Below are 56,396 nucleotides of genomic sequence, written 5' to 3' on the forward strand. Positions count from 1 at the left end.
AAGCTTGGCCAGCGCGGCCTCATCCGTTCGCAACTGGCGCGACGTCTTGCCAAGTTCGACCGCTGCGAGATCTTGCGCGCCAAAAAACACCGGTTCACGATGGGGAGAGGTCCAGTCGGATGCGCGGGTGCGCCCGATGATGTAGTTCAGAACTGCCAAGCGCGCCGGGCGCAGGCCTATATGCGGGGCAACCTCTGAAATTAGCGCCATGACAGCACCTTTGGTCCAGCCTTCCGGCAGGGTGAGATGGGTTTGGATCACGTTCACTGTCTAGTCCTTGTGAATTGGGACAAGGCTGCAACAGGGCATCCGTGTCCCCGCGAGCGACACGTTTTTTCATTGCCTTGACTGTCGGGACTGCTAGAACGAGATCACAGTTTGATTTGATCTGACGGAACGCCAATTCCGTTGTTCTTTGAGCCCCTCGCTTGGTTGCCGCCTTGCGGGGGTTTCTTCTTTTTTATCGTTTGCCTGTGACTGTTTGAGATCAGTAGTTGACTTGTTCGAAGCCATAGGCGCCCTCAAAATCCTCCCAATCGACGAACACAGCACGGACCCAGATATCGGGGCAGTTCTGGCCGTATCGCTCGGCCCCTCGGAAGGCTGGAGGAAGGGCACTTATCGAGCTGTTTTGCCACCGGAATTGGCCGTCTTGATCATACGTGCCACGCCGCACAGAAGCATATCTGTTGCAATCGTCACGGCCCTCCCTCTGACGTGCCGTAACCTGAAAGACATCTATGGAGCGGACGAAATCAAAAGCAGGGTCCGTCACATCGATATCGGCGGCACGCCCGACAGCTTGGGCGAGCTGGAGCGTTTCTCGCTCTCGGGGCAGGGAGACTGCTTGACCAGGATTGAACCCCGCCAACCTGTAGAGGCGCTCAAACGGGTCCGGCGCCTCGAACTCAGCACGCATTGGACAACGCCAGATCTGCAGCGGTGGTTCGACTGGCCAGGGCGTGATCCGGCGGATGAACTCCGCGCGCGCACGGGCGCAGGGAACCGACGCAGGCCAACCGCCTGCGAGGCACAGGAGGATCGCACAATCGATCTGGTAGCCTTGTGCGGTGGCAGGTTTGGCAGCAAGCGGTGTAAGCCCGATCGCGATGATCGCGGCAGTTGACACAAGCCGCCTCATGACAGAGCGCCGCCGCTAACCCGTTGGCGTATAATCAGACTTATGTTAATTGTGTCATAATTGCTGACATATTTTGCGCGTCGTTTCATTGGAACATCTCCTGGTAAGCGTCAAGCACAAGACGGACTTCGGCCTGCGCGGAAGCTGATGCTGCGGCGAGGCAATTCAGATAGGTTTGTGCTTCATCGAAGTAGGTGTTGAACTCGGCTCTGATGTCGTCGCCGTACTCGTTCAGGAGCGCAGGCGAGGCCGCCAGCTCCGGCCGCAACGGCAACACGCAGTCCATCGCCAGCGTCTCGGCGGTTGCTGGGATCGCTAGGGCGATGAATGTGCTACATGCCAGCAACCGCGACATCTGGTGGTCTCCCGACAATCTGGGGGCGAATCGTGTGTCGGACCTATCATCGAAAAAATATCGTAATCAATCAAAAGATATCTATTGACCATCTAAAGTGTTTTCCGCTACGTCGCCGCATATCTTGTGACATGCACTGTTTGAAGCGGTGCAAAAGCAGGTTACTTCCGTAGGAACTTCTTTCCTTCGGAGGCAAAATGGCAGGAACAAAATACCCCGTGATCCTAACATCGCACATGCAAGAGGCGATCGAGGGTGGGGCATGGATCGAGGTGGAATGCATTGAAGCCCCGGAAAAGGGCGGCAATACGCATAGGGGTGGCTGGACGGTTTTCGTCTGCTCCAATGACGGTCAAGGCGGTGTGCACCGGTCGGTCTATGTGACCAACCGGGATCTGAAACCACGCGTCTTCAAGACCGCAGCAGGGCTCATGAGCTTCTGCCTGGAGCTCGACGCAAAGGTATTCAGCTGCCCTCTCCGAGAAGGCGAGAGAGGCACGTGGGAGTTTGAGACGACAAGGCATCCTACCAGCGGCTAGCCTCGTTCTCTGGGGGCTTTCAGGCCCTTCCACTTATGCACAATCCGTTATCGATCTCGATGCTCCAGACCGTGTTGGTCGACTGACCAGCAGCGTTCTCGACTTTGCAAGACCCCAACCCGAGCAAAGCGACGTTGTCGCACGCATCGAGGTCGTCCCTCTTGATTCACCACGCCTTTCTCCGTCTCGGGTCCCATCGGGCCGCCCTGCGATCGAGACTATGATCCTTGATGTGGGGTCGGTTTACGTGGACCACCCGGCCCTGCGGAGAGCCGGGATGTCCTCTCGCGATTGGCTCGCATTCTTTCGCGCCAACATCGCTATTGAAAGCGCATTTGATCCAGGCGCGCGGTCGCATGTCGGCGCAATCGGGCTTGGGCAGTTGATGCCGGACACTGCGCGCGTGCTTGGCGTCGATCCGCATGATCCTGAGCAAAACCTGCATGGATCCGCCCGCTACTTGCTGACACAACTTGATCGTTTCGGCACGCCGCAGCTTGCGCTTGCAGCCTATAATGCCGGCCCCGAAGCCGTGGCGCGCCATGGCGGGATTCCCCCCTTCCGCGAAACCCAAGGCCATGTCCGCAAGGTCATGGCCGTCTATGCCCAATCCATCGGAGACCAGATATGAAACGCATCGACTATACCCGGGCGGCATTGGCCGCGTTGCTGATGTTGGCCGCAGCCCCGGCGCTTGCACAGGACCTCAGCCCGGTCTCTGACATGATCGACAACATCATCGACGCGGTGACGGGTCCGATCGGTCGTGGCCTCGGCGTGCTCGCTCTCGTGGGATCGGGTGTCATGATGTTTTTCGGGCGTCTCAACTGGCCGATCTTCGTCGCCGTGTTTGTCGGCGTGGTGCTGATCTTTTCGGCCGAGACCATCATCGACGGCTTTGCGGCTCCTTGATCTGACTGACTGCAGAGACCTTCATGCGCGACACACCACTCTTTCTGGGGCTGACCAAGCCGCCACGGATATTCGGTCTCCCGATCGGATATTTCGTGGCGCTGGTCTTCGCATCCGTGATCCCTTTCATTCTGGTTGACGACATGCGGTTCCTGCTGGTGTTCCTTGCGGGCTACCCACCGCTTTGGCTGGTCGCAGACCGCAATCCACATCTGTTTCAGATTTTGAACGTGGTGATGTCGCGCACCCCGCGAACGAGTGTGCGATCCTGTAATGGGGGCGATCTCTATGTCGCGTGAGTTTCGGGGGTTAATTGCCAGCAGCGCTGTTCGGGATGCACTTGGGGACAAGGTTTTGAAAGCCGAGCGTCTTGGGCGGCACCTACCTTACATTGCTGCGGTGCGAGACAATGTCATCCTGACGCGGCAGGGTGATCTGATGGCGTCGGTCACGCTTGGCGGGATCGACAGCTTCACCAGCGATGACGCCCGGATCGATGAGATCAGTGAAGGCTTTGCCCGGATCGTCAGTCAGTTGGGCGAGCGTTTCGGTTTCCACATCAACAAGGTATCACGCCCGGATGTCGCGGACCTTGCTGCGCCTGACGGTATGCCTTTTGCAAATGCGGTAGACGCGGCGTGGCAGAAAAGCCTGCGCGCACGTGACCTGAAAGCCCGCACCTTGATGCTGACAGTATTGATGCGTCCGTCGATGCCGCAGGCATTCTCGAAGGTTCTGGGTGCCCTAGGCGGGGGCCGCGATTTCCAGAAAGACATCGATACGCGAATTGTTGCCCTGGAAGAGGCCATGACGCTGCTCATGGCAATGTATTCCGACGCAGGTGCAGCGCGCCTGACAGTCTCGAGCGGGGACTGGCTTGCAGTGTTGGCCGCGGTTCACGGACAGAGCTACGGCAAAATCATCGCGGCCCCCGGGCAACTGTTGGCTGACACGATGAGCAATTTCGACGTCAGCTTTCAAGGCAAAACCATGCGGCTGGAAAGCGGCGACAGCGCACGATACGGCGCGATTTTCGGGATAAAATCCTATCCCAGTCGCACCTGGCCAACCATGCTTGACGCGTTGGAACTGCCCTATGACATCACGATCACCAACTCTTTCACGCCGCGGCGCGCCAATGAGATGGTTGAGCGCATTCAACGCACCTTTCGCCAGCGGGGTGCCTCCGAGGATGCTGGTGTCAGCCTGACAGAGCAATTGATCGAAGCCGCCGACGCCGTGGCATCCGGACGGTCGACCTTTGGGACACATCACGCCTCCGTGCAGGTTTTCTGTGACAGCGCCGAGGAACTGGAACAGGCAGCTTCCGAGATCTGGCGGGCGGGGCAAGAGACCGGTGCCGTTCTGGTCCGGGAATCCTGGGCCGCAAAGGCACTCTATTTCGCGCAAGCGCCTGGAAACTGGGCCTACCGGATCCGTGACGGGATCGTTTCGTCGCACAATTTCGCGGAACTGGCGGCCTTTCACAAGACACGGCCAGGGCGCGGACCTGAGGCCAGCCCATGGGGCAAGACGATCACGGCCTTCCCGACCGTGACCTCCAGCCTCTACCGGTTCAACTTTCACGAAGCCGGGCGCCGGACCGATGAACCAAGCGTCGGGCACACGCTTGTTCTGGGCCGCACCGGGTCCGGCAAGACACTCGGCACGGCTTTTCTCATGGCACAGGCCCGAAGAGTGGGTGCGCGAGTCATCGTTTTCGACAAGGATCAGGGGTTGGAGATGGCGATCCGCGCTTTGGGTGGCAGCTACAGCGAAATCAAGGTGGGCCAGCCCACCGGCTTTAACCCGATGACCACGGAGACCGATGCGCGGGGGGCCGCCTGGCTGACAGATTGGCTCGGCGACATTCTGGCCCGTCACCGTCCATTTGAGACGGTCCAGACCGCAGCACTGAACGAGGCGGTTCGTCAGATCGCCGCCGCGGAGCCGGGCCTCAGAACCTTCGACGGTTTGGCAAGTCTCGTGGCCTCCACCGATGATGATGGCGACCTGGTGTCCCGCGTGCGGGAATGGACAGAAGTCGGCCGGTACGGTTGGCTTTTCTCAAGGCCCAGTGCCCAGGCGATTGCCATTGGCGAGGATGTCCTTGGTCTCGACATGACCGAACTTCTGGACCAGGACGCAGAACGCTCAGCCCTGCTCGCCTATCTCTTCCGCCGTATCGAGCGCGTGATCGAGGATCGCAGACCAACAATCATTGTGATCGACGAGGCGTGGAAGATGTTGGCTGACGATATCTTCGTCAAGCGCCTCCATGACTGGCTGGTTACCATGCGCAAGCGCAACTGCGTGGTGATGATGTTGACCCAGACACCGGGCCATCTGGACCAAAGTTCGGTCGGCCAGATCATCGCGGAAAGTGTGGCAACCCAGATCCTGTTTCCCAATCCACGGGCAAATCCGGAGGATTACAGCATCCTGCGCCTGAACGCGCGCGAGGCGGATTTTCTTTCCAGCCCGACAGCCGGGTTGCGGCTGGCATTGATCCGTTCTGGCGCCGACAGCGTGTTCGTCAATACCGATCTCGCAGGCTTGGGCGGTCTGGTTACTGTTCTTGGTGGCGGCAAGACCGGCGAGGAAAAGGCGCCTGCCAATTGGCGCAAGAAAGAAGAATTCTGGAAGGACATGATGTGAAAGCACGATTTTTTCTGTTGGTCGCCATGACGGTCCTGAGCGCTTGCGAAGGTGCATCAACAGGCGTGCGATCGCCCTGTTTTGAACGGCCCGCGATGGCGTTCTCGGCCCCTGCTCCCGATCTTGTTTCACGGAATGCGCATTGTGATTTCCAGAGCTTCTAGAATGGCGATTCCGTTGGCCTTGGGTCTTGGCTCGCTTGCCTCCGCGCAGGGCGTGCCAGTGATCGATGGCTCCAACCTTGCCCGCGCTGTGTCGCGCGTCGAAGAGCTCGCACGCGACGCCTTGCGGCAGGGCCAGAAGCGCGACGCCCGCCAGGATCAAGCGGACATCTATCAAGAGCAGCTTGAAGCCTACGAACGTTTCCTTGCGGAGACCACCGGTGTCACCGACCTGAGTGGGTTCGAGGCTGGTGGGCCCGGCTGGGCGAGCGCTGCAGAGACTTACCCAGCCCAGGAAGATCATCCTGATGCCGATCGCCTCTTCGGTGAGCCAAGCGACGTGGAGCGCATGATCATCACGGTGGCGCGGCGCTATGAGGGGCATCCCGGTGTTGCGGCCGCCGGTCTGACGCCACTGACATGGCGTATCTTGTTTCAGTCACTGATCAAGCAGGAAAGTCGTTTCAACAATGCAGCCGTCTCCCACGTGGGTGCGCGCGGTTTTTGCCAGCTGATGCCGGGCACAGCATCGGATCTCGGTGTGAACCCGTATGATCCTTGGGAAAACCTGGACGGTGGCGCACGCTACATTCTCACGCAACTGAACCGCTTCGGTCGGATTGATCACGCTCTGGCGGCCTATAATGCAGGCCCCGGCCGTGTTCTCGAATATGGTGGTGTGCCTCCTTTCGAGGAAACCCAGACCTACGTCCGGCGTATCAACGGCTATTACAACGACTATCTTGGCACCATCACCGGCGTCGACATGACAGGGTCACTGGCGGGCTTCGATGGTGCCTCGGCCGCCTGGGGCAACTGGGCGGATGCCTCGGTCGGCTATGGCGCCTACATGGGCACCCAGATCGATCAGGCCATGACGAGGATCGCGGCGCTTTTGCGTGAAGATCCGCCCGGTAACGCAAAAGAGGCGCTGGACCGCTCCACCTATATGCTTGCTGAACGGGCGCGGCTCATCGCGCTGACGCTGCGTCTGCGCGCGACCCACGTGAAAGTCGAAGCGGCACAAGGTTTGACCGAGGCCGCCGATCACTTAGAGCAATCCACTTTCTGGAGGTATTCCGATGAGGGCTGACACCCGCATTGCCGCAATTATTGTCGCGGGCACTCTCATGGCGGCACACCCGCCCGCTGCCTTCGCTCAGGGTGTGCCTGTGATCGATGGATCGAACCTCGCGCAGAATATCGAGCAGCTGCAGGCCGCGCTGCGCGATGCAGAAAACCAGCTCCAGCAAATCGAGGAATTGCGCACCCAGATCGAGCGCCTCACTGACATTCAGGGCCTTCTTGATGACGTCCTGGGTTCAATTACCGGCCTGAATGAAATCGCAGCCCTCTACAACGATGTGGAGGACCTGCGTGCCCGCGCTCAGAAGATCACCGATCTATCGGGTTTCATGGACAACCTGTCACTCGGGGATTTTGACAGCCTGCTGGACGATCTGCTCGATGGCGACGTCACCATGGGTGAGCGCCGCGCCGCAGATGCCATGCGCGAGACCATGGCCAGTGCGGGGTTCACCTCGGAAAAACTCACCGAGCTGAACGACGCCGGGAACCCGCAAGGCGCTGCCATAGCCGATCTGGCGGCTGCCAATGCCATGGTTATCGGGCAAGCCCAAATTTCCTACGAGGAAGCCGCCCAGAGCATCGAGCGCATCGATGGGCTGGTGGAAGCGATTGGCGATCAGGAAACGCTCAAGGAATCGATCGATCTCAACACCCGTATGGCCGCGGAGACGAATTACATGCTGGGTCAGATGTGGCGCCTGAATGCCGCCCAAGGCTTGGCGCAAGGTCAAAACGGCATTGATTTCGCGGCCGAGCAGGCCCGCACACGCTCCTTCTTTGATTTCTCCGGCGCCGAGGACTGACCCTTGAATACATCACTCAAAGCACTTGCAGTTTTCATCGCCCTAGCAGGCAGTGCCTGGGCGGAAGACTTGCAAGACCTGCCCGACGATACGTTGCTCGGGGAGGTCGTCACTGCCACCGAAAATGGGGAGGAAGAGCGCCTCCTCGATCTCATGCGCGAGGTACAGGCAAGAGGGCTCTTGATGTTCCCGAAGCCGCAAACCTGCACCTTCAGCTATCCGGACACTGAGTTTTTCGGCAACGAGATTTTTCGAGGAGCGGTTCGGTGGGGCTTCGGCACCGACCTGAGAGAGCTTGCAATGTCGCAGGGCTTCTGCGGCTGCATCTATGATCTCGGGTCGCTCGATGCGTTTACGCAGGAACGGATTGGCAAAGCGGCGCAGGATGCAACTACCAGCGATTTCAGCGTCTTTCGCAAATACCGTCGTAGCGATTGGTCAGATGTAAACGAGCGCTATCAGAACTTCCAATTGGAGCGGTGTGGTAGTTAAGGATGGCCATAATCGCTGAGGTTCTGGCATTGGTAGATGCCACTGTCGCGGGCGTGGCAGCTGACACGTATGCTGATACGGTTGCCGCAGTACGCCCGGTTGTACAGACCGCATCTGTGTTGGTGGTCGTTCTTGTAGGCGCAAATGTGGGTCTGCAAGCCGTGCCGCTCTCGGTTTCCACAATCGTGTCGGTAGGGCTGCGCATTGTGCTGGTCAATGTGTTTTTGATCTACGCAAACCTTTCTGTTCCGTACGATGCGCTGACAAATGCTCCTGCCGAACTTGGTGCAGGTATTCTCAACTCCCTCTCAGGTGGTGATGTCACAAACCTTTATGACGGCATAGACGATCTCTACTCCCAAGCCCTGAATGTCGGGCAGGCGATCAGCCAGAATGGAGGCTGGCTGGCCGGTGCCATGACCAGCGTGGTCATGTTTCTTGTGGCCGCCGCCATGGCGACGATCACCATCATCGTTCTGTCGGCCGCCAAGATCATGTTGGCGGTATTGATCGCCATCGCACCTGTGGTCGTGGCTTGCACATTATTCAAACAATCGGCGCCGCTGTTCGAGGCATGGGTCAAACTCGCCATCGGTTTTTCCTTTGTGCCGCTGTTAGTGGCTGCCATGGCTGGCTTCACCATAGCGACGGGTGAAGCTGTCGCACCTGATAGCCTCGACAGCGTCGAAACACTCGGGGACGCGATTTCGTTCGTCGTGGTGATGATGATCGGCGCCGGCCTGATGTTGCTCGTGCCAACTTTCGCGCAAGGGCTTGCCGCCACGAACATCGGCCTCGCCTCGATCGGTGCAAATGCCGCGCGGATGCCCGGGAACGCGTGGCGCAATACCGGTGCCGCGATCCGGGGCGGAGATGACATGCGACGGGGCTTCAATGCAGGACTTCAGGGACAAGGCGTCTCCGACCGATCGTCCAGCGCGGCCCGCGCCGGGAGCTATGCGGGCGGTGCGGTCAAGCTCGCCGGAAAGATGAAGAAGGGATAGTCATGAGTGATTTCGATATCGATTTGGTGATGGGTCCGCGCCGGGCAGCGCGCGCCGCATGGATCGTTGCGGGCTGTTCCTGCGCCGTATCCGTGCTGTTGGCCCTGACCATTACGGTTATGTTGCCCCTGCGCGAAACCGAAGTGTTTACCGTCCTCGTCGACAGCACGTCGGGTGCAGCAGAACGCATCTATCAGGTTCAGCCGACTGGTATCACCGATGAGGAAGCGATCAAGGAATCCCTGCTTGTCAGTTATATCAGCGACCGCGAAAGCTATTTCAGGAACGGCATTCAAGAACGGCTCGAAAGTGTCCAGCGGCGCTCCAGCGGGCCCGCCCGCGCCTCGCTGATAGAACTCTGGACCGCGGGGGCCGAGAATTATCCACCGCGCAGCTACGGCGCGAATGCGCAGGTCGATGTCCGCGTGCGGGCGATCACCTTCCTGCAGGACGAAGTGGCTCAGATCCGGTTCGACAAACGCCTCACCCGACCCAACCAGACCCCCGTCACGCAAACATTCATCGCCACCGTAGGGTTTGAATTTGCCCCCCGCCGCGAACGCTCCCTGACACGCGTTTGGGAAAATCCCCTTGGCTTCTCGGTGACCGCTTACCGGGTCGATGCCGAAACACTGACACGAGAATAGTTCATGAAAACCTTCATAATTGCCATCGCAACGGTCGGCGGGTTGCTCGGAACGCCCGCCTTGGCCGAGCGCGCACCGGTCACCATGGGTCAGGACGCCCGCGTTCGCCACGTGACCTTCAACCCTACGGATGTGATCCGGATCGACACCCACCTTCGGGTGAACACGTCAATCGAACTCGGTCCCGGCGAACGGATCAATCAAGTCCTGATCGGTGACTCCGCGTCCTATGAAGTGGAGGTTCTGTCAAACCGCAATACGATCTCGATCAAGCCTGTCGAGGCACGGGCTGCGACAAACCTGACGATCTTTACCAACCGCCGCGCTGTCGCCTTCTATCTGACAGAGGGACGCTCGCGGACACAGTCTTTCCGGGTCGTCGTAAACTTTCCCGACGAGCGACCCGCCGGGCGCCAGCTTGCGGCTGGAGGCCGAGATACCGGCTATCAGTTCGCGGGCAGCGGTGCGATCCGCCCGGTGCGGGTCTGGAATGATGGGCGCTCGACCTTCTTTGAATTCCGGCCCGGCGTGCGGCCCTCGATCTTCGGCTTGAACGCTCAAGGCTATGAGATCACCCAGAACAGCCAGACGCAAGGTGCGGTCGTGCGGGTCACCGGCGTGCGGGACGCCTACACGATCCGCATGGGCGACGATCATATCTGCATTACCCGTGAAACTGGTGGGTTCACGACCGAGGCTGCTGCCGTGGCCGCCCTGCGTGGACGGGAGTTCTGATCATGAGCAACGAGAAAACCGGGGAAAAGGAATACAGCTTCGCACCCAAGCGGCGCGCATCTCTCGGGCTCAGGCTTGGTTTGGGTGCGTTGCTTCTGGCTGGGACCGCCATCATTGCCTACCCGCTTGTGCAAGGCAGCGGCATCACTTCTGCCGTTGAAACATCGAAAGCCGACGACTTTCAGGATCAGGTCGACGGTGACGGGTTCGGCCGCATGACAACCGACGCGGAACCGACCGAACAAAGATCAGAGCCTAGGTTCGATCCCGGACCAATCGAGGATGAACTCGCGGCGCAGCGCCAAGCCCTCGAGGAACAGAACGCCAAGCTTGCGAGCGACGTGGTCGCCCTACAAGCCCAGTTGGCAAGACTGGCCGAGGCCCCTGCCCCCGACAATTCCGCCGAGCTGGCCGAAGCGCTGCGCTCGGTCCAGGAACAGAACACGGCGCTCATCGCCCAGATGCAAAGCGAGATGGACACCCGGTTGGCAGAAGCCGATCTTGAAGCGCAAAAACGTCTCGCTGATGAGGTTGCCGCACGCGCGCGTGTTGCCGATGGCCGGATGGAGCAGTTGATGGAGCAAATGCTCGGACTGCAGCGCCAGAACGACGCCCTGCAACAGCAGATCGATGACGGTATGCGTGACGCTCTACGCGCGCAAACCGAGCGGGATCAGCTCGCTGCCGAGGAAGCCGCGCGACGGGCTGAACTGGACCGTCGGCGTGCCGAGGCGGCGGCGCTGCGCAACACACAAATCCGGTCCGAAGGGGTGATCTTTGATGCGGGCGGCCTGACGGGCAGTCCGGCATCTGACCCTGAGAGGGGACCTGCGGTCGGAGATGCGGCGGCGCGCGCCTTCGTGTTGGACGGTGCCCAGCCCGTTCAAGTCGCGACAGCGGAGGTAATCGCCAATCCTTCCAATACGGTTCTGCAGGGCACGCTCATTCAAGCGTCACTGGAAACCGCCATCGAATCCACATTGCCCGGACAGATTACCGCCATCGTGAACTACCCGGTCTGGAGTTTCGATCAGTCCCGCGTTCTCATTCCCGAAGGCTCCCGCCTCTTCGGGACCTACAATTCGAATGTCTCTTTGGGCCAGGCCCGCATTCTGGTTGGCTGGTCACGCATCGTCACACCCGAGGGGCAATCGGTTCAGCTCGCCGCATTTGGCGCGGACGATCAGGGCCGCTCGGGCGTCACTGGCTCCGTGAACTCCCGCTTTGGGCTGCGCTTTGGCACAGCCGCATTGCTCTCGATCATCGGCGCAGGACCGGCAATCGCCGCATCCGAGGCCAGCTCCGAGACCGGATCAGAAATTGCCGAGGATGTCGCGGGCAGTTTTTCGCAGGCCACCAATGCGGTGATCGGCGAATATACCACCCTGCCTCCGGTTATTTCGGTCCAGCCAGGTGCTGCGATCAGTGTGATCGTCGACCGTGATCTCGAGTTCTATTGAGTGCGTTTCAGGTTCGACAAAATAATCATGTGCCGAAACACGCGTTCGACCGAAGGGAGAGGCCGCGTGTCTAAAAGCAACACAAACCTGAAACACACGGGCGGCCAGCCATGAACCCGACGGCAGAAAAAGCCAGTTTTCTTTCGACCTATCTAAAACCCCTGGCTGCACCGATCGCCGATCCCTGCGTGGTCGAAATAGCGGTCAATCCCGATGGAAAGGTCTGGGTGGAAACCCGGGGGGCTGAGCATATGGTCGGCCTCGAAGGTGTGTTTTTCTCCCCTTCCCAAGCTCGGGACCTTGCAACATCCATTGCCAGCGCCACCCACGGACAGATCAGCGAGAAAAAGCCGCTCGTCTCCGGCAAGATCGAGATGAACGGCAAGCCGATCCGGGCACAGGTCGTCTATCCACCGGTCGTGGATGGCGGGCCGTCGATCACCTTGCGCCGCTACAGTGAAGACCAACTCACCTTGGGCGACATCGGTCTGTTGCACGGTGGACTGGTGGATTTGGATGCCGAACGACAGGCAAAAGCCGAACGGGTGATCGCACTGACCGAGGCGGGGGATATTCGAACCGCCATGAAACTCTGCATCGAAGAGCGGTTGAACATCATGATCAGCGGCGGGACGTCCACGGGCAAAACGACTTTTGCCCGGGCGCTTCTCGCGCTGGTGACCAAGACGGAGCGTATCGTGACCATCGAGGACGCATTCGAGCTCTTTCCTCCGCAGCCCAATCGCGCGATGCTCAAGGCTGACCGTGTCCCCTCAAGTGAGCGCACCGCGGCCAAATTGCTGGAGACCTCTTTGCGCATGCGTCCTGACCGGATCATTCTTGGCGAGTTGCGCGGCGATGAGTGCAAGACCTTCCTCGACGCGATCAACACCGGCCATTCAGGCTCTTTCACCACAATTCACGCCGATACCGCGCAGAAGGCGCTCGACCGCCTTGCCCTCATGGTCATGTCGGTGGGCATCAATATGAGCTTTGAGGAGGTAAGGCGCTATGCCGCGTCCAGCATCGATGTCGTGGTGCAGCTTGGTCGGAAAGACGGAAGACGTGGGGTCGAACAGTTGTGGGTGCCTGGCAGCTCAAATCCTTGAGGGGATCTGCTAGTCCGCCACAGAGGGCCTGCACACAGCGATGATGCTTAACGGGGCACCCTGATCTGCAAGCGGAAAATGGTCTGTTTGGCGTCAACAGGAAACTTGAGGGAGATACCGCGGTTTCTTCACCCCACATCTTTCACCAGCGTCATAAGTTCAGAGTAGCTGGTGACCACATCATACTTGACGCTGTTGTCATTGATCCGTCGACCGATTTCGTCAAAGAACTTTCGGGCACATTTGATCTTGGTCTGTTCCAGTTCACGCATCTTCATCGAGGGGAGGTCAGACTTGGTCTCTGCGACAAAGTAGAGATGCTTGATACCGCCTTCTTTGAACGCGATCGCCCAATCCGGGTTGTAGTCACCAACGGGTGTCGGGATCAGGAAGCCGCGTGGTAGTTTGGAGTAAACGACAACCTCTGCGCTTGTATCGAGATCCCTGACAAAGTCGCGCTCTACCTTTGAATCCACGATCGCATAATCATAGACGTGGTTCTTCAGCTTCTCAGTCGCCTTCTTGAAGTCGTTGCCCGTTTCGCCCGCCGTGAACAGCTCGGAATCATAGCGCTCTTCGACTGCATCGTAGGTCAGCTTTTCGATGATCGCGGTTGCTTTTTGCTCTTGGATCAAGTGCGAGGCATCAGCGATGAATTGTTCAGGGTTCTTGGCAAACTCACCAAATTTTGCCGGTTGGATCCCGGCCAGGATTTCGCCCACGGTCTTGCGTGTCAAATCAGTATTCTGAGCAATTGATCCGATGACATCGTATGACACGCGTGAATGTGCACTCTTGCCGCTCTCAGACCGAATTTTCCCCTGCACGAAGGCACTGCCATCCCGAAGGTTTTCATCGGTCACGTCATCGGACAAGGCACCCTCCGTCACCAGATATTGCAGCGGCGCAACCTGCAGTTCGCTTTCCAACCGGTTAATACAGCTTTGGACCAGTGCGACGCTGTCGAACTCGACCTGATAGACGGCCTTTCGGTTTATCCGGCGCCAAAGCTCTTGAAACTCCTTGCGCTGGAAATTTTCATTCAGCCGGTTTCTCTTTGGGGTGCGCCCGTCGCTGAACATGTCGTCGATGGCCCTGCCATTGAAAACGGTGTCAATCAGCGCGAAGACGGCATCGCGATGGGCTTCCAGCTCCTCGGGAAGCTCTGCCAGTGCCTCCGACTTACGGGCCTCGTGATAGGCGGCGGTGATGTGGCCATCTTCATCGACATAGTCGCTCTTGATCAGGAAGCGCTCCAACTTTTTGGCAAGCGATTTGTCCAAGACCAACTCCAGATCGCCGGTTTTCAACGTCTTGCCATCAAAATACTCGGCATCCGCCTGCTTGGGCCGAGCCGACAGGTTCTCGACGATCTCTTTCTGCAGGGCTGTCACAAACCCCTTGTAGCTCTCCGATGCGACTACGGTCAGCACGTTGATGTCATGCACGGTCACCGGATGATCCATCCTCTCGCCATTGCGATTGACCGCGATCCGCAGACCGCGCCCGACTTCCTGACGCCGTGAGATGGTGTTCTGGCTTTCATTGTGCTTGAGCATGCACATCACGAAGACATTGGGGTTGTCCCAACCTTCTCGCAGGGCTGAGTGGGAAAAGATGAAACGCGTGGGTTCCTCAAAGGACAACAGCCGCTCCTTGTCCTTCAGGATCAGATCGTAATCACTGGGTTCTGTCGATTGGCCCGCCAACTCGCCACGGGCGGCAGCCTTGGGGTCTGTCATCCGCCCCTTCTTGTCGATCGAGAAATAACCGCGATGGGTCTTGCCCACCTCGATCCCGGTCAGATAGTCGCGATACTCCACATTCTCCAGCGGCAACTCAGCAAGTAGCTCGTCAACCGCCTGCGCGTATTCTTCCTCGAACACCCTGGCATATTCGCCCTGCTCGTCAGCCTGGTCGTAGTCACGATACTTCACCACCTCGTCGATGAAAAACAGCGACAGCACCTTGATCCCACGCGCGAACAGCGCCTGTTCGCGTTCCAGATGGGCCGAGATCGTTTCGCGGATCTGAATGCGCCGGATGTCGCGTTCCGTCACATCGCCCGACGCCTCACCCGCGTGCAGTTCATCACCATTGGTGAAATGCACCGTGTCATCGCGGGCGTCGATATTGCTGACAACGAAATCCTTGTAGACCTCCAGCCCCTTGGACAGATCGAACAGGTTGCGCCCCTGTTCCAGTTTGCGGGCGACACGTTTGATCCCGCTCTGCATCTTGACCTCGATATCCACCCAGGCGACCGGCGCGGCGCTTGAGGTCTCGATCCGGTGCAGGAACAGATAGGGGTTCGTCCCGCTCAGGCCTTTGGTTTCCACACCGCGCACCTTGATTTTCTTGACCAGCTTCCTGTTGAAGGCATCCACCGCATCCAGACGATGCACCTTGTTGTGGACGGTTCTGTGCGTCGCCGAATAGCGCAGGATGAACAGCGGGTTGAACAGCGGTAAGCTTTTTTGCGTCGCCGGCCCTTCCATTTTCTGCGGCTCGTCCAGGATCAGGATGGGGCGGTTCTTGGCGATCACGTCGATGGGCTTGCGCGACTGGAAATCGTCCAGCTCGTCATAGATCCGCCGGTTATCCGCCCCTGACGCGTTAAAGGCCTGAACGTTGATCACCATCACGTTGATGCCCGCGTCCGACGAAAAGCTCTCCAGCTCGTGCAGCCGCTTTGAATTATAGACGAACGCCCGGACCTTCTTGCCGTATTCTTGCTGGAAATGCTCAGCCGTCATCTGGATCGACTTGGCCACCCCTTCGCGGATCGCCACGCTGGGCACCATGATGATGAACTTGGACCAGCCATAGCGTTTGTGCATCTCGAACATGGTCTTGATGTAGACATAGGTCTTGCCCGTGCCTGTCTCCATCTCGACGTCGAGGTTGATCTGCGCGCCGGGCTTGTAGCTGGCGGGCTTGGTCTTGCCCTTGTCATCGGTGTGATGCGTCAGGCTGTCCGACGGGGGCAGCATCGCGCCGCGCTGCACCTTGCGGATGTTCTCCAACAAGACGTCCTCGGGCAGCTTGACAGGGGCGTTGCCAAAACCCTCCACCTCCATCTTGGCCTGCCGGTCTGCGCCGGGGTCGATGGTGTATTTCTGAACATCCTGCCGGGGCTGGCCCTCAAAGCAATCGACCACCGCATCGACGGCATCGGTCTGATAGGGTTGCGACTTGAACTTGATTTTCATGACTGTCGCTTTCTTAAATCCAGCGCTTCTTTCGTAATTTCTTTCGTAGGATGTTCTTGTTTCATTCGCACAGCTTCCATTGTGGGGCAGGTTTGGAGCCAGCGTTAAAAATCACGTCTTTGCGCCGTAAGCCGCTGAGAAGGTTTCCGATTTTGTTTCTCTTCTGCGTGTCATCCAAGGCGTCGCTTAACTTGTCCCAGAGCAGGTCATCAACGTCCTTTCGTGAAGCGCTGCCGAACTTTCGTAAAAACTCAACCACCATGTCCGCGTAATGCTGATCGTCAAACGCACGGGTCTTGATGTATTCGGCCTTCTTGGACGATGCAGCCGCGACAGCAGCCGAGACGCGGAACCGAGGTTTACGCCCCTCAACCAGCCCCTTGCGCTTCAGAGCCTGGATCGCCGCATCCGGCACCTCCAACCTTTTCTGCACCCGGTCCAGCGCCAGCACGTCGGTCAGCTTCAAGCCGCCGTTTTCCATCAGAACGCGTGTATAGGCCGGATCGACCACCCCACCATAGATCGTCATCACCACTGCATCGCCCGACACCTCGTAATCCGGCATCGGAAGGTAGCGCCGACGCTGCGTTTCATACATCCGCTGAATGCCATAGCCCATCTGGTCGATCATGTTCAGCTCGACCATGGCCTGCACCAGATAGGGGTTGCGATAGCCCCTCGGCGTCTTGTCGCCGCGCACATAATCCTCGGGGGCGCCCTCAAAGAACCGGCCGGCGTTCTCCAACACCAAGCGATCCGGCCGCTCGGTCACAATGATCCGCTGGTTCTGGCGGTAATCCTGATGGGCGATGCAGTTGTGCAGCGCCTCCAGCACCACCTTCTGGTCGTATTTCGACACCTCATGCGGCAGTAGCTCGTCATCGGGCAGCAGGCGCAGCTGGATGTTGCGGATACGTTGATACAGCTGCGAGGTCGCCAGCAGGAATGGTGGGCCGAAGTGTTCATAGGCCGTTTCCGGTCCGACCAGCTTCCATGTCATCTGTGCGGGATGGGGGGACAGCAGATAGGCGCTTTCCGCACGCCCCAAGAGCAACAGCGCCGTGCGCGTCACCTGTCCGCGTTGGGTCACCTTCGCGCGGTCCAGCAGGGTCGCCACCGGCCAGCCGCGCACCTCATCCGCATTGATCCGGTTTTGATGCTTCAGGGCAAAGTCACTGCGCGCGCGCTCCACTGCCACGGGGTCCAGATCATCCAGCGTGGCGCCGTCCACCAACTGCGCGCTCCAATCGTCATGCAGGGTCTGGTTGCGGATCTCATCTTGCTTCGCAAAGCCAAGCGCGCTCAGGCTTTCCCCTGCCCGCGCATAGGTCTGCCCCTGCCACGCAATGGGAATACCCCTTGGCGCGGGCGGGATCTCCAGCATGACAACCCGCTTGCCGTCCACATCCACCTCATGGATTTGCCGGAATGTGGTTGTCGGGTCTGCACCTTCGGCAATCTGCTGTTTGAGGCTTTGCAGATGCTCAGGGGCGGGCCGGTAATCCGTCCCTACGACAGTCCTGCTTTTGTTGTTCACCCCGAACACAAGCCAGCCCGCGTCGACGTCCTTCAGGTTTGCCTCATTCGAGAGGGCCGAAAAGTATTTCCCGATATCCCCTGTGGAATAGGAATTGGACGCCTCCTTGAACTCGACCACCTCGTTTTCCCAGGTGGCGATCAGGTCGGTCAGTTTCTGGCGCAACTCGGCGGGGGTCATCAGATGGCTTTGACGTCTGTGTCGGGCGACAGGGATTTGAAAATCTGCTTCACGTTGATCTTGGTCGCGTCGTCCTTGAAGCCTGTGTCCTTGAACACCACGCGCAGGGGGTGGCGGGTGGCGAGGGTTTTCACCAGCGTCTCGTCCACGCCGTTGTCGAAACAGGCGATCAGGGCGGTGCCGGCGACGGTGAAGACGGTTTTGCCCGCGACGCTCTCGCGGGTGATGGGCAGGGTCAGGTCAACGCCCCAGTCCAGCAGCACCTGAAACAGCAGGTCCTCGGGGCTGCGGTCGGGTTTGATATTGTCAACGCGAGTCAGAAGGTCGGCCTGAGAGGTGGCGTCGGGGGTGTAATAGACATCGGCCATGTTCGAGCTGTCGATTTTCAGCACGCGAAAGCCCACATCGCGGTTCCAGTCGGGGTGACATTCCCCTTCGAGGATTTTCGCCCCCGCGCGGCGGATGCGTTCTTTGGAGATTTCAGCGATGGTGGAAAAGCCCGCTTTCTGAGCGGAGCTTTTGTCTTTCGGCGCTTCCGGAATTTGAACCATGACGAAGCGTCTGTTGCAGCCATCAAGGGCGCATTGAAGAAACACAGCGTGCGCAGTGGTGCTACTTCCGGCGAAAAAATCCATGACAATGGCTTCGCTACCACTTTCATCGCCTGCCATATCAACAAATTTCTGAATTATGGTTTCGTCTTTTGGATAGTCAAACAAACCGTCGCCCAATAGCTTAGAAAGCCTTTCAGAAGCAGAGCGCGCTGGTTGATAGAATACACTCTGCGGTGTTTGAGAGTCTGTTTCGTGCAGATACCTCCTGACCATAATACTCGTTGAGGAAATGAATGATATCCGGCCTTGTTCCACTAGGTCATTGAATGTTTCCTGATCAAAAGCCCAACCTCGGTTTTGACGCAAGGGAATGACTTCGCCCGTATTTGGATTCTTTAACTCAAATTTCCGGCCTCCTGGGGCCGTCGGATCATCTTCCTTGTAGACTCCTCGTTCGTCAATATAACGGAATCTCCGAAGGCCAAATGAGGGTTTTGCTTTCATTGCGCGGAACCAGCCAGCGAGATCATCTGACGCGGCGCTGTAGTCTTCTCCGTATTCTTTTTTTAGTCGCTCAACTTCTTTGAGGACTGGCTCCACCCCTTCTTTGGTCACCGTCCAAGCAGTCTCGGTTGCCTGCTTGTTCTTTACGTAACAAAGCACGTATTCGTGGCAGACGCCAATTTGCCGCGCATCATTTTTGTTTGCGCCTTCCCAGATGACTTCGGTGATAAAATTTTCTGCTCCGAAAACCTCATCCATCAGGTGTCGTAATCCGGCAACCTCTGTGTCATCAATGCTTACGAAAACTGCGCCGTCATCTCGTAGTAAATTCTTGGCAACTCTCAATCGTGAACACATCATTGACAGCCAATCCGAATGAAACCGCCCATTTGATTGCGTATTCGCCACCAGCCGATTACCCGCCTCATCCACCTGATTTGACTTCGCCAGAAACTCTGCCGTGGACTCAGAAAAGTCATCTTCATAAACAAAATCATTCCCCGTATTATAGGGCGGGTCGACGTAGATCATCTTGACCTTGCCCAAATACGACTCTTGCAGCAGCTTCAGCGCCTCAAGGTTATCGCCCTCGATGAACAGGTTGCGGGTGGTGTCAAAATCCACCGACTCCGCCCGCACGGGCCGCAGGGTTTTCGCAATCGGCGCATTGGCCGTGATCAGCGCCTGCCGCTTGCCCGGCCAGTCCAGATGATAGCGCTCTTGCGGGCCGTCCACGATGCTGTCGCTGAGTTCCTGCCGCAGTAGGTCAAAATCCACCGCGCGGCGCAGCGTGCCGTCCGGCCCCCTGCTTTCCGTCACGCAGCCCGGAAACAGCGCCGCGATCCGCTCCACATTCTGCGCGGTCAGGTCGGGGCTGTGCATTTTCAGCTTTTCAATCTCGTCACTCATGGTTTCCCCCGCCCGTTTTTCCCGGGTCTTTCATATGGTCAAAGGCCGCCTGTGCCTCGGCCAATTGGCCGTGCAGCGTCACCTTGATGTTGAACTGGCTTTCGCGCCTCAATCTCGATTGAAGCTGCGCAATCTCACGTTCTTTTGCCCTGATTGCCGTCAGTCGCGCAAGGCGGCTCTCCACATCCTCGCCCGGCACGGGCGCAACCGGCATCAGCGCGGACAGCATCCTGTCATAGAGCACACCCATGTTGACCGCCACCGGCAAGGGCGCGCGGGGGGCGTCATGCGCCGCCCACTCCCCCCGTAAGGGATCGGACAGCACCCATTTGCCGCGCTCCGCCTCGGACGGGCGTTTGTAGGCGGCGGCGGGTTGGATACGGTCCCCCGCCACCAGCTCGAACATCAGCGGGAAGGGAATGGCGCGGTCCATGGCGCGCAGGATGTCGTCATGCAGCGTATCGCCCTTGAGCGTGACGCGGAACACCTGAATTTCCGGCACGGCGGGCGTGGCGGGCAGGTTCAGCGTCTCGGGGGCGAGCTTGTGCGCCCATGTGATCTGATCCACCTCGCGCACGAAACGCTCGCGCAGCGCCGTGCTGGCGGCGGCCCCGTCATAGATGCGGGTCTTGGGGATCACGCGTTTGAGGGCGGTCTGGGGCGGGTATTGATACAGCGTCATGGGTCGCGCACCACGATGAAGGCAATGAGTTCGAAATCCTCCAGCCCCGCGATTGTCTGGGTCAGCGCCGTGGTATGCCCACCCGAGAACAGACTGTCGATATCACGTTCCTCCTTGACCTCGATCATCGAGCGGATGGCGTCGTTGAGCAGGTTTGAGTAGGTGCCCATCTTGCGCCCGTCCTGCGTTTCCGCGTTGAAGGCTGTGCACAAGTCGCGAATGGGCTGTGTGACGCCCTTGCAGCCCGACCGGATCAGATCAAGCAGCCGTTTGACCTGTGTCTGGTCCGCGATGATCTGGCCGTCCTGACCGATATAGATCAGGTAATAAGGATGCAGGCGGTTCTGCTGGCCCACGTTCACGCTGTCATGGATGTTGCGCAGCGTGAAGATCACGCCGGGGTGCAGGCCGCGCTTGGGGTCCGACGGGATGACCGTGTGCAACCCATGCGGCATGCGCGGCAGGTCATCATGGGTCTTGAGGTAGTTGAGCAGGTCCATCCGGAAGTCGTTCAGGCCCAGGTCGGTGATGGAAATGCCGGTCTTCACGTCCTCAAGCTCGATCACCTCGTTCTGAAGGCGCTGAAGTTGGTCCTTGCGGTAGGCGACGTCCGAGCTTTTGGAGGTGAGCACGTTATCCTCGCCGGTGCCCGCCATGTCGACGATATGCATCCGGTTCTCGACGCGTTCCTTGAGGTTGATGTATTCGTCCAGGCTGATGTCGGGCCAGTAGTTGGACAGCTGGATCTGGGTGTTGGGCGAGCCGATGCGGTCGATCCGGCCGAACCTCTGGACGATGCGAACAGGATTCCAGTGGATGTCATAGTTGATCAGGTAGTCGCAATCCTGAAGGTTCTGCCCCTCGGATATGCAGTCGGTGCCGATCAGGATGTCCAGCTCAGCCGGATCATCGGGCATGATCTTGTCCTTCTCTTTGGCGCGGGGGGCAAAGAGCGTCAGGACGGATTGGAAGTCATAGTATTTCTTGAGCGTGGTTCGCGGATTGCCCGATCCGGTGACAATGCCGCTGTGAATATTCTGCGCCTCGGCGAAATGCGGCGCGAGCTGATCGAACAGGTAGTTCGCGGTATCGGCATAGGCGGTGAAAACGACCACCTTGCGGTTGCCGGGGTTCAGAGGGTTGGCCATCTTTCCGGCGATCTCGGCAATTAGATGCTGAAGCTTCGCGTCGTCTTCGGGCGTGACCTTCTCCATCTCGGCAATCAGGCCATCGATGATGATCTTGTCGACCGACAACTCCTGCTTCCAGGCCGTGACGTCCATATCTGCCAGATCAATCTTGATCTTCTTACCTACAGAGAAATCGGCGAAGTCGTCATCCTCGTCCGCAACAGCTTCCAGGTCGATGTCCAAATCCTCGACCGTCGCTGCACCGCCGGAAGCCTCGAACTTGGCAATGGCATCCAGCGTCCGGCCGATATTGCCGGACAGCGCGCCAAGGGTCTTGCGGAATGCATGGACAGAGCTTTCCAACCGCTTGAGCAGGTTGGTCGTCATCAAGGCTTGCAGGCTCTTCTCGCGGTCAGCCTGTTTCAGCGTGCCTTTGCCGCCCTCCGTCTTGGTGTCATAGAGGTCTTCGTATTTTTTCAAACGACTGGGCTGGATATAGTTGACCGGTGCATAGACGGCCATTTTCAGGTCGCTCAGCTGGGCGAATATCTCATTGAAGCCGATGACGTCGTCACGGTGCGTGATCGGCAGATGATGTGACAACGGCTTCAGTCGCGTTGGAAACTTGCCGATGTCCGCCGTGTCGTAGAAGGTTTCGATATGCTTGCGGGATCGCGCGATCGTCACCGCATCGAGCAGCTCAAAGAAATCGAAATCCAGTGCCCTTAGGATGGAGGCTGGCGTCCTTTGATCCGGGGGTAAGTTGGACCAGACGTTAAACGCAGTCTGCGCGCGACGAAATATCTCTTCCACGCTGGTCTTGGTTTTCAGGTTCTTGCTCAGGGCATCTGAATGCCCTTCATAGGCAAGCGCCAGTTGGTTTCTCAGATCTGTGAAACGATTGTTAACCGGCGTCGCCGACAACATCAGGACCTTGGTCTTGACCCCGGCCTTGATCACCTGGTTCATCAGACGTTGGTAACGGGTTTCGCGATCCTTGTAGACATCGTTGTTCCGGAAGTTGTGGGATTCATCGATGACGACCAGATCGTAATTGCCCCAGTTCACACGATCGAGCCGCATCCCGAATGACTCGCCAGACGTTCGTGAAAGGTCCGTATGGCACAACACGTCGTATCGAAACCGGTCCTTGGCGAAAATGTTGGTGGTCAGGTTTGCATTATAGTTGCGCCAGTTGTCTGCTAGCTTTTTCGGGCACAGGACCAGAACGTCCTTGTTGCGCAGTTCGTAATACTTCACCACCGCCAGAGCCGTGAAGGTTTTGCCCAGCCCCACACTGTCGGCCAGAATGCACCCGTTATAAGTTTCCAGCTTGTTGATAACGCCGACGGCGGCATCTCGCTGGAAATTGAAGAGCTTCTGCCAAACAAGACTTTCAAGATAACCGGTTCGATCCTTAGGCAGAACGTCCTCATCGATCTCGCTCAGGAAGTCGCTGAACAGGTTGAACAGAATCATGAAGTAGACCCGTTCGGCAGGATTCTCCTGGTACACGGACTCGATGTGCTCAAGGACTTCGGCCGTGACATCTCGCAGCTTTTCCTCATCATTCCAGATCTGGTCAAAGAGGTTCAGGTAGGTCTGCGCAAACTGGGGCTCATCCATGACCTGTGTGTAGCTTGAGACCGCATCCCCGCGCTGATACCCGAGGTCAACAGCGGTAAACCCTGACAGCGGCATATAGGCCGCACCGGTCTCGGACCGCTGCACATGTCCGAACTGCTGCATCGGTGCTGATGTGACGTTCGACTTGAAGCGCGCCTTTTTGCGGATCCAGTCGGCACATTCCCGCGCGACCGCCCGTTGAGTCATCTTGTTCCGAAGCTGAATCTCAAACTCGCTGCCTGAAAGCGTTTCTGCCGCTCGCCCTTTGGGAATGAAAAACTCACGCTTCTCCTTCTTGATGCGGTCGATCGCACCGTTTGGGGTAAACGTCGGTGTGGTAAAAATGAACTCGAACTCTTTTAGTTCACTCAATTCCGTTTTCAGGGCATCGAATGCGTAAATAGAGAAGCACGCGGCGGCGACCCGAAATTTCGACGCGCCGGACAGCTCGCTTTTCAGATCATCTCCCAGCAGCGTGGTTGTGTTGTCGACAATCCGCAAAAGTTCCCCCATAGGTCATATGTTCGGAAATGATGTCACACTAACTCTCGCGGCAGAATGTGCAACGCTTTGAAAATAAAAGCGCAAAGCTGTTTACACTGCCAAAAAGAATAACTCGGAGCCTTGGGCGAAGCCAAGCGTCAGCCCTTCTCCAAGCATTCGGCCATCGGCCACCCCATCACCTTAATCCACTACCTAAGCCCAGACTAGGATCGTAAGCGCTTCTTAAGCCTTGGTTTTTATTTGTTTAATGATTTAGAAGTGGTCAGGCTGTACTAGTTCCGGCCAAGCCTGAGCTCCGTTGCCTACGACCAGATCGTGTTTTCTTTGGCTTTGCCCTGGCGGCTTCTGCGTATCCCTGTAGCGCGCCTGTATAGGTCTGGACCGCAGTCTCGAATTCCTTGTCGCCCATGGAGATCGCCGCGGGTGCTGCGGGTTCTGGTTGCTCGAGGGTGATTTTCTTCGGCCTGTTCGAGACTGGCGCTGCAGCAGGAGGATAGGGCAAGGCATGCCCTTGCCGTGCTTTGTCGATCTCCTCAAAATGCCGGTCCGCATAGTAGCGGATGTGATCCGCCTTGATGGGATATTGCCCCTCGGGCAGGACAAGGACCTTGTCGAGCGGGAAACGCAGCAATTCAGCGGGGGATACCAGCGCCCGTTCTTCCGAGCGACGGCTGATATTTGCGCTTTCCGAGAGCTTGCGCACGGTTGCCTGTGATCTGGTCTTGCCCACGATCGTGCGTTTGCCGAGAGCTGCGGACAGCACGTCGGCAGTGCGATCATCTTGCGGGGTCATGTAGATCTGTACACCCGCACCGGCCTGAAGCGCACGGCGGTCGGTTTCGCCGTAGATGCCCTCAAGACCGGGGATCGACTGCGAGATGATAAAGAGCCGCCCGCCATAGGAACGGATCGTCTTGATGCTTTGCAAGACCAGGGGTTGTTTGCCCAGTTGGTCGAATTCATCCATCAGGAACATGACGGGATGTGGCTCGTCCGGTCCGGGATGCGCGCGCTGCAGACATGCGATGGCATCGGCGAACAGGAGCCGGATCAGGGGGGCCAGTGTTTTCAGGTGCTCCGGCTGCACGACAATATAGAGCGACTGTGGCTCTCGTCGGAACGTCCCGAAGTCGAAATCGCTTGCCTGTGTCGCTCGGTCCACCGCCGGATCGAGCCAAAGCTCCAATCCGGCCCCGCGGATCACACTGACATAGGAATCGAGAATCTTGTCCACTTCGTCGGCCATGCTCAGGAAAATCTCTGCCACCACCGGGTTTGCGGTCTGCATCGCGGCCCGTTTGTAGAATTCCTTTTTATTGCCGCCGCCAGTCATGATCCGCAGCGCCTCACCGATCGTCGGCTTTCCGGTCTCGATGGCATAGAGGCAAGACGCCACGAACAGGCTGCGTCCGGCCTGGAAAAAGCTCTGCGCGTTCACGCTTTCGACGATGAGGAACAAGTCCGCCATGGTGTTGACGGCGGTGTATTGCTGCTCGGGGCTGGGCAGATCGGCAATGCGCTGGAGAGGATTGAACCGGTGCGTGCGGGTCAGGACAGGCCCGTTCTTGCCCTCGGGCTGAACGTAGTCATAGGGCGAAAAGTACCAGACCTGATTGTTCAGCGCCTTTTGGCGGTGGATGGATGTCTTCTCGAAATTCTCGCCCTTGACGTCGAGGATCACGGTGCTGCCCTGGAAGTGCAAAAGGTTCGGTAAAACGAAGCCTACCCCTTTGCCCCGGCCCGTTGGCGCGATCATCATTGCGTGTGGGAAGCGATCTGGCGTGGCCGACACGAAAGGCGCACGGGACGCAGGTGACCCGAGCTTGCCGAACAGAAAGCCGTTCTGGGAAAGAGACGCAGACATACGGTTGCGGCGGAGCTCGGGACGCGACTGGAAATGCGCATCATCATAATCGGTGAGCGACCCGCGATGAACGGATGTCGCTCCTGTCGCCGCCAGAAGCAGGGCAGGAAGTGCCGTGATGAGCCACGCAGTATGTTCCACCGCAGGGTTTGCCTTGACCCGTGGATCAGACAGATTGAGCAGCCAAAGTTCGAAAATATCGAACCCACCCAGGTCTTCGCCAAATCGCGCCATCAGATAGAGCGTGGCGATCGCGGCACCGATCCAGGTGCCAACACCGAGACCGAGCAGGATGGCGATTGGATACCGCCAACGGCTTTCCATTGCATGCAGCATGTTTTGAATCCTCTAGAGGCCGTAATCGCCACTGGTATCGTCCCGGTCGCGCCCCCGCTCCTCGGCGCGCTCGAAAGCCTCGATCCGGGTCCGGTAGGTGGCGGCTGGTTCGCTGTCGCGCCCGGTAATGTCATCACCCGCATCCACTGCGGCGATGGCCTTTAGCTCCGAGAACACGGCTTGTCGCAGACCGGGGTCTTCGATGCGGTCCATGAGCGGATCGATCCGGCCAGCGGCCAGCTGATCCATATCCCCGTCGCGCAGGTCTTGCCGCACGTCGGAGATCAGCTTGTCCAGCGTGGCGATGTCGGCAAGGCGACTGCCCTGCCCCGCGTCAAGAATATCCTGACGCGCCAGATCCGCCAAAAGATCACGATCCATGTGCAGCCCCGCAAAAACATCACGCGCGCGCGCCTGCAGGTCGCGTTCGAGCCCAAGCCAGTCCGAGCGCTCCTGGGCGTCCACTGGGCGAGAGGCTTCGAGTTGCGCCTCGCTGCGATGGGGTGCGGTGAAACGGGCAGCGACTTCTTCGATGCTGCTGCCCGCCTCCTCGAATCGTGCCTCCATCGGTGCCAGAACGCGCGCCAATTCCGCTCTGAAACGACCCAGTGCAGCATCGGCCTCAGCGACGAGCGGATTGCCCTCCTCTGCTGCCCGTGCGGCCAGCCCCGCAATCCCCTGAACTCTGTAGGGATCGCGCTCGGGCGACACCGATGAAGAATGATCCGCAAGAAAGTCGCGGCCCAGAAGCCTGCCCATTTCGCGGGCCTGCCCCGCAAAGAGCTGTTCCAGTTCGACCTTTTCGGCACCGGGAGCCATGTCCTGAATGGCGCTCCACGCGGTGTCGGCTTCCGCTTGCAATGTCTCGCGGGCGGCGATCAGACGACCGATCACATCCGCTCCGGCAGCGGGGATATCAACCCCTTCGGCAAACCCTTCTTTCACCGGCATTCCTTTCATCAAGTTGGTGGCGGCAAGCTCTGCGCCCTCCGCGATGCGCCCCATCCATCCATCCGGAGGGGTGTCGGCCTCCAGGCCCATCCCCGCAAGTTGCGCCAGCTGCCGATACCCCTCGGCGTGTCTGCGTATCTCGGCCTCTCGCAGAGCGCTGCTTTCAGGATCCAGCGGGGCAACCACTGGCTCCCGTCCCTCCTTGCGGGCCGCCTGCAAATCAGTGTCCCGCGGGGCGTTTTCCATGATGCCGCGCGACAGACGGGAAGAGGCGTTCAGCACCAGCCCGTGCTCGCCCGCGATCTGCGCATGCAGCTCGCGCATCATGTCATAGCTGATCTCGGAATGGCGGCTGATCGAGAGGAACTTGCCGTCCTCCATCCCGACCTTGTCGACAAGAACATGAGCATGCACATGATCTGTGTTGCAATGAAGGGCCGCCACATACCGATATCGATCCCGGTAATCCCCGCCGAACACCTCCTGCGCCCATTCGCGCGAGATGGCTTCCGCCAACTCCGCCTCGGTTCCCTTGGGAAAGGACAGGATGATGTGATCGGTGTGACCCCGTTTCGGCGCCCCGCACCAGGAAGCACTCCAATCGGCAATGACATTTTCCATGCCACGCTCGCCAAAGACGCGATCGATGCCGATCTGGTTCGACCAGGCTGCGACCCGCGCCTCGTCGCGCAGGATGTACTTCATCTGTCGACGTAACTCTTTTGGCGAATGACACCCGCCCGTGCCGACCCGCTTCACCACGCTTTGCGGCACCCGCAGCGCGTTCCAGGACAATACCGCAACTGCCCCGCCGGACGTGCCACGCCGACGGCCCGGCGATACGCGCGCCTCGCCCGCCATGGCTGCAGAACGCCGCCCCACATGAGGCAGTATCTCGCCTAATACCGCCTGCTGGAGGGTGCGTGCTTCAGCCATCGCGCTGCCCCTCCCCAACGTCCCGAAGATCGGACAACCGGACGAAGGCCCCGCGCAGCGAGGCCGCGCGCAAAGCCTGCACAGCCAGGGCAACCTCTTCAGCCCGGTCCGCAAGCCGACCGACCAGTGCCGCGTCGCGCGCGTTCCACCGCAGCTTGCCTGCATGGGCAAGCTTCAGCATCTGCACAAGATTGCGCGCCAAGGCATTGAGCTGATTGGCCGACGCCTTGAGCGCCGTGACCTCGTCCCGGCGAAACGCGACAATGCCGGATGACAGACGGATCATGTGCCGGAGCAAACCCGACGTGGTCATGCCCGTCTCAGCCACAAGCGCCTCGAATGCTTCAGCCTCACGGGCGGACACCCGAACCTGCAGCACGCGGCCCTTTGTGGTTCGATCCGTCACCACACCGCGCGCCCGCACGCGGGCGACAGTGGGCCGGGAGCAGCCAACACGCACGGCGATCTCCCCATCGCCAAGCCCTTGAGCAGCGAGCCGGAGAACCTCTTGTCGGGCTATGGTGGAGAGGCGTTTGGACATAGCCGGCAAGATTTATCATTAGATAGTTTTTGTAAACACGAAAACTCTAATGAGTCGCCGCACAAGTTTTGTCATACACAATACCGTTCCTGTCAACGTCCCTTCGGTCCGTTGTCGCACCTTCGGTGATCAGCAGGCAGGGCCTTGGCCATGCCTGCTGTAAACCCCACGCGACAACGAACAGACCGAAGGGACACCGCCTCCCCCGCGCCGCGATCCGGGACCCCAGCCCGGATCCTGAACAGGCGCGGGAATGACGTCGGCGCAGCCGACACGATATCCCTTCATTAGCGTTGAATGCTCAAAGGGGTTCTCCCGGAAGGAGAAGAAGACCTTGTGGGATTGGAACGCCTGCGCAGCACCGTGCGTATTACGTCGGCGCTGATACGGATAGTCGATGGTCAGGTGACCCGACACCTCGAAGGCTGATGGCAGCATTGGGAAATTGCCACAACGACGCGATGGCGAAAAGGATGGACGCTGCAATCACGGTCGGCGTGAGTGACCTGCTGACCAATTGACCGAACGCGTACGCAGATGATCGCCAAAACAGCACATCGCCTCAGCAGATACACATCTGTCTGACCCAAAGGTTGAACGTCTGTATCGCGCAAGGTCTGGACGCCATCCCGAGGCATCGCCATAACGGCGCAAAATATACGTTATGGAGACATTGAATGCTTGTTGTGACGGCCATCTCCGCGAAGGGCGGTTCGGGAAAGACAACTCTCATACAGATGCTTGCGTCCGCCATGCTGGCACGCGGCCGCCGTGTGCATGTCATGGATGCGGATGCTGACAAGCAGATCCTCGAATGGGAATCAAAAAGCGCGCGCGCCGACTTCGGTGATCTGCCACGCCTTCCATGGCCCACGGGCTTGACCGTGGCCGATGCCCCCGAGACCGTTGAAGGCCTTTACCACGCGCTGGACAGCTTTGAGGCTGAAGGTGTTGATCTGGTTCTGATCGACACCCGCCCCGGCGAGCATCCCGACACCGAAACACTGGCGCTGGCCTGCGACATGATCCTGGTGCCGGCCGTGCCGGTACAATCGGATTTCGTGGCGGCCCTGAAAACCCTGACATGGGTTATGCGCATGATCGAGACCCTCGGACCGGATGACCCCGCCCCGCTGTTTTCCGCGGTATTGATGAACGCGGACAAACGCGCGATCGATTTCGTGACCGCAGGCGATGACCTTGAGCGTGATGCGGCAAGAAGCAGGGTTCACCGGCAGGACCTTGAGGTCTTCGAGGTGATTTCAACCCTGCCACTTCTGCCCACGCCGGTGCCCCATCTCGCCGCGATCCAGCGCATGCCGCTGACCGGGCCACTGGGATATGTGCGGGACATTTATGAACAAGATCTTCGTCATCGGTTGCAGGCGGGGCATCTTTCCTCCGCCCTCGCCTTATGCAGTGAGATCCTTAGCGACATCGAGGCCGTGGTGGATGCTGCCAATGGCTAGGAAGATTCCAAACCGGTCCGGGACCGCTGTCTCGAACGAAGACAGGCTGGCGCGGTCGCGGCAGTTCGCCACGAGCGCCACGAAATATGCCGCGTTCGATCAGAGTACGGCGGAAGCGGTCGCGACAGAAGGCCCAGCGGTAAAATCAGTGGTCAAGAATGAACCCCGGAAAGGGGAAAAGGCAGCCGCGGCTGAAACGGCGCGCATCAACTCGGGGGTATCCACCCAGCCGGTGGCGGATGATGCTTGCAGCACTCGCACCGAAGGGCAGTCTCGAACCTATTACGTGCGCATCGGAGCTGAGGATCAGGCACGGATTGAGGCGCTGGCAGAACGATCTGGCCTTGATCCGGACTACGTTCGGCGTGCCTTGATCAAAGCGGTTCGCGCCCGCATGCAAAACCTGCGCGACACCGCGACCTGGCATGAGGTTGCCTCCGCTGCACGACCACGCCTGGCCGAGTCCAAAGGCACTGGTGCCCCCTTCATGAAATCGATGATCAGACTCGACGCCGCCCATATGGCGGCGTTGCAGACAGGCATTGATGACCCGCTCAACGTCTATGGGGTGACGCAGCTGTTATCCGCCTTCGGTAAGGCGCTGCTGCACTCCGAGATCGAAGAGCTCGCTCAAAAGATCAGCGGCATCGAAGCCCGGGCAGCGCGTCCTGATCCAGCGTAAAGGCATCGCGTGCGGTCACGACAGCGATCTGACCGCCCGCCTCGATCATGTCGATGAGCTGTGCCCATTCGGCAGGATCAGCATCGCGTTGCGTTGCGATCCCGTCTTGCACAGAAAAGGCAGCCTGCTCTCCGGTCGCCGCGAGAAGAACAACTTGTTGCGGGAATTGGTCATCGTCAAAACGCGACAAAAAGTACGCATGGCTCACGTTTGGGTTGTAGACACGGTCAGGATCGCAAACTAAGAGCAAAGTTCCGTCGTTTGCAGTCGCAGCATAGGTCTCCAGACCTCGCGACAAGCCGATCTCCCACTCGGCAGCGACAGCCGATGAAGCCGCGCCCAGAAAGAGCGCAATATGTAGAGGCCTGTAAAGCAAGTTTGTAAACTCCGTTTTGTGTTGGCCAAGCATATATAGGTACAGGCATATACCTGCCACCTGATAACTGCGGCTCCGACCAAATGGAGGTCAGGAGTTGAGCATGAAGAATTATGCGGGTTACCCGGTCGAAGTCATTTGGGCGACGGTAAACGGTGAAGATGTCGAGGTTGGCGTCGTGTTCCAGTGGATCTGCGGCATGCGCCGTACAAGATGGTCCGATGACTTTGAGCCGTCGGACGGTGCGAACCTGAGGTACGAGCCCTATGAGGACGCAGGATAGACCGCCTCCAGCACTAAAATGCTCGCGAGCGACCGGAGCAGGACACGATTGTGATCCGGGGGCAATGACACCGAGAGAGAGAACACGCGGGGCAGAGATCGTTGCAAAGGCGACGACGGCTTGCAACGCTACCAAAGAGAACCGATAGGAGACCCATGAGATGAAAGAGATTTTCAACGTTGGCGAGACAATCTTGCTGGACGGCGCGCCGCTTGCACTGGTGACCCCCGATGGCGTCAAGGCCTGGATCGAAGACGGCGTTCAGCACAGCTTTCGCTATGACCAAGTGCGCGATCCGCTCAGCGGCCAGATGAAATACCGCTGTCTCTACGAGAAAGACGGGTCGGATATGCCGTTCGTGCTGGTAGGCAACCCTGACAGTCACGAAGGCGCGCACGTTATTCTGTTCGACCAGAAGCCAGACGCATAGCCCTTCGGAATCTTATGCCAGGTGGCGAACACTTGAGCCCCTCGGCTTCGCCCGGCGGCAGCGTCCACCTTGCAAGAGGGATGCAGACCCGTCAGGGCTGAAAGTGGATCGTGAAGGCGACCATGTGGCAAACGTCTTGGGATGGCTCAGGATGAGACAGGCCAAGACGTATTGGCACAGGAATACAGCAAGGTCAGAATTCAGGGCGGAGCCTCAGCAGCCCGGCCCCGCTTACGGGGCTTGCCCATGTCGAAACCTTCACCATTGTAGACAGTCACGCACATCGCAGCATGGACGCCTCTTTCCCAGGTGCTGCATCGTGTTCGGCCCAGAGCATGCGTAATTGGGCTACCCTCTGTTCTGAGGTCGAGCTCCCGATAGGATCACAGGATGACTGTGAACAAGGGAGATGAGAAATGGAATATTTTGCTGGAATAGACGTATCGCTACGATCCTGTGCGCTTTGCATTGTTGATGGCAAGGGAACGGTGTTGCTTGAGCGAGAGCTGCCATGTGAAGTTGGCGAGATCGCTGAGTGCCTCGGAGCGTTTCCCCATCCGATTGAACGGATCGGCTTTGAAGCAGGCACGCTGAGCCAACATCTGTTCTTTGGATTGAAGGCAGAAGGTTTTGACGTCGTGTGTATGGAAGCACGTCAGGTCAATGCGGCGCTGTCGGCAATGCGTAACAAGACAGACAAGAATGACGCGCGTGGCATCGCTCAAGTTCTACGCACTGGTTGGTTCAGCCCAGTTCATATGAAAAGCCGAGAGGCACACGGGGTCCGTGCTTTGCTGAGTACACGCAAGGCACTGCTCAAGAAGACGATGGATCTCGCCAACGAAGTTCTTGGCCTGTTGAAGATCTTTGGCATTCGCCTTCCAATGACGGTGAAACACGGGAGCTTTGACGGCGTCGTCCGGCCGCTCATCGAGATTGATGACGTTCTGGCGCATGCCTTGGTCCCGCTCTTGGATGCCCGCGTGGTTCTCTACCAGCACTATCTGGAGCTGGATCGGCGGGTCAAACGCGCGGCCAGCCATGACGAGGTTTGCATGCGGATGATGACGGTCCCAGGTGTTGGGCCGATTGCATCGCTAACCTTCAAAGCTGCGGTTGACGATCCGGCACGCTTCAAACGGTCTCGGACGGTTGGCGCGCATTTTGGCCTGACCCCACAACGCTATCAGTCGGGAGAACACGACAATCCCGGTCGCATCTCTAAAGCAGGCGACCGAGATGTCCGTGCGACGCTGTACGCGGCCGCGAATGCGTTGCTGATGCGCACGATGGCTGGGTCGCAGATCAAGTCCTGGGGCATGCGCTTGATGCGCACCAAGGGTCGTCGTCGCGCCGTTGTTGCTGTTGCACGCAAAATCGCCGTCTTACTGCATCGGATGTGGATTGATGGCACGGAATTCCGTCAGGATCAGGTGGGAGGCAAGGCATGATCTAAAACGCCGACCACCAAATCCTAGCGGGGTCGTCCCTCACCGGACGAGGTCTGTGGACGAAGCCGAAAATGGCTGCTGCGCAACGTGAAGCGCGTCTCAAAGCAAGGCTATCCACTGCCGATCCGACATATGCGTGCAGCGGTGCCATCACGGCATCAACCAGACTGCGAAGAGAAGCGTGACCCGGATGAGTGACAATGACCCAAAAGAATAAAGGAAAACGAGCTTGACCCAAACACCCAATTAGAGAAGCGGTCGTTCATCGAGCCGCCTCGCGCCGCATTGCGGTATCTCTGAACCTGCCGTTCGTCGCCAGTCGCAGCATTCTTGACCGTCCAACATCAGGAACCGCTTTCCAACTTGAATGACCTGAAGCCTTCGGGCGAAGAGAGTGTCGCGACGATCAGCATGGGAACTGCTCAGGCTCCGTTCCCAACAGCCCAGCCCGAAGGGTGCGCCCACCACACACACGTAAACCCCATGGCTGGCGTTGTTCAGGAGGCCTACCGAATCCACTTTCAGGTCATATGGGCAACAACATCTAGCGCTTGCACGGCACATATCATACCATAAACGAGAGACCTTGCCCAACCACTACGTACCACTGGCTTGCGTTTATGGCCGCTTGGAATTCGATATGAACAATTTTCCCCGGCCCTCTGAAATCATGAGGCACAACAGACCCTATCTATTCTCGGACAGCAAAACTGAGGGCGTATACATATTGGCAAAATCCGAGCTGAGCCATCATTTGGAAAGCTTAACTCAGCGGAATCAGCACCAGGACTTTGAGATTTTTGCGCGCAAGCTGTGCGAGAGAGAGATTTGCCCGAACCTCCGTCCTCAGACCGGGCCGGAGGGCGGCGGCGACGGAAAAGTAGATACGGAGACTTACTCCGTTGCGCCCGAGATATCAGACCGCTGGTTTCAGGGACTGCCAGGCTCAGGTGCGGAAAGGTGGGGATTTGCTTTCAGCGCGAAGGAAAAATGGGCGCCGAAAGTTCGGAGCGACGTCCAGGGCATTGTTGATACAGGTCGTTCTTACGACAGAATTATATTCGTCACCAGCCGCGCGGCGCGATCCAAGGATCGCCTGCGGGTCGAGGACGAACTCGTCAAAAAGTTCAATGTTCCCGTCACGATTCATGACAGATCATGGATTATTGACCGGGTTTTTGAGCATGATCACAAAGACCTTGCATATGAATATCTGAAGGCTGGTCAGTATGACGAGTCCAAAATGGTGGTCGGGCCGCGCGATTTTGAACGGAGGAAGACTCTAGACGCACTCGAAGAACGGATCGCCAAGGGAGGACAAAACGGCGGAGAAATCACGCAGCGGGTCGTGGACGCTCTGGAAGCTGCGCAGTTGTCGAGAATGCTGGAAAGGCCGCGGATCGAAACAGTCGGTCGATTTGACCGGGCAATAAAACTGGCAAAGAAGCACGGAACTAGGCGGCAGAAAATGCAGGCCATCTATGAGGGCGCCTGGACCGATCTGTGGTGGTTCGATGAAATTGACGCCATCAATGAATCATACGAGGAGATTGAAGCGCTTGCGTTTGAGGAGAACCACGCGGACGACATATCCAAGTTGTCCAACCTGTACACGGTTCTGACTGCGCGGGTTATGCAGGGTTGGGAAGGTGCTGAGGAACTTGAGATTGAGGCGCGCGGCGAACGTCTGCGAGTCAAGGTTCAGGAGATTAGCGCAGACGCGTCCCGGCCAAACAATGCGCTTTATGGAAAGGCGCTTGGCCACCTGCTGGAGCTATCGTCTGCATCCGTCAAGACAGATGTAGAAAGCCTGGATGCAGTCTGGAACGGCCTTTCCGATGTTATTGATCAAGCACATGGACTTGGAGAATTTCCTGCTGAGATGATCGATCAAGTGATCGATGCGCTACAGCCCTTTGCTCCTGCCAGCGATGCATTCGATGCTCTGGTGCTTAAGCTAGCTGAGTTTATGGGCGAAAGGGCCAAAGAAGGAAAAGCCGGAAAAATCCTCTTTCGAAGAGGCGAGCAGCGGCTCGAAGCCGAAGAGCCAATAGAGGCCATTCGCTGGCTTGGCAAAGCGTCGATTTATTTCATGAAGGAGGAATACGCGGAAGAGCAGTTCGAAACGCTCTATTGTCTTTCTGTTGCCTATCGCGGCGCAGGCCTTCTGTGGGCAGCGCGCGCGACGTCGCTATCAGCGCTGGTCAGAATGGTCATTTTGTCAGATGGCACTGACGGCCCCAGGCCGGAGCTTGTTCCATCCGCAAGCCTCTTCGCCATGATATCCATACAGCTCGGACGGTTTGTCGATGCGCTGAATGTGATCCTCTGGCTGAACAGCCTGCATGAAGTTCTGCCCTTGTCCGATGAGGGCCGCGAAGGCCTCCGGAACAAGCTGCTTGAGTTTGACCGCCTTCTGATGTGTCAGATCGTCAACCTGGAAGCAGACGATCTCCGGGCGCTGTCCACTGTGCCCGACATGCTTGAGAAGCTGCGTTTGTTCTCGGCCCGCATGGCGTTGATACTCTTGCTGGGCCATGCCGAAAGCCTGGAGCAGGATGGCTCGATCCCTGAAGAGGGCTCGATAGATGAACTCAAAGAACTTGCAGAGCTGGCCGCTGTGCAGCCGGCGGCCCGAGACCTTCCCAAGCGCCTTCTAATGTACCAGAACCGCGAGTTTGAGGCCTCAGTGATCCTCCTGGGTGTAAAGGTGAAATTCACTGCGGACGCGTCGGTGTTCGGGCACTTGCTGTGCGAGGCCCATATCGGCGCGCTCGAAGGCTTCCTGGCAACATCTATTGAGACGGGTATGCTCGCCCACGCCTCAGAATTGTCTGTGTCGGTAGAGATATGCGAAGACCTCGGTGAACCTGACATTATTTTTGATCCGGGCTCAATGATGCTGACGGTCAAGTGGCCTGTCGAACTGGATGTCAGAGATGTTGCCCACCATCAGACGCTTTGCGATCATCTTATAGACTTTTGCGCCCGGGTTATCGACGCAATTGCTGTGGTGAATCCTGACAAGGACAACGGGTTCATGTCGCAGCTCGTAGACGAGTTTGTTATCCAGCGCAGTATCAGCTTCAGCAATGCTTGCATTGGCAATCATCGGCTTTTCGGTACGCACGCATCAACTATCGCGGGGCTGCAGTTCCTTTCCGAGAGGGAGTACCAGCTTAAGAGTGATGCGCCAACTGTGATAAGGGGAGCGTTTCTTGATGAGCGTAGGGGAGAGGACGAGGGATTTACGGACCCGGAGAAGATTGTTCAAAGTCATCGGGGTTGCGTCGTCGAGTCCATCATTAACTTGCATCTCTGGGATAGGGCCGGATGGAACGGAATAATGTTTGCGGGTTATGGCCCTGCATATCCTCCCATGCTTGCGCTGATATTTCGTGATGAACAAACGGCATGTTCAATATTTTCCGGATGGCGAGATAAATTCGGGTCGCGGGATAAGGAGGATGCTATTCGGATTGCGCTCCTGAGAGGGGTTGATGCGCAGCATCCGTCACATTACCGCGCGTCGATCTCCAAGAATTTCGACCCCAAAAAGGATGGTCTGGACCCAAGCAAGAAGTTTATGCAAGCCTCGCGGATGCTAACCATGACCCCGCCAAACAGCAACAACCTGGATACGTTTCTATCTGACTTCGAGGAGAAGCAGTGTTTCATTCTGGCACCTGCGGTTCTTGGGCCTGAGGGTGAACCGCAGTTTTTCACTGACCTTTCGATTTTGAAGCGAATGCTCTATGTCCGGGAGGCGTGGGAGGTTGGCGTTCACGATCAAGACGGCATGGCACTTCGCAGTGACGACAACATCCTGGTGCCGGATGGGATTGAAAACCCGCCATGCTTTGAATTGATGGAATTGAAGAAGCGCCTTCGGGAGGCGAGATAAGACACTTGCGCCTACCATGCGATCACCTGATTCTGCCACTCAGACATCCGCTTCCGCGCAAGCAGGTCATTCGTGCGGCGCGCAGCGAACGACTGGAAGGTCCCGCAAAGCCGCCCGTCACTCAGCCTTGCTGAAATCCCGCGCGAGAATCTCCCGCGCATGCGCGACCCATTCTGGGGTCAGGCTCAGCGATTTCGCCTTGTTTTTGGGATCAAAAATCAGGCCGTTCTCGAAAAGCCGGTTGGTGATGGCCCAATCGACTCCCTTCCAGACCTGATCGCCGTAATGCAGCGTCAGGCTAAGGATCGCGAGAGCCGCATCATCGATCTTGTCAGTGTCGAGTGCCATCTCCCCCTCGTTTTCCTATGTCTGCCCGCTTTTCGAACCGCGGCCGCGCATCATGCATAACCCCGCCGCTTCTTTATCGCGGCAAGTTTCATCAGCGCGGTGACAGCGCGCCCTTCATCTGGATGCTGCTCAATCATCATCTGCCCGCGCGCGCCAATGCGGCCCCATTCGCGCACCAAGCTGGCGCCCCCAAAGAGATCGGGCTGAATGCTCATGCGGTAAAACCGCCGCATGTTGCATGCTGGATCGATCCGCCGCATCTGCAGGTCGGTCGGGAACACCTCAAGTTGAGCGACAGAGTGAGACATATCGTGATCCAGCAGGCTTTCTTCCAAAATATCAGGTGGAAGCCTGCTCTTCCACCTCGATTTCCCCGCGAGGGGAAAAGGGGGCTCACGCCCCCTTCTCGAACTTCATGACCGGGATGCCCAGCTTCTTGGCCTTGTCGGCGAGGTTCTCCTGGATGCCGGTGCCCGGGAAGACGAGAACACCCACCGGCAGCACCTCCAGCATGGCGTCGTTGCGCTTGAAGGGGGCAGCCTTGGCGTGCTTGGTCCAGTCGGGTTTGAAGGCGACCTGCGTCACGCCCCGAGCCTCGGCCCATTTGGCGGCAATGAGTTCTGCGCCCTTCGGGCTGCCACCGTGCAGAAGAACCATGTCGGGATATTTGGTCCGGACCTGATCGAGCTTGCCCCAGATCAGGCGGTGATCGTTGAAGTCGGTCCCGCCAGTGAGGGCGACCTTGGGGCCTGCGGGCAGCATCACCTCGGTTTCCGCGCGGCGCTTGGCGGCCAGGAAGTCGCGGCTGTCGATCAGGGCGGCGGTCATGTGCTGGCGGTTCACCATCGAGCCGGTGCGGGGGCGCCAGGTGGATCCCGTGTGATGGACGAACTCGGTGGCTGCATGATCGCGCATCATGTCCATGCAGTTGCGCCGTTCGATCAGGGTCAGGCCTTCGGCCGTCAGGCGCTCGAGTTCGGTGGATTTCACCTCGGAGCCATCCTGCTCGCGCTGGAGGCGGCGCTGCGCCTGCTCGTTCTCATCGAGCGACCGCTCAACCCTCGCCGTGGCACGGTGGAAGAGGTTGACCTGGCCCCAGAGCACCTCTTCGAGGTCGGGTTCCATGCGGGTGTCTTCCAGGGTCGCGACGAGGGCATCGAAGATGTCGGCGACTGCGACCGCGAGGCGCTGCCCATCGGGCATCGGGCGCGGATCGGGCTCATCAAAGGGGCGGTAGCCATAAAGCTGCAGCTCGTCGAGCGCATGGGCGGTCTGGGATGCGGTGTGGGCGGGTTCATACGTGTCGTCGTGAGTGTGGATCGTCATCTGTTTCTTGCCTCCGGGCCTGTCTCATCCGCGCGACAACCCGCGCGGCCTTCATGGGCTGCGAAAGCTGTCACTGGGGACGCCCCCTCACCCCGCCTTCGGGGCCGGAACGCATGTGGAGGAGGGCGGCAGGCAAGCTATTTGTTTCGCGATGCAAAGCGGGGGCTCGTCCCCCGCGGCAGAAATAGCTTGCCTGCCGCCCTTGAGGGGGCGGACCCTTTGACGGCCGCCTGCCCATCTCTTGAAGGCCGTGCGGGTGTCGGGTGGATGAGATTTACCCCGAAAGAGGCAAAGGGGATGATCAACACCCGCGACAGGGATACATGACCCCTGCCCCGCACTCCCGGACCGCCCCTTGCGCGATGCAAGTCAGCCGGACAGGCGATGCCGATCCTCTGGCCCGATCTGCCCTGCCAGATGCTGGCGCAGCGCATCCTTGCCGCTCGTCCGGAGATCGTCGTTGAAATCCCCGAGCCGTGGTTCCAGCACCCGTACGACAATCCCGGCATCAAGGGCTCTGGCGCTCAACCTCTCTGCCGCGCTGCGCCCCGCCGGATCGCGGTCGATGGCGATGTAGAGGCGTTGCAGCCTCTCCGGCAGCAGGACCGCCCCGAGGTGACCTGATGAGAGCGCCGCCCAGACGGGAAGGTCGGGCACAGCTTCGACCAGTGACAGCATGGTCTCGATGCCCTCGCCGACGACGAGGATGTCATCATGCGGGATCAGCCTGACGGCATTGCCTAGGAGGTGACCCATGGCACGCCTCTGCGTCTCGACAGCTGCCTTTCCCTGTCCGTCAGGCGCCAGCCAGGTACGATGCACGCCCTGCAAGGCCCCTGCCCCATCGGTGACCGCCGCAATCAGCGCTGGTCTGGGGATGCTCTGGGTCTGACCCTCATCCCGATGCCAGCATTTCGGGTGGAAGCGAAGGGCGCTCATCTCCCCGCCTTGGGTCAGGCCACGGGCGCGGAGGTAGGTGTCGGCAAGCGTGCCTGCGACCGGCATGGAGGCTGCAAACAAGCGCGCCGCCGCCGCTGGCGTGCCGCCGGGGGTCTTGGCCTTCTTCGGCATTGGCGCATCCGGGAGGACCGGCTGCGGACGGCCCAGATGCGCCCGGGCTTCAGCCAGAAGATCGGGAAAGCGCGAAATCCCGGTCCTCTCGCGGATGATGTCGAGAAGATCGCCATGTTCGCCCGTGGCGCCGTCGGTGAACTTGCCGGCCGCGCCCGGCCCGGACGCAAGCCCGGTCAGCCGCACGAAGAGCGACCGGCCGGGATTGTTCTGCAGATCGCCGACGATCCAGTAAGACCCTTCCCGCCGTCCGGCGGGAAGGTAGGCGCGACACACGCTCTCAGCGTTCTCCGCCAGAGCGCGGATCACATCTTCAGTTTCGGAATACATGGCTCAACACCCTCCGCGCGCATGTAGTCCTGTCACGGGACAACGTGCAAGTATACGATCAAGCACTGCGATGCCGCTGGGGTCTGCTGGGCAGAAGAGCCGCAGCTTCCAGGCGATGATCTCCGAGAAGAACCCATCTGCCTTGAGCCGGTCCTTGGCGGCACCCAAAAAGCCCGACAGTTCTATCCGGTTCACCCCCATGACGCGGGACCGGTGCAACTCCATCCCCTCGGCCAAGCGCACGACCGTCTTGCCCTCCAGAACAAGGGCATGGACCTGCGCCGCCGTGAGCTTCGGCGCATCGGCGGCAAGTGTGGTCGCGACCCACGACGGCGAAACGCGGCGACCGATGATGCGCTGACCGTCATCGGTCTGCAGCCGGTAGACGCGGGTTTCATCTTGGGGGAGCTGCTTCCAGATCGGCAGCAAGAGGCCCGCCACGATATGCAGGGTGGTTTCCGAGAACTCCGGCACTTCAGCCAGTTCTGCCGTCCAGGCTTCAGTGAAGGCCGCGCGGTCGGCTTCGAGCCAATGGGTGTCGTCCATGATCTTGGCCGGAACCGTGCTCGCCTCGGTCGGCCGGATCAGCCTGAGGCGCGGCTCGATAGTGCCGTCGTCCATCATTAGGCTGGTGGCGGGCGCCTGCACGGCAGACCGGCCCGAGCGGCTGTTGACCAGCAGGCGTGTCTTTGGGTCGTCGAGCCAGTCAAGCGCATCCGCGAGCGCGGTCGGAGCATTACGCCGCTTTTCCGCGATGCTCAGGAGCTGGGTTTCCGCGCCGGAGCCGGGATGGGTGTAGATCACCCGCGCATCCGTGACGCGAAAGCTTTCGGCGCGCAGCGTCTCGAGCCCGAGGTCGTAGACCCCGGCGGCGATAGCACCCTCGATCCGTTGGTCGAGGAGTTCCTCGAAGGCCGCGAAGAGCACAGCCTGCATGTCGATTGTGAGCGCCAGCAGGCGATTGAGGAAGGTCGTGATCGGGGGCAGGTCGTCCTTCAGACCGTTGTCATCGGTCAGGCTGAGGCCTGTCGCGTCCTCAAACGCCATCAGCGAGCAACCCGCCACATCGCCGCGATAGATGCGGCGGTAAAGCTGGCGCAGAGCGTCGCGGGCATAGGGAGATTCCAGATTGTCCTCGGGCCGGAACAGCCCCTGCCCGCCGGTTTGACGCTGGCCGCGCGTGATGGCACCCAGCGTGTCGAGGCGGCGCGCGATGGTGGAGAGGAACCGCTTCTCCGCCTTCACATCGGTGGCCACGGGCCGGAACAGCGGTGGTTGCGCCTGGTTGGTGCGGTTGGTGCGGCCCAGTCCCTGAATGGCCGCATCGGCCTTCCAGCCCGGTTCCAGGAGGTAGTGGACCCGCAGGCGCTGGTTCTTCGCCCCGAGATCGGCGTGATAGCTGCGCCCCGTGCCGCCGGCATCCGAGAAGATCAGGATGCGCTTCTGGTCATCCATGAAGGCGGCGGTTTCCGCGAGGTTGGCAGAGCCCGCCCGGCTTTCCACGACCAGGCGGGCGGCAGCACCCTCGCCCTTCCTCACAATGCGCCGCGAGCGTCCCGTGACCTCGGCCACGAGATCGGTGCCGAAGCGCTGGACGATCTGGTCAAGCGCGCCGGGCACAGGCGGCAGGCTTGCCAGATGCTCGATCAGCGCATCGCGCCTGCGCGCAGCTTCGCGACATTCCACCGGCTGGCCGTCGCGCGTGACAGGCCGCGAGGAGAGGTTGCCTTCGCTATCGGTGAAGGGCTCGTAGAGCTGCACCGGAAAGGAATGCTGCAGATAATCCAGGCAAGCCTCTCTTGGCGTGATGTCCACCCGCACATCGTTCCACTCGTCCGTGGGGATGTCCGACAGGCGGCGCTCCATCAGCGCCTCGCCCGTCGAGACAATCTGGATGACGGCCGCGTGGCCTGCGGCGAGATCGGCGTCGATGGCGGCGATCAGCGTGGGAGTTTTCATCGAGGTCAGCAGATGGCCGAAGAAGCGCTGCTTGGCGGACTCGAAGGCTGAGCGGGCGGCGGACTTGGCCTGGCGGTTCAGCGTACCGCCGGATTCGCCAGTAATGTTGGCCGCTTCCAGCGCCGCGGACAGGTTCCGATGTATGACTCCGAAGGCGAGCGCATATGCATCATAGATCCCGCGCTGCTCCGGCGTCAGCGCATGTTCCAGCATCTCGTATTCGACGCCGTCATAGGACAGCGAGCGCGCCGTGTAGAGGCCAAGCGACCGCAGATCGCGGGCCAGCACCTCCATCGCGGCAACGCCGCCAGCTTCGATAGCTTGCACAAATTCCGCCCGCGTCGAAAACGGAAAGTCCTCGCCACCCCAGAGCCCGAGGCGCTGCGCATAGGCGAGGTTGTGCACCGAGGTTGCGCCGGTGGCCGAAACATAGACCACGCGGGCATTGGGCAGCTTGTGCTGCAGACGCAGGCCGGCCCTGCCCTGCTGCGAGGCCGTTACATCGCCGCGCTCGCCCTTGGACCCTGCGGCGTTGGCCATGGCATGGCTTTCGTCAAAAAGGATCACCCCGTCGAAATCAGCCCCGAGCCAGTCGACGATTTGGTCGACGCGGGACTTTTTGGCGCCCCGTTCTTCGGAGCGCAGCGTCGCATAGGTAGTGAACAGAATGCCCTCGCTCAGCGGGATGTCGCGGCCTTGTGCAAAACGCGACAGCGGCGTGACCAGCAGCCGCTCCTGGCCAAGGGCAGACCAGTCGCGCTGAGCGTCCTCGAGAAGCTTGTCGCTCTTCGATATCCAGAGCGCCTTGCGCCGACCCTGAGCCCAGTTGTCGAGCACAATCCCGGCCGACTGGCGGCCCTTGCCCGCCCCAGTGCCGTCGCCAAGGAAGAAGCCGCGGCGGAAACGGACGGCGTCCGCGGCATCGTCCGGCGCGGCCGAGACCATGTCGCCGGTTTCATCGACAGTCCAAGACCCCGCGAGATACGCGCCGTGCGCCTCGCCCGCGTAGATCACGGTCTCAAGCTGCGCGTCGGACAGAAGGCCATCGCGCAGGATGGCGGCTGGAAGCTTGGGCCGGTAGCTGGGTTTCGGAGGAGCGACCGAAGCCATGGCCGCAGATTGCACAAGCTTGGTCGGGTGCGGTTCCGCTCCGGGAATGTCGATAGCCTGCAGCCGGAAGGTCTCATAAATGGCATCCGACAGGCGCGCGCTGGTATCATCCTCGGTTACATCGCGCAGGCTGTAAGCGAGGTCGGCGGCGGCAGTCGGCGCAGCGGTGTTGGTGGGGGCTGTTGCAGGCGTGGCGCGCCACGAGCTGATGCCTGTGCGCGTGGTGCGGGCAGGATTTCCCGGGAAGGGGGAAGTGAGGCCCTGCCCTGCTGGTGCGACCTGCGCCAGCACAAGGCGCGGGGGGACGTGGGCGATAATCAGCGACAGCAGGCTGGCGACATCAGGCGAAATCGGGCGCGCCAGATCGGCGGTGATGCCGCCCGCCTCGCCACCACGACATTTGTCGAAGACCGAAATCCGCGTCTCGAAGCTGGTGCCGTGTTTGGCGAAGGCAGCACCAGACACAGCGCCGGTGAAGACCAGATGCGCGGACTCGGTCAGGCGAGCGAAGGTCTCGGCCCAGGCGGGGGCATCCGGCGCGAACCCGGCGCCGGTGATGGCGACCAACCGTCCGCCGGGGGCCAGACGCGCAAGCGCCGAGCGCAGATGCCGGGCTGTCGCCTCGGTGGTGCGGGCGTCGACATTGGCCACCGCCGAGAATGGCGGGTTCATCACGACGACGCTCGGGCGGACGCCCGCGTCGAGATGATCGTCGATCTGCGCCGCGTCAAAGCCTGTGACAGGCCGCCCCGGAAACAGGCGGCGGAGAAGATCGGCGCGGGTGTCGGCCAACTCGTTCAACGCGAGGCTGCCGCCCGCGATTTCTGCGAGGACCGCCAGAAGGCCCGTCCCAGCCGATGGCTCCAGCACCAGATCGCGCGCGGTGATCTGTGCTGCAGCCAGTGCCGCCAGCCCCATGGGCAGCGGTGTCGAGAATTGCTGGAACCGCTCCATCTCTTCAGACCGCCGCGTATGGGTCGGCAAAAGGCCCGCCACCTTGACGAGGATCGGCAGCAGCGCCGCGGGCGAGCCCGCCCGGGCCAGGAGCGCACGGCCGAACTTCCGCAGGAACAGGACCAGCGCTGCCTCGCCCGCTTCATAGGCCAGCTTCCAGTCCCAGGCGCCGGTCGCATCAGAGCCGCCAAAGACGCGCTCCATCTCAACGCGCAGGCGAAGCGCGTCGATCTGGAAACCCTGCGCCAGATCGGGCTGCAGCGCTTCGGCCACGCTCAAGATCGCAGCGGCCGTATCGAGGGACGGGATGGGGGAAACAGGCGCAAGCGCGCGCTCGGTCGCAAAATGGGCGAGATGGGTCATCGGGAAACTCCGGAATGAGGAACAGGATCAGGCCCGGACACCCTCTTTCGGGCACCCTCAGGCCTGACCTTCCCCGGCCCTCCTCTCCCTCTCAAACCCCATGATTTCCGCAGGCGGCTTGCTTTTGTTCCTGTTATGTTCTATTTTAAAACCAAGCTATGAAGGGAGATCCCCGATGGAAAGCACCACTTACGCCCTGCCCGCGACGCCCAAGCAGATCGCCTATGCGCGCGCGCTGGCCCTGCGCAACCAGACGCTTCTGCCGTGGGAGGTTCAGCAAGATCGGCGGTCGCTGAGCGCGTGGATCGACGCACAAGCCAAGCTCACACCCGCGACAGCGCTGGACAGCCTGCCCTCGTCCAAACAGGTCGCCTTCGCCGAGCGCCTCGCCCGGATCAAACGCCGCGCCGTCCCGGATGAGTGTTTCCGCGACAAAGGGCTGATGTCGACGTGGATTGATGGGAACAAATGAAGCTGGTCTGATCCTGCGGTGACCGAGATTACTTCAGCCGATCGACAACGGATGCCCCGCCCGACCTGGCAAGCGCGATGAGGCTGGATTGGATTTTGGATGTGAAGACGGAACTGAACGTGCCGATGGGCGTGCGGTCCTCCCAGACATAGGACCGCTCCAGAATATCCGTGTTGATCTCGTCCAGCATGACCCATTTGCGGACATGGGTCTCTAACCCCACGCGCTGCGACTCGATCTGTGGCAACTCGATAAATTTGCGCGAGGGCAAGGGCGGCTGCGTGGTGATCGGCAGGATGAACACCACAGTCTCGCTATCGGACTTGGCGACAGTGACGGCGATACAGACAGGCCGCGTCTTGCGGCCCTCAGTCTCGCCCGCCATCTGCTCGCGTTTCCATAGGAACGGGTAGCGGAAAACCTCTCCCGCACTCGGCTTAGTCATCCGCCTGCGTCAAGTCCCGCTCGAGCCCCTCTATCATCAGCGCCTTGAGATCCTCTGGCATCTCGTCAACCATGTGAGCCTGTTGCGTGGCCCCCCGGGTGAGCTGCTGGTACTGGTCCATGCTCATCAGCACGAATTTCGGCTTGCGGTGCTTGGTGATCGCAATCGGCGACCGAATGGCCGCGTCGAACAGGTCACTGGTGTGCCGCGTCAGGTCGGCCGCCTTGAACTCGGGAAGATCATGCACGATCTGGGTCTCCATTTGTGCAGAATATACATACATTCTGGATATTCTGCAAGAGATGGGTTGAGCCCTCCCATGTGTCATCCGAACCGCCGCCCCCCTGCGGTGAAGGTGTATTCATTGGCAATGATGCCGTCCTCAACGGACTCGTCCGAGGTAAGGTGGTCGTATTCAGCCTGAAGCTGGCGGTAGAGCCAGCGGGCAAGGTCGCGCAGCGCCTCGGTCACGATCTCCTCCGCGTCCTCGGTGGGCGGCTGCCAGGTCGGGCTATCACGGGTGACGTCCACGGACATGGCGTATTCGTGGTAGTAGCGGCCCCGATGGCTGACCTCGGCGGCAAGCTGGTAGAAGTTCCGCCGCTGGATGGCCTGCAGCCGGTCGGCAATGCCATGCAGCGTCGCATCCTGGGGCGCATAGTCCCGGATGCGCGCGGCCGCGCCCTTGGTGTGGCTGAGGTATGCTTCAAAACAGGCCCCATCCCCTTGGCTCCAGAACCCTGAAAACCAGATGCAGGGCTTGGTGCGTGTCCCGCCGCCCATCAGGCGGACGGGGGTTGTTTTGAGCCGGACGCCGAGAATATCGCAGATGCGCTCGAAATCCTCATAGACCGCGTCCCACCAGTCGTCGTGGGGCCCGAGCTCACGATACCAGCTGCGCGCCTTTTCCTTGGCGACGTCGGAGAGTTCAGGGAACTGGTAGACTGTTGTGCAGATGACCTCAGGCATCGACGTCCTCCCCGTTCAGCGCCGCGACCAACCATTCTTGCGTACTGGACCAGCCGATGGATTTACGAGCGCCGAGATCGATGGCATGCGCGCCGCCACCAATGGCGTCGAGCCGTGGCCGGGAGCAGGTCAGAGCATACTGGAACCCCCAAAGGCCGGTGAGGTCGAGGTCTGCGGCGAGGCGCAAGACGAAGCGGATGACGGCTTCGACATCGCCGTGGTCGTCGTCATGGATCCAGAGGGTGCTGCCCTCGGGAGCATCCTGGCGCACGAGATCGAAGCCAGCGACCTCCGGGTCGTCAGCGTCCTGATCAGCTTCGCGCAGTTCTTGGAACAGCGCGAGCGCGCGGGCGGCCTTGTCGGGCGTGCCGACGTCGAGCAGGCACGAGAATTGGGTGAAGTAATCCGCCATGGGGACCTCCTGAATGGGAAAAACCCGGCCGGGCGGCCGGGCGTTGTGTTGGAATGAAGGGGTGGTTGGGGGCGATCAGCCGGCGGGCTCGTCGCCCCCCGCCTGTCGCGCGGCATGCGCGCAAAGCATCTGCCGGTAGAAGCGCTTGCGCGCGCCCCGGAAGCCGCGAACGGCGCGCGTGTCGGGGTGAAGCGCCCGGACCGCCGCGCGAACCACTGCCAGTGGCGAAGCGGTCGGCGGCAAGGCAAGACGTAGATAAGTGGGATCGGTCATGTCACGTGACCTCAACCACGGGCGAGGCGAGATGCGGATCGACCAGTGCCTCGATCCGCGCGGTCCGACCCATCCAGGGCTCGGGCCGGACGGCCTTCACCCAGTCAGCAAAGCTCGGGATGAAGCCGAGGTCTTCCTTCACATGTTGCTCGCCGACCCAGCGGGTCGGGATAATGCGCCCGGTCGAGAGGGTGAGGGTCGGACCGAAGATCGTCTCGGCCATGAATATGCCCTCGGCATGGTGGCGCAGCGCCCGGTGACGGAAGTCGGCGGTGATCTCCTTGCTCAGGTCGAACCAAGCATGCACCGCGATGAAATCGTCGACCGTGCCGCCCCATTTCTTCACTGAAGACAGGGCATGGTGATAGGGATGTGCCATTGCTGCCCCCTCAGAAATCGTGCGTGTAGAGTTCGGACGAGGTGAAGCGCTCGTTGAACTCGAGATGGATGCAGCGTGCGGACGCGTCGAAGCAAAACTCACCCCACGCGCCGTCGTTGTTTTCCCAACCGCCATGTGTGTCAGACAGGAAGTCGTAGGTGAGCTGCTCGACAACATCCTCCAGTGACAGGCTGCGCATCTCGACCTCGGGATCATCCCACGTCAGCGCGGCATAGGGGATTTCGGTCGCGGGGAAATCGACAGCCGTCTCGCCCGCCCAGGCGCCGATGCTTTCGATCTGGCCGCTGTCACCGGAACCGTCGAAGGTCACGGTGACATGGGTGATGCCGGCGGCCATGAGGCCATCGAAGAGACGATCTTTGTTGCCCGGGCGCATGGCGAGGGTCCGGGCGGCGCGTTCGGCATGCGCGGCAAGGATCGCCCCGAAATCGACGGTGGATGGTCGCAGCGGGGCGGCCAGAGTGGGTTCAGTCTGGGTCATGGATAACTCCTTTCGGTGAGGACAGGTCAGACCCCCCGGGTGGCGCACTCTTCTGCCCCCCGAAGGCTCAAACCCTTCCCATCCCTCCTCTGTCTCTCGGGCGTCACGCCGCGTTCTGCAGCGCGCGGGCGGCAAAAGCGCGCCAGAGCGGGTCGACAAGGCGGGCATCCAGCAGATCGGCACGGTGACGCAGCCGCTGCGCCAACTCAGGCTCGCGCCAATCAATGGCACGGCCAGCCTGGGCGCGCAGCTGAACCGCCTCGGTCACGACGGCCCGCGCCTCAAGAGCATTGGCGACAGGCTGGCACCAAGCCACAGCGCCATGACTGGCGGCCCCGGCAAGAACCAGGCGCTGGTCGCAATCAAGGATTGCCAGAAGCTGCGGCGCTGCATCGGAGCCGTTGTCCTCGGCAAGCTCAAACGCCCCCTGCATGGCATCAGCCAAGGTCGCAAAACGCTCAACGACCACGGGGGCAGCGGTGCCCGACATCAGGGCTGCAGGCGTCCTGTGCATCCGCGTCAGCGCGAAAGGCAAGCTGGGATCAGGAGCGACAGTCGGGCCATTTGGAACGGGGCCCATCGGACGCGGGCCCGACTGGTTCGGCAGGGGAAGGTCAAACATGGCAATGTCTCCAACGGAGCGGAAAGCCACTCTCCCCGCCTCATCCGTCAAAGACCAAACCGCCGCCCTCTTACTCGAAGGGGCGACGGCAGGTCTGCTGGCACCATCAGAGCTTGCCGAGGGCCCGCAGGCTCAGCTCCGTTCCGGCACCCACGATGATGTGGTCATGCAGCGTCAGGCCGAGATACTTGCAGCCCTTCTGGATCTCCTTGGTCATGCTGAGATCAGCCTCGGACGGCGTGGGATCACCCGACGGGTGGTTGTGGATCAGGATCAGGGCGCTGGCGTTCAGCAGCAGCGCCCGCTTGATCACCTCGCGCGGACAGACCGGGACATGATCGACCGTGCCGGTCGACAAAAGCTCATCGGCGATGATGCGGTTCTTGCGGTCGAGATAGAGGACATGGAATCGCTCGATGGGGCCTCGGACGGTGAGCGCATTATGCAGACTTCGGCATAATGCGCTTTATGCCGAGGCCAAGATTATGCCGATATAGGCACTCTAAGTGCTTATATTCCCTCGAAGCCTTTGCATCGTAGTTGGCATAATCCTCGGGACTGAAACTGGTAGCGTCTTCTCGTTCACGACGAAACGAGGAGATATCATGGTGATTGAACCGAAAAAGAAACGGAGTGCGAACCCGGTCACGGCCCTTTCCAATGGCCTCGAAGAGGATTTGCAGAGGCAGGGCTACGGGGTCGGCACGATCTGGAAGCAACGCAGGCTATTCAATGACCTCCTCATTTGGTTGGAGGGCAAACAGCTCGCGATGTCCGATTTGACGGTGGCCAAAGTAGACCTGTTCATGGCCGACCGCCGTGCTGGCGGTGTCCGCAAGCTGAAGACGCGCAAAGCACTGGGTGCCATTTTGGTCTATCTGCGTGGGTTGGGGCTGGTACCACCCGCCGAAAGCCCCGTTGAAGACGGCCCCGCTGGTGAAATCCTGGAGCGGTACACGCGGTTCCTGGCAGTAGAACGCGGGCTGACAGCTGCGGCGATCCTTCGATATGTCGATTGCCTGCGTCCGTTCCTTGATCGTCAGACGAGAGATGGCAATCTCGATCTTGCCAGCCTGACCTCTTCTGATGTCACCTCCTTCGTGGTGGCTTGGTGTCCCTCCGTGAATTCCTGTGTCGCGAAGCTGACCGTCACGGCGCTGCGATCTTTCTTCGGGTTTCTCCATCTCGAGGGTGTTTTGAGGCGCTCGCTTGTCCCGGCAGTACCGACGGTCACATATCGACACCAGGCCGGACTGCCCAAGGGGCTCGAACCCGATGAGGTGCGGCGCATTCTCACATCTTGCGATATCACCTCGGACAATGGCGTCCGCGACTTGGCGATCCTGACCCTTCTTGTTCGGCTCGGCCTGCGGAGGTGCGAGGTCTCCAGACTAGGGCTTGACGATATTGACTGGCGTGCGGGCACGATCTGCGTGCATGGCAAAGGAAACTGTCTTGAACGACTACCCCTTCCCGTGGACGTAGGCCACTATCTGGCTCAGTATCTACGTCACGCACGACCAGCGAAGGCGCGGGGCCGGACCGCATTCGTCCGACACTTCGCACCTTATAACGCGCTCAGCGCGTCTCGGGTCAGTACCATCGTGGCGGATGCCGCGCTACGGGCAGGCGTCGGGCGGGTGCACGCGCATCGCCTGCGCCATACCGCGGCGACGCAACTGCTGCGTGCTGGCGCATCTTTGCCGGAAGTCGGGCAAGTCTTGCGTCATCGCCGTGCGCAAACCACGGCGATATATGCCAAGGTCGACCACGATACCCTGCGCGTGATAGCACGCCCCTGGCCGGAGGATGCGCAATGAGCCATCTGCGCAAAGTTCTGGCCGACTATCTGAGCATGCGGCGCGCCTTGGACTACAAGATGGACCAGGTCGAGCGACGTCTCCGCCAGTTTATTGCCTTCGCAGAGGATCATGGCGAGACCCATGTCCGGACCGTGACGGCGCTGGCCTGGGCAACGCTTCCTCCTGGCGCTGATCCGATCTGGACCCACGCGCGACTGGCCGATGTGCGCATCTTCGCCCGGCACCTGCATACGCTCGACGATGTGAGCGAAGTGCCGCCAGACGATCTTCTTCCGGCGCGGAGACGGCGCACAACGCCCTATCTCTACACACCGCAGGAGGTGGCCGACTTGATGCGCGCCACGGATATCCTGCCCAAGACACACGTGCAGGCAACCTACCGGGTGCTGGTCGGCTTGCTGGCTGTGACCGGCATGCGAATTGGCGAGGCGATCGGCCTCGACCGCGACGACCTCGACATGGGCGGCGGCATTGTGACGATCCGGAAGGGCAAATTTGGCAAGGCGCGGGCATTGCCGCTGCACCCGACGACAGTCGCTGTCTTGCAAAACTACCTGCTTCGAGCTGATCGTCCGAGTCCTTCCGGCGCGCCGGTTCTTCTGAGTAGTTCAACGGGCAAGCGGCTGCGCTATAGTAACGTGCATCCGACTTTCCAGAAACTGCTGCATCATTGCGGGATTGTTCCACGTTCGGCAACCTGCCGACCCCGGATTCACGATCTAAGGCATAGCTTCGCCGTCAGCACCATCGCCGAGGGGTACCGGTCAGGTAATCCCGGCTCCGGCCTCGCAACTCTGGCCACCTACCTCGGTCATGTCGATCCTAAGCACACCTACTGGTACTTGTCGGCAGCGCCCGAATTGCTTGGCCTGGCTGGTGACATGCTTGAGCGCCACCTTGCAGGTGAAGCATGACTGGGCTCGCAACGACACTGCAAGCGTTCTTCACTGACCGCCTCGTCCGCCAGCGTCAGGTCAGCGCCAACACGATCCAAGCCTATCGCGACACTCTGCGCTTGCTTCTGGTCTTCGCTTCGGAACGACAAGGCAAGTCACCGGTAAGGCTCGACATCGACGATCTTGATGCGCCGCTGATCGGTGCCTTCCTCGATCATCTGGAGCGCGAACGGAAGAATGGGGTACGCACCCGAAACGCCCGGCTGGCCGCAATCCGTTCCCTGTTCCGTTATGCAGCCCTGCGCCATCCCGAACATGCCGCCACCATCGAACGCGTTCTCGCAATACCGCCGAAGCGCTTTGAGCGACGGCTGGTGACCTGGTTGACCGAGGCCGACATCGATGCATTGCTGGCCGCTCCGGACCGGGCGACATGGACCGGGCGGCGCGACACGGCGCTGTTCAGTCTCGCAGCCCAGACAGGACTGCGGGCGTCTGAACTGATCGGGCTGACCCGTGCAGATGTCCAACTCGGAGCAGGTGCGCATGTCAGTTGCACCGGAAAAGGGCGCAAGCAGCGTATCACGCCGCTCACATCTGGCACCATCGCGATCCTGAGGGCGTGGCTTGCCGAGCGGTCAGGTCATCCTAGGGACCCGCTGTTCCCGACGCAGACCGGACGCGCCCTTAGCCGCGATGCGCTTGAGCGCAGGCTGGCCAAATACGTTGCGGAAGCACAGGTCAAATGTCCAACAATGGCAAAAAAGCGCGTCTCCATGCATGTGCTGCGCCATTCTGCCGCCATGCGCCTCTTGCGCGCCGGGATCGACACCTCGGTGATCGCACTCTGGCTCGGCCACGAACAGATCGAAACGACCCAGATCTACCTGCACGCGGATCTGCAGATCAAGGAAAGAGCCCTCGAAAGGACAGCCCCGATCACCATGAAGCCCGGCCGCTTCCGGCCAACTGACAATCTCCTCGCCTTCCTCGAGGCTCTCTGATTATGCCAACTCCTTCCCAGCGATCTCCGCCAGAAACAACGATCTAAAAAACGAACATCGGCATAATCTTAGCCTCGGCATAAAGCGCGCAATAGTCCATCAGCGCCTGCCAACTGCCGATGACCGGGTTCTGGCTGAGGTAGCGGCCGAGGATGTCACGGGCCTCGAGGACGATAGTTTCTTCTTGGGGAGTCATGGGTGTCTCGCTGAAATCCGCACACCGACGCCCCCTGCCCTTTCGGGGCAAAGCCAACGGCGTGCATGTTGAGAAAAAGGCTACAGCGACCGCCTCGGTGTCGGGCGATCGCTGCTTGAGCGCTCTATCAGCCGACCCGGTCGAGCAGCTTTTTGGCGCGCCCTTCCATGTCGAGGCGCGCATCCTGCTGTGTCTTGTCGCGCGCAAGCCGCGTGATGCCCTGCACGAAGTCGAAGATACTCTCGGGCGGGCGGCCTTCTTCCATCAGCACTTTCTCGATGATCTTGCCGGACTCCGCCTTCGAGAAGCCCCGCTTGCGCAGGAAATCCGCGCGATCCTCGTCGGTCCGTGCCACGATCTGCTGCCGCGCGGCCTTGATGCCGTTCACGAAGCCCTGCGGCGAGGAATTGGCGAAGCGCGTCAGCGCCGGGGCCGCTTCATGGGCAAAGCGCGAGGCGGCGTATTTCGAATGCCGGATGCGAATCTCCCGGAAATCCTCGACGCCCCACAGATTCCTGTTCTGGCACACGGCCCGCAGGTAGAAGCTCGCCATGCCAAGGGTCTTGGCTCCCACCTCCGAGTTCCAGCAGTAGAAGCCCCGAAAGTAGAGATCGGGGGAGCCGTCCGGCAGCTTGCCCGCCTCGATCGGGTTGCGATCATCGACCAGGAACAGGAAGACATCGCGATCCGAGGCATAGAGCGTGGTCGTGTCGCGGCTGATTTCGACATCGGTGTTGTAGACTCCTGTCGACCAGTCCAGCACGCCCGGCACCTTCCAGCGCGTGTCGCCGGTGCCATTGCCCGCAATGCGCTGCACCGCCTCGACCAGTTCGAAATCGTGGATGCGGCCATAGTCGGGACCCGTCACGGCGCGCAGTTCGGTGCGGCCGTCTTCGGTCTCGAAGGTTTTGACCTGTTCGGCGCGGTGGTTGGTCAGACCATATTGCAGGTTGATGCCCGCCAGCGGCGCAGGCAGCTGCCGCAGGTAGGAGGCCGGCGCGCCGACGATGCTGGCAAGCTGGCCGAAGGCCCAATGCGTGGGCGCGACCGGTTCTTGCGCCTTCGGCAACATCAGGTGCAACCGCTCGGGATTGTCGCGAGCGGCCTCGACCCGGATATCCGCCGTCTGCACCACGCGGCTACGGCTGCGCTCCGACCGGCCTTTCACATTGGCCCAGAGATCATCGAGCGACAGATACCGCTCGTCATCCGGCCGGTTGAACCATTCGGACGACACCCGCCCGTTCCGCTCACCCCGGCTCACATCCACTTTCCAGCCACCCGCCCGCGCCGGTGCGACCGGATCCAGAACTTCCACAACACCCATCGGTATTCCTCCGTGACAGGCGCCGGAAGCCACTCTCCCAGCCTTTAACCTGTCGCGAAAGCAACCAGCCTTTCTCTCACTCTAAATCGGTTTGGGAAGAGGGTGGGCGTCTGATGAACATGCGAAGGCCAGCTTGCGCTTGGCGCGAGCCGCTATTCGTGGCTTTAGGTCTCTCAGACCAAGAAGATCGCGGTATCCGGCTGGGGAACTCGCTTTCTCGGCGGAAGTTCGAAATTGATGACGCCCCGCTCCCGCATATCCAAAAGGACACTGTTCAGATGCTTGCGGCGAATTGGAACTTCCTCCATCGCCTGATTGAACATCGGGCCAGGAAATGCCCGCATTCGGCCTTTCAGGAAACTCACGATTATCTCCTCAGCCCGTTTTCTATTCGCTTTGCACCCGACGCCTTTCTGTTCCTGCTGGATCGCTGCGATGTCGGCAGAAGAGAACAAGCTGACTTGCGGGCTGTCACCTTCGCGGAGGTTGTGACGCATCACTAGTTCCTGCTTCTCGACCTTCTCTTGAACGTCGCGGAATACTTCCAACCCGGACGGGCTCTGCGTACCGAGTATTAGACGCATCTTCACTCGCTCGCGCCTCGGCACCATGATCGAGAAATCGGGTAGATATGATGCCACTTTGTTCGAGCGCATCGCGGCCTTCATCAGGTACAGCATCTTCTGCTCGTTGCTCCAGCCGGCGGGTAGGTGCGCGAACTCATCAGCCCATGCCGCGTCCGCTAGGAACCGCCCGAAGGACGCCTCAACCTCGTGATATTCAGCATGTCGGTTGATGTGGTCCGACATGAAATTCAGCATGAACTCGCCATTCTGTTCACGCAGGAAGCGGAACACCTCTTCGTTACGAATGTTCCATCCGGTCGGGTCAATGAAGGTGAACGTGAAACCGTCAGTCAGTTTGGCGGCGATCGCATTGAGGTTGTCTTCGAATGCACCTTCGAAAACGTGTATCTCGAACCGCCCTTTCGAAGCAGCGTACTCCCGAAGGCGCGCAACCGCTTCTGGACGCTGTTCGCAGAAACAGAAGCGAATTTTCAGTCCACCGACGCCGCGCTTTTCTAGATCAGCGCGAACAGCTTCCAAAGTGTTGATTGCCTGATCGAACGACGCATCTGAATACTTAGCGTCATCAGATATGCGCCAAGGTCCGGCAAAGGCATCTACGAAATTGAACGTAGGAGAATGGCCTTGCAGCGTCTTGTATGCCGCTGCTTGGAGGTATTTCGTCAGGAACTGGTGCTTAATGAATGATTGTTCGCGGTCGCGGTAAAAGTCTAAATCTGCTTCCATACGTGTCTCTCGCTATTGCAATTCGGCCATGATCGCCTTCGGCACGATTTGCCACGGGAACCCGTTCCATTCTTCGCCTTCGAGCAGACGACCGCCGGATTTCGGCCGCGCACCGCCCCACTGTTTGAAGAAGAAAGCAACTTCGTATCGCTCACAGGCAACGCGCAATTCGGTCGCCCACGCCGCTTCCATCGGACGAGCGCCGGGCCCACTTTCGCCGCCGACAATCGCCCAAGCAACACTTGTCAGATCGACCTCGCCAATCGGGCCTAGCAGCGGTTCGAATGAGATGAAGCGCGCATCCGAGTTGATCTGCCGAAGGTGTTCAATCCGCCCTTTGTGTGCGGCATCCTCGACGGACACGCCAAGCCAGATATGCGACGGCACTCGCCCACCGTTGTAGCGGCGGCGCACGTAGTTGCGCATCAGTGATGAGCGCTTGGTCAGGACTTGATAGACATGCCAGTCGGCGGCCTCCATCGCATCGAACACGTGGTCGATGAACTCACGCGGAATATCCTTGTGGAACAGGTCGCTCATCGAGTTGACGAAGATCATTCGCGGCTTCTTCCACTGTGCGAGCTGCCCAAGGCGTGACGGCCATAGGCGCAAGTCGAAACCTTGTTCGTATGGATGTCCTTGAATACCGCGCCAGCGTTCAGCGAACCTTTCTGCGTAGCAATGTTCGCAGCCGGGACCGACCTTCGTGCATCCCGTCACAGGATTCCATGTCGCATCCGTCCATTCGATTTCAGATTTCTGTGCCATCCTGCTCCACCTCTTTTTGTGGATAACTCTAATGGCATATACACAGATGAGGAACTCCTAAGTTTGTTGAACATCGATCTACGGAAACCCGCGATGCAAACTTTCAATCTTGGAAATGTTGTAAGTTGCGTCAGCGGCAGGTCGCTAGAGGTCAATTTGTAGAGGCGCCAGACCGGTTTGAGCCAAGATTGGCCAATCCCGGCGGGTTTCCCCGCCGGGCCTAAGGGGAAGACCCCGTTCTCAGAACGGGATCTCGTCGTCGCGGTCGACCAGCTCGGGGTTTTCGTTCTCGGCCGACTTCGGGCGGCTCAGGAAGTCGACCTTCTCGGCGATGATCTCGCAGCCGTAGCGGTCGTTGCCCATGCTGT

Annotated in this window: 53 protein-coding genes and 1 pseudogene (1 of these 54 running past the window's edge); 23 read left to right on the plus strand and 31 right to left on the minus strand. The window is 59.8% G+C overall.

Annotated features, from left to right (window positions below; all coding sequences use genetic code 11):
• From O4H53_RS11375 to O4H53_RS11385, 3 genes are all read right to left on the minus strand, one after another.
• The coding region (locus tag O4H53_RS11375) for a helix-turn-helix domain-containing protein (RefSeq protein WP_331284232.1) at positions 1–267 on the minus strand (267 nt) is incomplete at its 3' end.
• A 220-nt stretch (positions 268–487) separates the two neighbouring features.
• A complete protein-coding gene (locus O4H53_RS11380) occupies positions 488–1,141 on the minus strand; it encodes a hypothetical protein (RefSeq protein ID WP_121066465.1) in 654 nt (217 codons plus the stop codon).
• A gap of 85 nt (positions 1,142–1,226) precedes the next feature.
• Positions 1,227–1,496: a hypothetical protein gene (locus O4H53_RS11385; protein ID WP_111550073.1), complete on the minus strand. Its 270-nt coding sequence runs from the start codon at positions 1,494–1,496 to the stop codon at positions 1,227–1,229.
• 197 nt (positions 1,497–1,693) lie between these two features.
• Between O4H53_RS11385 and O4H53_RS11390 the strand changes: the two genes are divergently transcribed.
• The 13 genes from O4H53_RS11390 (at position 1,694) to virB11 (ending at position 13,105) form a co-directional block, all read left to right on the plus strand.
• Complete coding sequence (locus O4H53_RS11390) at positions 1,694–2,035, plus strand: hypothetical protein (protein WP_111550072.1); 342 nt, start codon at positions 1,694–1,696, stop codon at positions 2,033–2,035.
• A gap of 277 nt (positions 2,036–2,312) precedes the next feature.
• Positions 2,313–2,666, plus strand: a complete 354-nt coding sequence (locus O4H53_RS11395; RefSeq protein WP_375342731.1) for a lytic transglycosylase domain-containing protein — start codon at positions 2,313–2,315, stop codon at positions 2,664–2,666.
• Positions 2,663–2,947, plus strand: a complete 285-nt coding sequence (locus O4H53_RS11400) for a TrbC/VirB2 family protein (RefSeq protein ID WP_009819927.1) — start codon at positions 2,663–2,665, stop codon at positions 2,945–2,947. Before O4H53_RS11395 ends, O4H53_RS11400 begins: the two co-directional genes overlap by 4 nt.
• A gap of 23 nt (positions 2,948–2,970) precedes the next feature.
• Positions 2,971–3,246, plus strand: coding sequence for a type IV secretion system protein VirB3 (locus O4H53_RS11405; protein WP_037239481.1), 276 nt, complete (start codon positions 2,971–2,973; stop codon positions 3,244–3,246).
• Between the two features lie 100 nt (positions 3,247–3,346).
• Positions 3,347–5,605, plus strand: a complete 2,259-nt coding sequence (locus O4H53_RS11410) for a VirB4 family type IV secretion system protein (RefSeq protein ID WP_269363922.1) — start codon at positions 3,347–3,349, stop codon at positions 5,603–5,605.
• A 165-nt stretch (positions 5,606–5,770) separates the two neighbouring features.
• Positions 5,771–6,859, plus strand: a complete 1,089-nt coding sequence (locus tag O4H53_RS11415; RefSeq protein ID WP_170134536.1) for a lytic transglycosylase domain-containing protein — start codon at positions 5,771–5,773, stop codon at positions 6,857–6,859.
• The gene (locus O4H53_RS11420) at positions 6,849–7,658 is read left to right on the plus strand and encodes a type IV secretion system protein (protein WP_111550068.1); all 810 of its coding nucleotides are present in this window, start codon (positions 6,849–6,851) and stop codon (positions 7,656–7,658) included. Before O4H53_RS11415 ends, O4H53_RS11420 begins: the two co-directional genes overlap by 11 nt.
• A gap of 3 nt (positions 7,659–7,661) precedes the next feature.
• Positions 7,662–8,150 carry a hypothetical protein gene (locus O4H53_RS11425; protein ID WP_072506894.1) on the plus strand — a complete coding sequence of 163 codons (489 nt, stop codon included), beginning with the start codon at positions 7,662–7,664 and terminating at the stop codon, positions 8,148–8,150.
• A gap of 2 nt (positions 8,151–8,152) precedes the next feature.
• Entirely contained in the window at positions 8,153–9,154 is a 1,002-nt protein-coding gene (locus O4H53_RS11430) for a type IV secretion system protein (protein ID WP_072506893.1), read from the plus strand.
• 2 nt (positions 9,155–9,156) lie between these two features.
• Positions 9,157–9,801: a virB8 family protein gene (locus O4H53_RS11435; RefSeq protein WP_111550067.1), complete on the plus strand. Its 645-nt coding sequence runs from the start codon at positions 9,157–9,159 to the stop codon at positions 9,799–9,801.
• A gap of 3 nt (positions 9,802–9,804) precedes the next feature.
• Positions 9,805–10,536: a TrbG/VirB9 family P-type conjugative transfer protein gene (locus O4H53_RS11440; protein WP_111550066.1), complete on the plus strand. Its 732-nt coding sequence runs from the start codon at positions 9,805–9,807 to the stop codon at positions 10,534–10,536.
• 2 nt (positions 10,537–10,538) lie between these two features.
• Positions 10,539–11,996: a TrbI/VirB10 family protein gene (locus O4H53_RS11445; protein ID WP_111550065.1), complete on the plus strand. Its 1,458-nt coding sequence runs from the start codon at positions 10,539–10,541 to the stop codon at positions 11,994–11,996.
• A 110-nt stretch (positions 11,997–12,106) separates the two neighbouring features.
• Positions 12,107–13,105 (plus strand): P-type DNA transfer ATPase VirB11, encoded by a 999-nt coding sequence (virB11, locus tag O4H53_RS11450; protein WP_111550064.1) that lies wholly within the window; start codon positions 12,107–12,109, stop codon positions 13,103–13,105.
• Positions 13,106–13,233: 128 nt separating this feature from the next.
• Here the strand turns inward: virB11 and O4H53_RS11455 are convergent, their stop codons facing one another.
• The 8 genes from O4H53_RS11455 to O4H53_RS11490 form a co-directional block, all read right to left on the minus strand.
• Entirely contained in the window at positions 13,234–16,317 is a 3,084-nt protein-coding gene (locus O4H53_RS11455; RefSeq protein WP_111550063.1) for a type III restriction-modification system endonuclease, read from the minus strand.
• Between the two features lie 61 nt (positions 16,318–16,378).
• On the minus strand, positions 16,379–18,034 hold the full coding sequence (locus tag O4H53_RS11460) for an RNA-binding domain-containing protein (RefSeq protein WP_111550062.1): 1,656 nt from the start codon (positions 18,032–18,034) through the stop codon (positions 16,379–16,381).
• The gene (locus O4H53_RS11465) at positions 18,034–20,001 is read right to left on the minus strand and encodes a site-specific DNA-methyltransferase (RefSeq protein WP_205912133.1); all 1,968 of its coding nucleotides are present in this window, start codon (positions 19,999–20,001) and stop codon (positions 18,034–18,036) included. The genes O4H53_RS11460 and O4H53_RS11465 overlap by 1 nt, the downstream gene beginning before the upstream one ends.
• The gene (locus tag O4H53_RS11470) at positions 19,994–20,683 is read right to left on the minus strand and encodes a DUF4391 domain-containing protein (RefSeq protein WP_111550061.1); all 690 of its coding nucleotides are present in this window, start codon (positions 20,681–20,683) and stop codon (positions 19,994–19,996) included. The genes O4H53_RS11465 and O4H53_RS11470 overlap by 8 nt, the downstream gene beginning before the upstream one ends.
• Positions 20,680–23,646 (minus strand): helicase-related protein, encoded by a 2,967-nt coding sequence (locus tag O4H53_RS11475; RefSeq protein WP_269363933.1) that lies wholly within the window; start codon positions 23,644–23,646, stop codon positions 20,680–20,682. Before O4H53_RS11475 ends, O4H53_RS11470 begins: the two co-directional genes overlap by 4 nt.
• Positions 23,647–24,205: 559 nt before the next feature.
• The gene (locus O4H53_RS11480) at positions 24,206–26,143 is read right to left on the minus strand and encodes a type IV secretory system conjugative DNA transfer family protein (RefSeq protein WP_111550060.1); all 1,938 of its coding nucleotides are present in this window, start codon (positions 26,141–26,143) and stop codon (positions 24,206–24,208) included.
• Between the two features lie 12 nt (positions 26,144–26,155).
• A complete protein-coding gene (locus O4H53_RS11485; RefSeq protein ID WP_170134535.1) occupies positions 26,156–28,030 on the minus strand; it encodes a relaxase/mobilization nuclease domain-containing protein in 1,875 nt (624 codons plus the stop codon).
• Positions 28,023–28,571: a helix-turn-helix domain-containing protein gene (locus O4H53_RS11490; protein WP_111550058.1), complete on the minus strand. Its 549-nt coding sequence runs from the start codon at positions 28,569–28,571 to the stop codon at positions 28,023–28,025. Before O4H53_RS11490 ends, O4H53_RS11485 begins: the two co-directional genes overlap by 8 nt.
• 677 nt (positions 28,572–29,248) lie before the next feature.
• Between O4H53_RS11490 and O4H53_RS11495 the strand changes: the two genes are divergently transcribed.
• Together O4H53_RS11495 and O4H53_RS11500 are read left to right on the plus strand one after the other, a co-directional pair.
• The gene (locus tag O4H53_RS11495) at positions 29,249–30,040 is read left to right on the plus strand and encodes an AAA family ATPase (protein ID WP_111550057.1); all 792 of its coding nucleotides are present in this window, start codon (positions 29,249–29,251) and stop codon (positions 30,038–30,040) included.
• Positions 30,033–30,722, plus strand: a complete 690-nt coding sequence (locus O4H53_RS11500) for a hypothetical protein (RefSeq protein ID WP_111550056.1) — start codon at positions 30,033–30,035, stop codon at positions 30,720–30,722. The genes O4H53_RS11495 and O4H53_RS11500 overlap by 8 nt, the downstream gene beginning before the upstream one ends.
• On the opposite strand, the gene O4H53_RS11505 is transcribed toward O4H53_RS11500, so the two are convergent.
• Positions 30,679–31,131 (minus strand): hypothetical protein, encoded by a 453-nt coding sequence (locus O4H53_RS11505; RefSeq protein ID WP_151975977.1) that lies wholly within the window; start codon positions 31,129–31,131, stop codon positions 30,679–30,681. The genes O4H53_RS11500 and O4H53_RS11505 overlap by 44 nt on opposite strands.
• A gap of 70 nt (positions 31,132–31,201) precedes the next feature.
• On the opposite strand from O4H53_RS11505, the gene O4H53_RS11510 reads away from it, so the two are divergent.
• The 4 genes from O4H53_RS11510 (at position 31,202) to O4H53_RS11525 (ending at position 37,166) form a co-directional block, all read left to right on the plus strand.
• Positions 31,202–31,381, plus strand: coding sequence for a hypothetical protein (locus tag O4H53_RS11510; RefSeq protein WP_040179868.1), 180 nt, complete (start codon positions 31,202–31,204; stop codon positions 31,379–31,381).
• Positions 31,382–31,541: 160 nt separating this feature from the next.
• A complete protein-coding gene (locus O4H53_RS11515; protein ID WP_111550055.1) occupies positions 31,542–31,811 on the plus strand; it encodes a hypothetical protein in 270 nt (89 codons plus the stop codon).
• 416 nt (positions 31,812–32,227) lie between these two features.
• The gene (locus O4H53_RS11520) at positions 32,228–33,262 is read left to right on the plus strand and encodes an IS110 family transposase (RefSeq protein WP_269363941.1); all 1,035 of its coding nucleotides are present in this window, start codon (positions 32,228–32,230) and stop codon (positions 33,260–33,262) included.
• A 640-nt stretch (positions 33,263–33,902) separates the two neighbouring features.
• Positions 33,903–37,166, plus strand: a complete 3,264-nt coding sequence (locus O4H53_RS11525) for a hypothetical protein (RefSeq protein ID WP_146609893.1) — start codon at positions 33,903–33,905, stop codon at positions 37,164–37,166.
• Positions 37,167–37,283: 117 nt separating this feature from the next.
• On the opposite strand, the gene O4H53_RS11530 is transcribed toward O4H53_RS11525, so the two are convergent.
• The 5 genes from O4H53_RS11530 to O4H53_RS11550 form a co-directional block, all read right to left on the minus strand.
• Complete coding sequence (locus O4H53_RS11530) at positions 37,284–37,514, minus strand: DUF6429 family protein (RefSeq protein WP_111550052.1); 231 nt, start codon at positions 37,512–37,514, stop codon at positions 37,284–37,286.
• Between the two features lie 50 nt (positions 37,515–37,564).
• Positions 37,565–37,822 carry a WGR domain-containing protein gene (locus O4H53_RS11535; RefSeq protein WP_067296573.1) on the minus strand — a complete coding sequence of 86 codons (258 nt, stop codon included), beginning with the start codon at positions 37,820–37,822 and terminating at the stop codon, positions 37,565–37,567.
• A gap of 85 nt (positions 37,823–37,907) precedes the next feature.
• The gene (locus O4H53_RS11540; protein WP_111550051.1) at positions 37,908–38,840 is read right to left on the minus strand and encodes a DUF2493 domain-containing protein; all 933 of its coding nucleotides are present in this window, start codon (positions 38,838–38,840) and stop codon (positions 37,908–37,910) included.
• Positions 38,841–39,209: 369 nt separating this feature from the next.
• Complete coding sequence (locus O4H53_RS11545) at positions 39,210–40,241, minus strand: DUF7146 domain-containing protein (RefSeq protein WP_111550050.1); 1,032 nt, start codon at positions 40,239–40,241, stop codon at positions 39,210–39,212.
• Between the two features lie 3 nt (positions 40,242–40,244).
• Entirely contained in the window at positions 40,245–44,627 is a 4,383-nt protein-coding gene (locus O4H53_RS11550; RefSeq protein ID WP_111550049.1) for a bifunctional class I SAM-dependent methyltransferase/DEAD/DEAH box helicase, read from the minus strand.
• A 175-nt stretch (positions 44,628–44,802) separates the two neighbouring features.
• Here O4H53_RS11550 and O4H53_RS11555 point away from each other — a divergent pair, with 175 nt between their 5' ends.
• The gene (locus tag O4H53_RS11555; RefSeq protein WP_111550048.1) at positions 44,803–45,099 is read left to right on the plus strand and encodes a hypothetical protein; all 297 of its coding nucleotides are present in this window, start codon (positions 44,803–44,805) and stop codon (positions 45,097–45,099) included.
• A 28-nt stretch (positions 45,100–45,127) separates the two neighbouring features.
• On the opposite strand, the gene O4H53_RS11560 is transcribed toward O4H53_RS11555, so the two are convergent.
• The 9 genes and pseudogenes from O4H53_RS11560 to O4H53_RS11600 all read right to left on the minus strand — a co-directional run.
• Positions 45,128–45,544: a hypothetical protein gene (locus O4H53_RS11560; protein ID WP_269363944.1), complete on the minus strand. Its 417-nt coding sequence runs from the start codon at positions 45,542–45,544 to the stop codon at positions 45,128–45,130.
• Positions 45,537–45,827 carry a type II toxin-antitoxin system Phd/YefM family antitoxin gene (locus O4H53_RS11565; RefSeq protein ID WP_269363945.1) on the minus strand — a complete coding sequence of 97 codons (291 nt, stop codon included), beginning with the start codon at positions 45,825–45,827 and terminating at the stop codon, positions 45,537–45,539. Before O4H53_RS11565 ends, O4H53_RS11560 begins: the two co-directional genes overlap by 8 nt.
• A 41-nt stretch (positions 45,828–45,868) precedes the next feature.
• The gene (locus O4H53_RS11570; protein ID WP_111550046.1) at positions 45,869–46,513 is read right to left on the minus strand and encodes an antitoxin of toxin-antitoxin stability system; all 645 of its coding nucleotides are present in this window, start codon (positions 46,511–46,513) and stop codon (positions 45,869–45,871) included.
• Entirely contained in the window at positions 46,506–46,925 is a 420-nt protein-coding gene (locus O4H53_RS11575; protein ID WP_111550045.1) for a hypothetical protein, read from the minus strand. The genes O4H53_RS11570 and O4H53_RS11575 overlap by 8 nt, the downstream gene beginning before the upstream one ends.
• A 75-nt stretch (positions 46,926–47,000) precedes the next feature.
• Positions 47,001–47,198: a hypothetical protein gene (locus O4H53_RS11580; RefSeq protein WP_111550044.1), complete on the minus strand. Its 198-nt coding sequence runs from the start codon at positions 47,196–47,198 to the stop codon at positions 47,001–47,003.
• 1 nt (position 47,199) lies between these two features.
• A complete protein-coding gene (locus O4H53_RS11585; RefSeq protein WP_111550043.1) occupies positions 47,200–47,577 on the minus strand; it encodes a DUF6915 family protein in 378 nt (125 codons plus the stop codon).
• Positions 47,578–47,587: 10 nt separating this feature from the next.
• On the minus strand, positions 47,588–48,079 hold the full coding sequence (locus O4H53_RS11590) for a DUF6878 family protein (protein ID WP_111550042.1): 492 nt from the start codon (positions 48,077–48,079) through the stop codon (positions 47,588–47,590).
• A 103-nt stretch (positions 48,080–48,182) separates the two neighbouring features.
• Positions 48,183–48,701, minus strand: a complete 519-nt coding sequence (locus tag O4H53_RS11595; RefSeq protein WP_111550041.1) for a DNA repair protein RadC — start codon at positions 48,699–48,701, stop codon at positions 48,183–48,185.
• A 106-nt stretch (positions 48,702–48,807) separates the two neighbouring features.
• A pseudogene (locus O4H53_RS11600) lies at positions 48,808–49,140 on the minus strand (JAB domain-containing protein); the annotation flags it as partial.
• A gap of 166 nt (positions 49,141–49,306) precedes the next feature.
• Between O4H53_RS11600 and O4H53_RS11605 the strand changes: the two are divergent.
• From O4H53_RS11605 to O4H53_RS11615, 3 genes are read left to right on the plus strand one after another with little or no spacing between them, the layout of a single operon-like run.
• Positions 49,307–50,521, plus strand: a complete 1,215-nt coding sequence (locus O4H53_RS11605; protein WP_111550040.1) for a tyrosine-type recombinase/integrase — start codon at positions 49,307–49,309, stop codon at positions 50,519–50,521.
• A complete protein-coding gene (locus tag O4H53_RS11610) occupies positions 50,518–51,438 on the plus strand; it encodes a tyrosine-type recombinase/integrase (protein ID WP_111550039.1) in 921 nt (306 codons plus the stop codon). Before O4H53_RS11605 ends, O4H53_RS11610 begins: the two co-directional genes overlap by 4 nt.
• Positions 51,435–52,424, plus strand: coding sequence for a tyrosine-type recombinase/integrase (locus O4H53_RS11615; protein ID WP_111550038.1), 990 nt, complete (start codon positions 51,435–51,437; stop codon positions 52,422–52,424). The genes O4H53_RS11610 and O4H53_RS11615 overlap by 4 nt, the downstream gene beginning before the upstream one ends.
• Before the next feature lie 43 nt (positions 52,425–52,467).
• Here the strand turns inward: O4H53_RS11615 and O4H53_RS11620 are convergent, their stop codons facing one another.
• From O4H53_RS11620 to O4H53_RS11640, 5 genes are all read right to left on the minus strand, one after another.
• Positions 52,468–52,620 carry a hypothetical protein gene (locus tag O4H53_RS11620; protein WP_240778552.1) on the minus strand — a complete coding sequence of 51 codons (153 nt, stop codon included), beginning with the start codon at positions 52,618–52,620 and terminating at the stop codon, positions 52,468–52,470.
• A gap of 127 nt (positions 52,621–52,747) precedes the next feature.
• On the minus strand, positions 52,748–53,947 hold the full coding sequence (locus O4H53_RS11625) for a DUF932 domain-containing protein (RefSeq protein ID WP_111550037.1): 1,200 nt from the start codon (positions 53,945–53,947) through the stop codon (positions 52,748–52,750).
• 173 nt (positions 53,948–54,120) lie between these two features.
• Entirely contained in the window at positions 54,121–55,260 is a 1,140-nt protein-coding gene (tcmP, locus tag O4H53_RS11630; RefSeq protein WP_111550036.1) for a three-Cys-motif partner protein TcmP, read from the minus strand.
• 12 nt (positions 55,261–55,272) lie between these two features.
• On the minus strand, positions 55,273–56,028 hold the full coding sequence (locus O4H53_RS11635) for a DUF5131 family protein (RefSeq protein ID WP_111550035.1): 756 nt from the start codon (positions 56,026–56,028) through the stop codon (positions 55,273–55,275).
• A gap of 240 nt (positions 56,029–56,268) precedes the next feature.
• Positions 56,269–56,396: the final stretch of a single-stranded DNA-binding protein gene (locus tag O4H53_RS11640; protein WP_111550034.1), read on the minus strand. Its footprint extends 277 nt past the window's final position; only the last 128 of its 405 coding nucleotides appear in the window; its start codon lies beyond the right edge, outside the window; the stop codon is at positions 56,269–56,271.

Origin of the sequence: Sulfitobacter sp. G21635-S1 (assembly GCF_027213915.1) — a bacterium.
Classification (GTDB): Bacteria; Pseudomonadota; Alphaproteobacteria; order Rhodobacterales; family Rhodobacteraceae; genus Sulfitobacter.

Coding starts and splice junctions, on each gene's coding strand:
- O4H53_RS11390 (WP_111550072.1), top strand. CDS start 1,694: ATGGCAGGAACAAAATACCCCGTGATCCTAACATCGCACATGCAAGAG.
- O4H53_RS11525 (WP_146609893.1), top strand. CDS start 33,903: ATGAACAATTTTCCCCGGCCCTCTGAAATCATGAGGCACAACAGACCC.
- O4H53_RS11470 (WP_111550061.1), bottom strand. CDS start 20,683: ATGACGCTGTATCAATACCCGCCCCAGACCGCCCTCAAACGCGTGATC.
- O4H53_RS11560 (WP_269363944.1), bottom strand. CDS start 45,544: ATGACTAAGCCGAGTGCGGGAGAGGTTTTCCGCTACCCGTTCCTATGG.
- O4H53_RS11490 (WP_111550058.1), bottom strand. CDS start 28,571: ATGTCCAAACGCCTCTCCACCATAGCCCGACAAGAGGTTCTCCGGCTC.
- O4H53_RS11625 (WP_111550037.1), bottom strand. CDS start 53,947: ATGGGTGTTGTGGAAGTTCTGGATCCGGTCGCACCGGCGCGGGCGGGT.
- O4H53_RS11435 (WP_111550067.1), top strand. CDS start 9,157: ATGAGTGATTTCGATATCGATTTGGTGATGGGTCCGCGCCGGGCAGCG.
- O4H53_RS11565 (WP_269363945.1), bottom strand. CDS start 45,827: ATGTATGTATATTCTGCACAAATGGAGACCCAGATCGTGCATGATCTT.
- O4H53_RS11400 (WP_009819927.1), top strand. CDS start 2,663: ATGAAACGCATCGACTATACCCGGGCGGCATTGGCCGCGTTGCTGATG.
- O4H53_RS11380 (WP_121066465.1), bottom strand. CDS start 1,141: ATGAGGCGGCTTGTGTCAACTGCCGCGATCATCGCGATCGGGCTTACA.
- O4H53_RS11585 (WP_111550043.1), bottom strand. CDS start 47,577: ATGGCACATCCCTATCACCATGCCCTGTCTTCAGTGAAGAAATGGGGC.
- O4H53_RS11465 (WP_205912133.1), bottom strand. CDS start 20,001: ATGAGTGACGAGATTGAAAAGCTGAAAATGCACAGCCCCGACCTGACC.
- O4H53_RS11545 (WP_111550050.1), bottom strand. CDS start 40,241: ATGTATTCCGAAACTGAAGATGTGATCCGCGCTCTGGCGGAGAACGCT.
- O4H53_RS11445 (WP_111550065.1), top strand. CDS start 10,539: ATGAGCAACGAGAAAACCGGGGAAAAGGAATACAGCTTCGCACCCAAG.
- O4H53_RS11615 (WP_111550038.1), top strand. CDS start 51,435: ATGACTGGGCTCGCAACGACACTGCAAGCGTTCTTCACTGACCGCCTC.
- O4H53_RS11510 (WP_040179868.1), top strand. CDS start 31,202: ATGAAGAATTATGCGGGTTACCCGGTCGAAGTCATTTGGGCGACGGTA.
- O4H53_RS11385 (WP_111550073.1), bottom strand. CDS start 1,496: ATGTCGCGGTTGCTGGCATGTAGCACATTCATCGCCCTAGCGATCCCA.
- O4H53_RS11595 (WP_111550041.1), bottom strand. CDS start 48,701: ATGTTTGACCTTCCCCTGCCGAACCAGTCGGGCCCGCGTCCGATGGGC.
- O4H53_RS11635 (WP_111550035.1), bottom strand. CDS start 56,028: ATGGCACAGAAATCTGAAATCGAATGGACGGATGCGACATGGAATCCT.
- O4H53_RS11485 (WP_170134535.1), bottom strand. CDS start 28,030: ATGGCTGAAGCACGCACCCTCCAGCAGGCGGTATTAGGCGAGATACTG.
- O4H53_RS11480 (WP_111550060.1), bottom strand. CDS start 26,143: ATGCTGCATGCAATGGAAAGCCGTTGGCGGTATCCAATCGCCATCCTG.
- O4H53_RS11535 (WP_067296573.1), bottom strand. CDS start 37,822: ATGTCTCACTCTGTCGCTCAACTTGAGGTGTTCCCGACCGACCTGCAG.
- O4H53_RS11620 (WP_240778552.1), bottom strand. CDS start 52,620: ATGACTCCCCAAGAAGAAACTATCGTCCTCGAGGCCCGTGACATCCTC.
- tcmP (WP_111550036.1), bottom strand. CDS start 55,260: ATGGAAGCAGATTTAGACTTTTACCGCGACCGCGAACAATCATTCATT.
- O4H53_RS11420 (WP_111550068.1), top strand. CDS start 6,849: ATGAGGGCTGACACCCGCATTGCCGCAATTATTGTCGCGGGCACTCTC.
- O4H53_RS11455 (WP_111550063.1), bottom strand. CDS start 16,317: ATGAAAATCAAGTTCAAGTCGCAACCCTATCAGACCGATGCCGTCGAT.
- O4H53_RS11610 (WP_111550039.1), top strand. CDS start 50,518: ATGAGCCATCTGCGCAAAGTTCTGGCCGACTATCTGAGCATGCGGCGC.
- O4H53_RS11475 (WP_269363933.1), bottom strand. CDS start 23,646: ATGACTCAACGGGCGGTCGCGCGGGAATGTGCCGACTGGATCCGCAAA.
- O4H53_RS11495 (WP_111550057.1), top strand. CDS start 29,249: ATGCTTGTTGTGACGGCCATCTCCGCGAAGGGCGGTTCGGGAAAGACA.
- O4H53_RS11430 (WP_072506893.1), top strand. CDS start 8,153: ATGGCCATAATCGCTGAGGTTCTGGCATTGGTAGATGCCACTGTCGCG.
- O4H53_RS11520 (WP_269363941.1), top strand. CDS start 32,228: ATGGAATATTTTGCTGGAATAGACGTATCGCTACGATCCTGTGCGCTT.
- O4H53_RS11460 (WP_111550062.1), bottom strand. CDS start 18,034: ATGACCCCCGCCGAGTTGCGCCAGAAACTGACCGACCTGATCGCCACC.
- O4H53_RS11415 (WP_170134536.1), top strand. CDS start 5,771: ATGGCGATTCCGTTGGCCTTGGGTCTTGGCTCGCTTGCCTCCGCGCAG.
- O4H53_RS11550 (WP_111550049.1), bottom strand. CDS start 44,627: ATGACCCATCTCGCCCATTTTGCGACCGAGCGCGCGCTTGCGCCTGTT.
- O4H53_RS11540 (WP_111550051.1), bottom strand. CDS start 38,840: ATGACGATCCACACTCACGACGACACGTATGAACCCGCCCACACCGCA.
- O4H53_RS11555 (WP_111550048.1), top strand. CDS start 44,803: ATGGAAAGCACCACTTACGCCCTGCCCGCGACGCCCAAGCAGATCGCC.
- O4H53_RS11405 (WP_037239481.1), top strand. CDS start 2,971: ATGCGCGACACACCACTCTTTCTGGGGCTGACCAAGCCGCCACGGATA.
- O4H53_RS11575 (WP_111550045.1), bottom strand. CDS start 46,925: ATGGCGGATTACTTCACCCAATTCTCGTGCCTGCTCGACGTCGGCACG.
- O4H53_RS11500 (WP_111550056.1), top strand. CDS start 30,033: ATGGCTAGGAAGATTCCAAACCGGTCCGGGACCGCTGTCTCGAACGAA.
- O4H53_RS11605 (WP_111550040.1), top strand. CDS start 49,307: ATGGTGATTGAACCGAAAAAGAAACGGAGTGCGAACCCGGTCACGGCC.
- O4H53_RS11530 (WP_111550052.1), bottom strand. CDS start 37,514: ATGGCACTCGACACTGACAAGATCGATGATGCGGCTCTCGCGATCCTT.
- O4H53_RS11515 (WP_111550055.1), top strand. CDS start 31,542: ATGAAAGAGATTTTCAACGTTGGCGAGACAATCTTGCTGGACGGCGCG.
- O4H53_RS11440 (WP_111550066.1), top strand. CDS start 9,805: ATGAAAACCTTCATAATTGCCATCGCAACGGTCGGCGGGTTGCTCGGA.
- O4H53_RS11570 (WP_111550046.1), bottom strand. CDS start 46,513: ATGCCTGAGGTCATCTGCACAACAGTCTACCAGTTCCCTGAACTCTCC.
- O4H53_RS11590 (WP_111550042.1), bottom strand. CDS start 48,079: ATGACCCAGACTGAACCCACTCTGGCCGCCCCGCTGCGACCATCCACC.
- O4H53_RS11580 (WP_111550044.1), bottom strand. CDS start 47,198: ATGACCGATCCCACTTATCTACGTCTTGCCTTGCCGCCGACCGCTTCG.
- O4H53_RS11395 (WP_375342731.1), top strand. CDS start 2,313: ATGTCCTCTCGCGATTGGCTCGCATTCTTTCGCGCCAACATCGCTATT.
- virB11 (WP_111550064.1), top strand. CDS start 12,107: ATGAACCCGACGGCAGAAAAAGCCAGTTTTCTTTCGACCTATCTAAAA.
- O4H53_RS11505 (WP_151975977.1), bottom strand. CDS start 31,131: ATGCTTGGCCAACACAAAACGGAGTTTACAAACTTGCTTTACAGGCCT.